The 57,671-nt window shown below is 70.5% G+C and carries 45 protein-coding genes (2 of these 45 cut by a window edge); 16 read left to right on the forward strand and 29 right to left on the reverse strand.

What is annotated here, in order from left to right:
• Together C3481_RS06995 and C3481_RS07000 are read left to right on the forward strand one after the other, a co-directional pair.
• Positions 1 to 2,184 carry the 3' portion of an alpha-L-rhamnosidase gene (locus tag C3481_RS06995; protein WP_103841359.1) on the forward strand. It extends 429 nt beyond the left edge of the window, so only the last 2,184 of its 2,613 coding nucleotides appear in the window; its start codon lies off the left edge, out of view; the stop codon is at positions 2,182 to 2,184.
• A 59-nt stretch (positions 2,185 to 2,243) separates the two neighbouring features.
• Positions 2,244 to 3,191: a sugar-binding transcriptional regulator gene (locus tag C3481_RS07000; protein WP_258039042.1), complete on the forward strand. Its 948-nt coding sequence runs from the start codon at positions 2,244 to 2,246 to the stop codon at positions 3,189 to 3,191.
• Here C3481_RS07000 and C3481_RS07005 read toward each other — a convergent pair.
• The 4 genes from C3481_RS07005 to C3481_RS07020 form a co-directional block, all read right to left on the reverse strand.
• Positions 3,180 to 3,824, reverse strand: coding sequence for an aspartate/glutamate racemase family protein (locus C3481_RS07005; protein ID WP_258039043.1), 645 nt, complete (start codon positions 3,822 to 3,824; stop codon positions 3,180 to 3,182). The two genes, C3481_RS07000 and C3481_RS07005, sit on opposite strands and share 12 nt — an antisense overlap.
• Positions 3,825 to 3,826: 2 nt before the next feature.
• Complete coding sequence (locus C3481_RS07010) at positions 3,827 to 4,732, reverse strand: carbohydrate ABC transporter permease (RefSeq protein WP_103841363.1); 906 nt, start codon at positions 4,730 to 4,732, stop codon at positions 3,827 to 3,829.
• 1 nt (position 4,733) lies between these two features.
• On the reverse strand, positions 4,734 to 5,615 hold the full coding sequence (locus C3481_RS07015; RefSeq protein ID WP_103841365.1) for a carbohydrate ABC transporter permease: 882 nt from the start codon (positions 5,613 to 5,615) through the stop codon (positions 4,734 to 4,736).
• Between the two features lie 64 nt (positions 5,616 to 5,679).
• Positions 5,680 to 7,020, reverse strand: coding sequence for an ABC transporter substrate-binding protein (locus tag C3481_RS07020; protein WP_103841367.1), 1,341 nt, complete (start codon positions 7,018 to 7,020; stop codon positions 5,680 to 5,682).
• Between the two features lie 207 nt (positions 7,021 to 7,227).
• Here C3481_RS07020 and C3481_RS07025 point away from each other — a divergent pair, with 207 nt between their 5' ends.
• The 3 genes from C3481_RS07025 to C3481_RS07035 are packed head-to-tail and all read left to right on the forward strand — an operon-like array spanning position 7,228 to position 11,807.
• Positions 7,228 to 9,219 (forward strand): glycoside hydrolase family 127 protein, encoded by a 1,992-nt coding sequence (locus C3481_RS07025; protein WP_103841369.1) that lies wholly within the window; start codon positions 7,228 to 7,230, stop codon positions 9,217 to 9,219.
• A gap of 7 nt (positions 9,220 to 9,226) precedes the next feature.
• Positions 9,227 to 10,483 (forward strand): RuBisCO large subunit C-terminal-like domain-containing protein, encoded by a 1,257-nt coding sequence (locus C3481_RS07030; RefSeq protein ID WP_103841371.1) that lies wholly within the window; start codon positions 9,227 to 9,229, stop codon positions 10,481 to 10,483.
• On the forward strand, positions 10,476 to 11,807 hold the full coding sequence (locus C3481_RS07035) for a four-carbon acid sugar kinase family protein (protein WP_258039044.1): 1,332 nt from the start codon (positions 10,476 to 10,478) through the stop codon (positions 11,805 to 11,807). The genes C3481_RS07030 and C3481_RS07035 overlap by 8 nt, the downstream gene beginning before the upstream one ends.
• Positions 11,808 to 11,824: 17 nt before the next feature.
• Here the strand turns inward: C3481_RS07035 and C3481_RS07040 are convergent, their stop codons facing one another.
• Both C3481_RS07040 and C3481_RS07045 read right to left on the reverse strand, forming a co-directional pair.
• Positions 11,825 to 14,884 carry a glycoside hydrolase family 2 TIM barrel-domain containing protein gene (locus tag C3481_RS07040; RefSeq protein ID WP_103841375.1) on the reverse strand — a complete coding sequence of 1,020 codons (3,060 nt, stop codon included), beginning with the start codon at positions 14,882 to 14,884 and terminating at the stop codon, positions 11,825 to 11,827.
• Positions 14,881 to 15,825: an aldo/keto reductase gene (locus C3481_RS07045; protein ID WP_103841377.1), complete on the reverse strand. Its 945-nt coding sequence runs from the start codon at positions 15,823 to 15,825 to the stop codon at positions 14,881 to 14,883. Before C3481_RS07045 ends, C3481_RS07040 begins: the two co-directional genes overlap by 4 nt.
• A 55-nt stretch (positions 15,826 to 15,880) precedes the next feature.
• Here C3481_RS07045 and C3481_RS07050 point away from each other — a divergent pair, with 55 nt between their 5' ends.
• Complete coding sequence (locus C3481_RS07050) at positions 15,881 to 18,748, forward strand: FAD-binding and (Fe-S)-binding domain-containing protein (protein WP_103841379.1); 2,868 nt, start codon at positions 15,881 to 15,883, stop codon at positions 18,746 to 18,748.
• 102 nt (positions 18,749 to 18,850) lie between these two features.
• Here C3481_RS07050 and C3481_RS07055 read toward each other — a convergent pair whose 3' ends face one another.
• The gene (locus tag C3481_RS07055; RefSeq protein ID WP_103841381.1) at positions 18,851 to 19,855 is read right to left on the reverse strand and encodes a LacI family DNA-binding transcriptional regulator; all 1,005 of its coding nucleotides are present in this window, start codon (positions 19,853 to 19,855) and stop codon (positions 18,851 to 18,853) included.
• Positions 19,856 to 19,980: 125 nt separating this feature from the next.
• Between C3481_RS07055 and C3481_RS07060 the strand changes: the two genes are divergently transcribed.
• The 8 genes from C3481_RS07060 (at position 19,981) to C3481_RS07095 (ending at position 29,436) form a co-directional block, all read left to right on the forward strand.
• Entirely contained in the window at positions 19,981 to 20,406 is a 426-nt protein-coding gene (locus C3481_RS07060; protein WP_023952587.1) for an L-rhamnose mutarotase, read from the forward strand.
• Positions 20,403 to 21,569, forward strand: coding sequence for an L-rhamnose isomerase (rhaI, locus tag C3481_RS07065; RefSeq protein WP_064956290.1), 1,167 nt, complete (start codon positions 20,403 to 20,405; stop codon positions 21,567 to 21,569). The genes C3481_RS07060 and rhaI overlap by 4 nt, the downstream gene beginning before the upstream one ends.
• Positions 21,566 to 22,882 carry an MFS transporter gene (locus C3481_RS07070; RefSeq protein WP_219817642.1) on the forward strand — a complete coding sequence of 439 codons (1,317 nt, stop codon included), beginning with the start codon at positions 21,566 to 21,568 and terminating at the stop codon, positions 22,880 to 22,882. The genes rhaI and C3481_RS07070 overlap by 4 nt, the downstream gene beginning before the upstream one ends.
• A complete protein-coding gene (locus tag C3481_RS07075; RefSeq protein WP_258039045.1) occupies positions 22,879 to 23,739 on the forward strand; it encodes an alpha/beta hydrolase in 861 nt (286 codons plus the stop codon). The genes C3481_RS07070 and C3481_RS07075 overlap by 4 nt, the downstream gene beginning before the upstream one ends.
• 29 nt (positions 23,740 to 23,768) lie before the next feature.
• Complete coding sequence (locus C3481_RS07080; RefSeq protein WP_103841383.1) at positions 23,769 to 25,805, forward strand: bifunctional aldolase/short-chain dehydrogenase; 2,037 nt, start codon at positions 23,769 to 23,771, stop codon at positions 25,803 to 25,805.
• A 97-nt stretch (positions 25,806 to 25,902) separates the two neighbouring features.
• Positions 25,903 to 27,330: a rhamnulokinase family protein gene (locus C3481_RS07085; protein ID WP_103841385.1), complete on the forward strand. Its 1,428-nt coding sequence runs from the start codon at positions 25,903 to 25,905 to the stop codon at positions 27,328 to 27,330.
• A gap of 169 nt (positions 27,331 to 27,499) precedes the next feature.
• The gene (locus C3481_RS07090) at positions 27,500 to 27,721 is read left to right on the forward strand and encodes a hypothetical protein (RefSeq protein WP_036304685.1); all 222 of its coding nucleotides are present in this window, start codon (positions 27,500 to 27,502) and stop codon (positions 27,719 to 27,721) included.
• Between the two features lie 104 nt (positions 27,722 to 27,825).
• Complete coding sequence (locus C3481_RS07095) at positions 27,826 to 29,436, forward strand: DHA2 family efflux MFS transporter permease subunit (protein ID WP_103841387.1); 1,611 nt, start codon at positions 27,826 to 27,828, stop codon at positions 29,434 to 29,436.
• Here C3481_RS07095 and C3481_RS07100 read toward each other — a convergent pair.
• The 12 genes from C3481_RS07100 to C3481_RS07155 form a co-directional block, all read right to left on the reverse strand.
• Positions 29,420 to 30,265 (reverse strand): transglutaminase family protein, encoded by an 846-nt coding sequence (locus tag C3481_RS07100; protein ID WP_064956295.1) that lies wholly within the window; start codon positions 30,263 to 30,265, stop codon positions 29,420 to 29,422. The genes C3481_RS07095 and C3481_RS07100 overlap by 17 nt on opposite strands.
• Complete coding sequence (locus tag C3481_RS07105; RefSeq protein ID WP_023952605.1) at positions 30,262 to 31,194, reverse strand: alpha-E domain-containing protein; 933 nt, start codon at positions 31,192 to 31,194, stop codon at positions 30,262 to 30,264. The genes C3481_RS07100 and C3481_RS07105 overlap by 4 nt, the downstream gene beginning before the upstream one ends.
• The gene (locus tag C3481_RS07110; protein ID WP_023952606.1) at positions 31,188 to 32,852 is read right to left on the reverse strand and encodes a circularly permuted type 2 ATP-grasp protein; all 1,665 of its coding nucleotides are present in this window, start codon (positions 32,850 to 32,852) and stop codon (positions 31,188 to 31,190) included. Before C3481_RS07110 ends, C3481_RS07105 begins: the two co-directional genes overlap by 7 nt.
• Before the next feature lie 186 nt (positions 32,853 to 33,038).
• The gene (locus C3481_RS07115; protein ID WP_023952608.1) at positions 33,039 to 34,532 is read right to left on the reverse strand and encodes a cellulase family glycosylhydrolase; all 1,494 of its coding nucleotides are present in this window, start codon (positions 34,530 to 34,532) and stop codon (positions 33,039 to 33,041) included.
• A 58-nt stretch (positions 34,533 to 34,590) separates the two neighbouring features.
• Positions 34,591 to 36,213: an FAD-dependent oxidoreductase gene (locus C3481_RS07120; RefSeq protein ID WP_103841389.1), complete on the reverse strand. Its 1,623-nt coding sequence runs from the start codon at positions 36,211 to 36,213 to the stop codon at positions 34,591 to 34,593.
• Complete coding sequence (locus C3481_RS07125; RefSeq protein ID WP_219817643.1) at positions 36,210 to 37,256, reverse strand: LacI family DNA-binding transcriptional regulator; 1,047 nt, start codon at positions 37,254 to 37,256, stop codon at positions 36,210 to 36,212. The genes C3481_RS07120 and C3481_RS07125 overlap by 4 nt, the downstream gene beginning before the upstream one ends.
• The gene (locus C3481_RS07130) at positions 37,253 to 38,350 is read right to left on the reverse strand and encodes an ABC transporter ATP-binding protein (protein ID WP_103841391.1); all 1,098 of its coding nucleotides are present in this window, start codon (positions 38,348 to 38,350) and stop codon (positions 37,253 to 37,255) included. Before C3481_RS07130 ends, C3481_RS07125 begins: the two co-directional genes overlap by 4 nt.
• Entirely contained in the window at positions 38,347 to 39,390 is a 1,044-nt protein-coding gene (locus C3481_RS07135; protein WP_103841393.1) for an ABC transporter ATP-binding protein, read from the reverse strand. The genes C3481_RS07130 and C3481_RS07135 overlap by 4 nt, the downstream gene beginning before the upstream one ends.
• 1 nt (position 39,391) lies before the next feature.
• A complete protein-coding gene (locus C3481_RS07140; RefSeq protein WP_023952618.1) occupies positions 39,392 to 40,312 on the reverse strand; it encodes an ABC transporter permease in 921 nt (306 codons plus the stop codon).
• Position 40,313: 1 nt separating this feature from the next.
• Positions 40,314 to 41,393 carry an ABC transporter permease gene (locus tag C3481_RS07145; RefSeq protein WP_023952620.1) on the reverse strand — a complete coding sequence of 360 codons (1,080 nt, stop codon included), beginning with the start codon at positions 41,391 to 41,393 and terminating at the stop codon, positions 40,314 to 40,316.
• Positions 41,390 to 43,033 (reverse strand): ABC transporter substrate-binding protein, encoded by a 1,644-nt coding sequence (locus tag C3481_RS07150; RefSeq protein ID WP_103841395.1) that lies wholly within the window; start codon positions 43,031 to 43,033, stop codon positions 41,390 to 41,392. The genes C3481_RS07145 and C3481_RS07150 overlap by 4 nt, the downstream gene beginning before the upstream one ends.
• 192 nt (positions 43,034 to 43,225) lie before the next feature.
• A complete protein-coding gene (locus tag C3481_RS07155; protein ID WP_103841397.1) occupies positions 43,226 to 44,350 on the reverse strand; it encodes an aminotransferase class III-fold pyridoxal phosphate-dependent enzyme in 1,125 nt (374 codons plus the stop codon).
• Between the two features lie 185 nt (positions 44,351 to 44,535).
• Between C3481_RS07155 and C3481_RS07160 the strand changes: the two genes are divergently transcribed.
• Entirely contained in the window at positions 44,536 to 45,426 is an 891-nt protein-coding gene (locus C3481_RS07160; RefSeq protein WP_023952626.1) for an aldo/keto reductase, read from the forward strand.
• Positions 45,427 to 45,502: 76 nt separating this feature from the next.
• Here C3481_RS07160 and C3481_RS07165 read toward each other — a convergent pair whose 3' ends face one another.
• Positions 45,503 to 45,823 (reverse strand): acyl-CoA dehydrogenase, encoded by a 321-nt coding sequence (locus tag C3481_RS07165; protein WP_023952628.1) that lies wholly within the window; start codon positions 45,821 to 45,823, stop codon positions 45,503 to 45,505.
• A 49-nt stretch (positions 45,824 to 45,872) separates the two neighbouring features.
• Between C3481_RS07165 and C3481_RS07170 the strand changes: the two genes are divergently transcribed.
• Positions 45,873 to 46,430 carry a TetR/AcrR family transcriptional regulator gene (locus C3481_RS07170; protein WP_103841400.1) on the forward strand — a complete coding sequence of 186 codons (558 nt, stop codon included), beginning with the start codon at positions 45,873 to 45,875 and terminating at the stop codon, positions 46,428 to 46,430.
• Positions 46,431 to 46,456: 26 nt separating this feature from the next.
• Here C3481_RS07170 and C3481_RS07175 read toward each other — a convergent pair whose 3' ends face one another.
• From C3481_RS07175 to C3481_RS07215, 9 genes are all read right to left on the reverse strand, one after another.
• On the reverse strand, positions 46,457 to 46,738 hold the full coding sequence (locus C3481_RS07175) for a hypothetical protein (RefSeq protein ID WP_103841402.1): 282 nt from the start codon (positions 46,736 to 46,738) through the stop codon (positions 46,457 to 46,459).
• 36 nt (positions 46,739 to 46,774) lie between these two features.
• Positions 46,775 to 50,470 (reverse strand): bifunctional proline dehydrogenase/L-glutamate gamma-semialdehyde dehydrogenase, encoded by a 3,696-nt coding sequence (locus C3481_RS07180; RefSeq protein WP_023952632.1) that lies wholly within the window; start codon positions 50,468 to 50,470, stop codon positions 46,775 to 46,777.
• 53 nt (positions 50,471 to 50,523) lie between these two features.
• Positions 50,524 to 51,084 (reverse strand): thioesterase family protein, encoded by a 561-nt coding sequence (locus C3481_RS07185; protein ID WP_036305161.1) that lies wholly within the window; start codon positions 51,082 to 51,084, stop codon positions 50,524 to 50,526.
• A 173-nt stretch (positions 51,085 to 51,257) separates the two neighbouring features.
• Positions 51,258 to 52,799 carry an alpha-N-arabinofuranosidase gene (locus C3481_RS07190; RefSeq protein ID WP_023952634.1) on the reverse strand — a complete coding sequence of 514 codons (1,542 nt, stop codon included), beginning with the start codon at positions 52,797 to 52,799 and terminating at the stop codon, positions 51,258 to 51,260.
• A 58-nt stretch (positions 52,800 to 52,857) separates the two neighbouring features.
• Positions 52,858 to 53,775: a carbohydrate ABC transporter permease gene (locus tag C3481_RS07195; RefSeq protein ID WP_023952635.1), complete on the reverse strand. Its 918-nt coding sequence runs from the start codon at positions 53,773 to 53,775 to the stop codon at positions 52,858 to 52,860.
• Complete coding sequence (locus tag C3481_RS07200) at positions 53,772 to 54,743, reverse strand: carbohydrate ABC transporter permease (RefSeq protein ID WP_023952636.1); 972 nt, start codon at positions 54,741 to 54,743, stop codon at positions 53,772 to 53,774. The genes C3481_RS07195 and C3481_RS07200 overlap by 4 nt, the downstream gene beginning before the upstream one ends.
• Positions 54,740 to 56,071 carry an extracellular solute-binding protein gene (locus C3481_RS07205; RefSeq protein WP_023952637.1) on the reverse strand — a complete coding sequence of 444 codons (1,332 nt, stop codon included), beginning with the start codon at positions 56,069 to 56,071 and terminating at the stop codon, positions 54,740 to 54,742. The genes C3481_RS07200 and C3481_RS07205 overlap by 4 nt, the downstream gene beginning before the upstream one ends.
• A gap of 129 nt (positions 56,072 to 56,200) precedes the next feature.
• The gene (locus C3481_RS07210; RefSeq protein WP_036305168.1) at positions 56,201 to 57,253 is read right to left on the reverse strand and encodes a LacI family DNA-binding transcriptional regulator; all 1,053 of its coding nucleotides are present in this window, start codon (positions 57,251 to 57,253) and stop codon (positions 56,201 to 56,203) included.
• A gap of 9 nt (positions 57,254 to 57,262) precedes the next feature.
• Positions 57,263 to 57,671, reverse strand: the final stretch of a protein-coding gene (locus C3481_RS07215) for a bifunctional hydroxymethylpyrimidine kinase/phosphomethylpyrimidine kinase (RefSeq protein ID WP_308457276.1). 1,076 nt of this gene lie beyond the right edge of the window; the window shows 409 of its 1,485 coding nt (coding positions 1,077–1,485); the start codon falls outside the window, past its right edge — the gene reads right to left on this strand; the stop codon is at positions 57,263 to 57,265.

Consider the following 57,671-nt stretch of genomic DNA (forward strand, 5'->3'; position numbering starts at 1 on the left):
GCCCGCCTCTACGCCTCCGCGCATGGCGTCTACGAGGCCGAGCTCAACGGCCAGCGGGTCGGCGACGACATCCTCGCCCCGGGGTGGACCGTGTACGGCAGGCGGCTGCGCTACCGCACCTTCGACGTCACCGGGATGGTCCGGACGGGACAGAACGCCATCGGCGCATGGCTCGGCGACGGGTGGTACCGCGGCAGACTCGGATGGCGTGCGGCCTTCCGCAACATCTACGGGAACGACCTGTCGTTCATCGCCCAGCTCGAGCTCACCTACGAGGACGGCTCGCGCGAGCTCGTCTGCACCGACCCCACCTGGCGTGCCGCCCCGTCACCGATCCTCCGCTCCGGCATCTACGACGGCGAGGACTACGACGCCCGGACGGAACTCGCGGGCTGGAGCACCGCCGAGTTCGACGCCTCCGACTGGCAGCCGGTCCAGGCGCGTCACCGCGACCCGGCGACCTTCGTCGCTCCGACCTCGCCGCCGGTGCGCTGCACGGAGGAGATCGCTCCCGTCGCCGTACTCACCTCACCCACCGGCGAGCGCATCCTCGATTTCGGCCAGAACCTCGTCGGCCGCGTACGCATCCGCGTTCGCGGCGAGGCGGGCCGGACCGTGACGATGCGCACCGCGGAAATCCTTCAGGACGGCGAGATCTACACCCGCCCGCTTCGCGGCGCGCGCTCGAGCGACAGCTACACGCTCGCGGGACGACCGGACGGAGAGGAATGGGAGCCGCGGTTCACCTTCCACGGGTTCCGGTACGTCGAGGTCACCGGCTGGCCCGGCGACATCGACGCGGCTTCAGCATCGGGCGATCTCGTCGCGCGCGTCATCCACAGCGACGTCGAGCGCACGGGGTGGTTCGACTCGTCGGATCCGTCGCTCAACCGCCTGCACGAGAACGTCGTCTGGAGCATGCGCGGGAACATCGTCGACATTCCTTCCGATTGTCCGCAGCGCGATGAGCGGGTCGGCTGGACGGGCGACATCCAGGTGTTCGGACCGACGGCATCCTTCCTCTTCGACGTCTCCGGAATGCTCGCCGGGTGGCTGCGCGACCTCGCGATCGAGCAGCTGCCCGACGGCACAGTGCCGTGGTACGTCCCGGTCATCCCCGCCCACCACATGTGGACGCCGATTCGTCCCGGGGCGGCCTGGGGCGACGTCGCGACCCTCCTGCCGTGGACTCTGTTCGAGCGCTTCGGCGATCGCGGGGTGTTGGCGGCGCAGTACGACAGCGCTCGCCGCTGGGTCGACCTCGTGACACGGTTGGCGGGACCGGAACGACTGTGGAACACCGGGTTCCAGCTCGGCGATTGGCTCGATCCGGCCGCCCCGCCGCAGGATCCCGCCGACGCGCGGACCGATCGCTATCTGGTGGCCACCGCCTACTTTGCGCACTCGGCTCGGACGCTGGCACGCATCGCGAGCGAGATCGGGGAAAGCGACGACGCCGAACACTACTCCCGCCTGGCCGACGAGGTGCGCGCGGCATTCGCGGCGGCCTACATCGACGCTGAGGGACGCATGACCAGCGACGCCCAGACCGCCTACGCGCTCGCCCTGGCATTCGACCTCGTCCCGGATGCCGCACGTCGCCGCTTCGCTGCCGACCGTCTCGCTGCGCTCGTCGCCGAGGCCGGTTCCCGCATCGCCACCGGCTTCGTGGGCACACCGCTCATCACCGGCGCGCTCAGCGCCGCGGGCCATGTCGAGCGGGCTTACGACCTCGTCCTGGAACGATCGTGCCCGTCCTGGCTCTATCAGGTCGATATGGGTGCAACGACCATCTGGGAGCGCTGGGACTCGATGCTCCCCGACGGCACCGTGAACCCGGGAACCATGACCTCCTTCAACCACTACGCACTGGGCGCGGTCGCCGACTGGCTACATGGCACCGTCGCCGGCCTCTCGGCCGCGGAGCCCGGCTATCGGAGCATCCGGTTCGCGCCGAGGCCGACGTCGCGACTGAGCTGGGCGAGAGCGCGCCACCTCACCCCCTACGGCGAGGCAGCGATCTCGTGGCAGCGGTCCGGCGACGATCTGACGCTGAACCTCATCGTGCCGGCGGGGGCGCATGGCATCCTGGATATCTCCGGGCGCGAACCCGAGACTCTCGACGCCGGCGCCCACCATCGGGTGTTAGAGGGACTCCTCGCCCCCACCACGGAATCCTCATGATCGGAGCACGCGTGTCGATGAGCCGCTTCACCCGTCCGCAAGACGGGCAGGTGCGCCTGATGACAAAGATCGCACGCATGTACCACGAGCGCGGAACGCGACAGGCCGATATCGCACAGGCGCTCAGCATCTCGCAGGCCAAGGTCTCTCGGCTGCTCAAGCGCGCCGAGGCTCTCGGGATCGTCCGCACCATCGTCACGGTCGCCCCTGGTGTCTATACCGAGCTCGAGGAGCAGCTCGAGAAGCACTACGGACTCACCGAGGTGGTCGTCGTGGACGTCGACCCCGACGCCGACGAGAACGAGACGCTCGCCTCGATCGGCGCGGGCGCGGCGGCCTACCTCGAGGCGACTCTCTCGGGCTCCGACCGCATCGGCGTCTCGTCGTGGAGCCAGACCATCCTCGCAATGGTGGATCGCATGCGGCCGTTCCCGACACGGGGCGCCACGGAGATCGTGCAGTTGCTGGGCGGGATGGGCGCGGCCGAGGCCCAGAGCCACTCGCACCGCATCCTCGGCGAGCTCGCCAGCACGCTGGGCGCCGAACCGGTCTACGTGCCAGCGCCGGGGCTCGTGGCCGGACCCGACATCCGCGACAGCCTCCTCGCCGACGCGTCCATGCAAGACGTCACGCACCGCTGGCGCGAACTGACGATGGCGATCATGGGGATCGGCAGCGTGGAGCCCTCAGATGTGCTCGCCACGAGCGGAAACGCGTTCACGCCCGATGAGCGAGCCCCTCTGCTCGCGGCGGGTGCGGTCGGAGACATCTGCCACCGCATCTTCCGCGCCGACGGTTCGCTCGTGCGCGGCGACATCGACGACCGGATCATCGCGATCCCCGTCGACGATCTGCGTCGCATTCCGCGGCGCGTCGGAGTCGCCGGCGGACCTCGCAAGCTCGACGCGATCCGAGGAGCCGTGGCCGGCGGGTGGGTGACGACGCTGATCACCGATCTCCGCACAGCGGAGTCGCTCGCGACGGACGAGCAGCCCTCAGGCCAGTGACGCCGCGAGGCGTTCGACGCCCGAGCGCGGGCTCGTGAGCACCGGCACCCCGACGTCGACCGACCGGGCCGCGCCGGCCATAGAAGCCTGAGCGAGCACGATCACGTCGGCGTCGGCGGCCGCACGCGAGATGGCGGCGCCCACGAGATGGTCGTGGGTCGCCCGGTCTCCCGCCACCACGGCCTCGAACGCCCCGTCGACGACCTCGTCGCTGATCTCGGGGTGAAGGCCGGCGACCCGTGCTCTCTCGCGGAGAAGTGCGGTCGTGGGCCGGCTCGTTGTGGCGAGCGTCGCGAGCACCCGGATGCGGCGACCCGAGGCCACGGCGGCATCCGCCATGGCCTCGTCGACGCGCAGTATCGGGATACCCGCCGCGACGGAGGCGGGGGCGGCGAGCTCCGAGATCGACGAGCAGGTGAACATGACGGCGTCGGCGCCACCGGCCGCGGCGGCTCGTACGAGTGCCTCGACCCGGCCCGGCACCGATGCGGCTCGCGCCGGGTCTGTCAGATCGGCCACGATCCGGTCGTCCAGATAGTTCACGACCACGGCGCCCGGCAGCAGCTCGGCCGCCAGCTCGCCGAACGGGGCGATGTTGACCGCCCCGGTGTGGAGGAACGCGACGCGCGTCATTGTCATCCCTTCAGAGAGCCGGCAGCGAGGCCGGCCATGATCTTCTTGTTCAGGAACACGAACACGATGAGCAGAACCACGATGTTGATGCTGATCGCCGCGAATAGCGGTCCGTACTGAGTAGAACCGTACTCATCCGACAGGCTGAGCAAGCCCACCTGGATGGTGGCGAGGTCGGGTTTGGTCGTGAACGTCAGTGCGATGAGCAGATCGTTGAACACGCTGAAGAACTGGACGAGCCCGATCGTCAGCATGGAGTTCTTCATCAGCGGGAGGGCGATGACGAAGAACGATCGAAGCGGACTCGCGCCGTCCATCGTCGCCGCTTCGAAGATCTCGCGAGGAACCGACCGGAAGTAGGCCGCCATGAGGAAGGTCGTCAGCGGAATCCCCATAGCCGTGTACGTCAGGATCAGCGGCCACAGCGAGTTGGTGAGGCCGAGCCGGAAGTAGACGGTGAACAGCGGCACGAGGATCATCTGGCCGGGCACCATGATGCCCGCGAGGATGAACAGGAGAACCTTGCGGCGCCCTCTCCAGATCATGACCTCGAGCACGTACCCGGCTGCGACGCCCAAGATGATGATGAGTCCGACCGACGGGAGCGTCACCAGGAGGCTGTTGCGGTAGTTGATGGCGACGTTGCCGCGGGTGAGGGCCGAGACATAGTTGTCGAAGGTCCAGGTCTCCGGCAGAGCCCACGTCGGATTCTCGAAGAACTCGGTCTGCGTCTTGAAGGAACCGAGGATCATCCACAGCTGCGGGTAGAGGACGACGACGAGCAGCACGGTGACGACGAGCCACACCGGGATGCGCCGCACGTAATGCCGGAGCCTGCGGCGGCGACGCGGCTGGTCGACCTTGCGCGACTGCGGGCGGGCCTGGGTGAGGGTCTGGGTGGCGGTCATCTCAGTCCTCCACGCGTTTGCTCGAGGAACGGAACACGGTCAGCGTGAACACGAGGCAGAGCAGGGTCAGCACGAGGGCGATCGTGCTGCCGTAGCCGTACTCGGCGTACTCGAACGCGGTGCGGTACATGTACAGGGTGAGCGGTGAGGTCGACGTGCCGGGCCCGCCCTTGTTGAGGGCCAGCAGGCTGTCGAAGACCTTGAGAGTGGAGTTGAGGCTGAAAATGATCGACGACAGGAGGATGGGAGCCGACAGCGGAACGATGATGTGGCGCACGAGCCGCAGGCCGCCGGCGCCATCCAGCCGCGAGGACTCGATGATCTCGTCGGGGATGTCCAGTAGCCCGGTGTAGAGCAGGACGGCATAGAAACCCATCGAGCTCCAGAGCGTCATCACGATGGCCGTGGCCATCGTGCCGGCCGTCGAGGCCATGAACTCCACACTGTCGCCGCCGAAGAAGTTGATGAGGTCGTTGACCGGCCCCTGGTTGTCGCCGACCGCCACGAAGCTGCGGAACAGCAACGCCACCGCGACGGTGGGCAGCACCATCGGGAAGAACACCGCCGTGCGGACGAAAGCCGACCCCTTGCGGAGGACGAAGACGTAGAGCAACGCCAGCAGATAGCCGAGGGTCACCTGCGAGACGGTCGCCGCGATCGCGAAGCCGATCGTCACCCAGAGCGATTGCAGCGCGGCCCCGTCGGTCACGAACGTCGTGAAGTTATCGATGCCGACGAACTCGAACCCCCGCAGGGTGTTGCCTTCGAAGAAGGCGAGTCCCAGCGACCACAGGACCGGCACGACCTTGAGCAGGACGTAGATCGCCAGCGGCGGGATGAGGAGGATGAGGATCGTCTTGCGATCCCCGAAGACGCGGTTCATCGGCGTCCTTCCGCGGTCGTGAGGAGTCCGGCGCCCGCCGAGGACGGGCGCCGGACAGAGGGGGTCAGCGGTTCGCGTCGACGCTCGCCTGCAGGTCGGCCATGTACTGCTCGGGGGTCATCTGCCCCGTCGTGAGCAAAGCGACGTTGGACGAGGCGAGCGAGTTCGACTTCGAGTCGAGCAGAGCCTCGAACCACAGCACGGTCTCGGTGATCTCCGAGATCTTCTCCTGCACGACGGCTGTCGTTTCCGGGATGTCGGTCACCTCGCCGTTGACCTTGAAGCCGGACAGCACGCCGGCATCCTGGAGTGCCTGCTGGCCGTAGTTCTCGGCGATGCAGGAGAACCAGTCGGCGACCTTGGGGCCGGCGAGCTTCGGGTTCGCCGCCATCGCGGTTCCGGCGTTCGCCGGCCATTGGTCGATCGACCCCTTGCCCCCCGTGACCGCAGGGAAGGGCATGAAGCCGACGTTCTCGGCGCCGATCTGGTTCTGCGAGGCGTCGTTGATGTTACTCAGCAGCCAGGTGCCGTCGTACTTCATCGCGGCTTTGCCGGTCAGGAACGCCGCAGTCGCGGCGTCGGGCTCGAGAGAGGTGAAGCCGTCGCCGAAGAAACCCTCCTCGGCCATGTCCTGCAGCGCCTGAGCGCCGGCGACGTAGTCCGAGTCGGTGAGTTTGGCTTCACCGTCGCGGATGTCGGTCATGGCCTCGGGACCGACGTTGCGGAAGATGTACATGCCCATGAGGCGCGTCAACGGCCAGCCCTGCGAGCCGGCCTGCGCGAACGGCTGATATCCCGCGGCAGCCAGCTTCTCGCTCGCCGCCGTCAGCTCGTCGAACGTCTTCGGCTCGGCGAGACCGGCTTCGGCGAAAGCGGTCTTGTTGTACCAGATGCCCTCGAGGTTGTACTGGTAGGGCAGCGAGACCATCTGACCGTAGACGTTGTTCACCGTCGATGCGGCGGCGGGGAGGATGTTGTCCCAGGCGCCGGTCTGCGTGAGCAGGTCCTCGTAGTTCAGAACGAGGTCGGCGACGCCGAGATCGCCGTCGGGACGGACCATCGCGGTGCCGGCGATGAAATGCGCCGGCAGAGCATCCTGACTCGCGAGCAGCGTCACCTTCTGCACGGTGTCGGCCTGCGCCGTCTTCTCGTGAACGAGCGGCAGCGCCTCGTTCTCGGCCTTGCACTGGTCGGCGGCGAGCGCATCGAGCTGCGCTTCGAGCGTGGGATTCTCGTTCGCCGTCAGGACGGTGAAGCTCTCGGGGTCGGAACCCGGGAAGTCGCCGCCTGCGGCATCACCGGACGACCCCGGCTCGGTCCCACCGGCGCATGCGGCCAGCGAGACGACGGATGCGAGCGCGAGACCGGTCACGATCATGCTGCGCCGCGGGGTGCGGATGTTCATAGCGTCCTCCTTGACGACGAGCGTGGGCGTTGTACGGGCAACGGCCACCGACTGCGGGTATATCGATGACAGTAGGGTCGATCCCTGGATGTGTCAACACAGTCGGGGTTGAAATTCTATTCACTTTGTGGCTCAATCGGGTGAGCATCGCTTGCCGGTCCCCGGATCCGGCGCGAGACTGAGCCGCACTCCGAGAGGACCCGCCCCATGCCCGCCAACACCGCGCCCCGCGCGCACGCCCCCCTGCGGCCGCTCGACGCCGAGCAGAGCCGTTGGTCCCGCGGCTTCTGGGGAGAGCTGCGAGAACGTACTCGCGATGTCACCGTCCCCGGCATCTGGGAGTCGCTGAGCGACCCCGACGTGAGCCCCGGCTTGACGAACTTCCGCCTCGCCGCGGGGCTCGAGAACGGCTCTCACGTCGGTCCGCCTTTCATGGACGGCGACTTCTACAAGTGGTTCGAGGCCGCAGTCGACCGTCTCGAGACCGATCCCGACCCCGAGCTCGCGTCGCGGCTGCAGCACATCGCCGAGTTGATCGCCTCGATACAGCGCGACGACGGCTACCTTCACACGCCGACCTTCATCGGCGAACGCGGCGGCGAAGACGTCCGCGCGCTGGCGGACCGGTTCAACTTCGAGACCTACAACCTCGGCCACCTCATCACAGCGGGTGTGCGGCACTGGCACGTGACCGGCAGCACGACGCTGCTGGATGCCGCGCAGAAGGCCGCGGGCTTCCTCGAGTCGCTCGCGACGCACAAGCCCGTCGAACTCGCCCGCAGCGCGATCTGCCCGTCGCACTACATGGCCGTGATCGATCTCTACCGCGCGACATCCGACGAACGCTGGCTGCGGCTGGCCGAGTCGTTCGTCCGGGTGCGAGACGAGTTCGACGAGGGCGGCGACGACAATCAGGACCGCCTGCCCGTGCGCGAGCAGACCGTCGTAGCCGGTCATGCGGTACGGGCGAACTACCTGTACGCCGGGCTCGCCGACCTCGTCGCCGAGACGGGCGACGAGGAACTGCGCGGCGTGCTGGAGCGTCTGTGGCGCGACGTGGTCGACACGAAGCTCTACATCACCGGGGGTTGCGGCGCCCTGTACGACGGGGCATCCCCCGACGGCAATCCGCTGCAGAGCGAGATCAGCCGGGTGCACCAGGCTTACGGTCGCGCCTACCAGCTGCCCCATGCCACGGCGCACGCGGAGTCGTGCGCGAACATCGGCATGATCCTCTGGAGCGAGCGGATGCTCGCGCTCGACCCAGACGCCCGCTATGCCGACATCATCGAGCAGGTCGCCTACAACAGCCTGCTCGGGAGCATCAGCCTCCGCGGGTCGGAGTACTTCTACACCAACGCGCTCCGCCAGGTGAGGGGTCTGCCGTACGCGCTCCGGCGCCCGGGCGACACCGGCCAGGTCGACGTGCCCGCACCGCCGCCGTCCGACGAACGCCTCCGCCAGCGCTACCTCTCGTGCTTCTGCTGCCCCCCGAACATCGCACGTACGCTCGCGAGCTTTCACCAGCGCACCGCGTCGCTCTCGTCCAACGGTCTGTACGTCCACCTCTACGGCGGCAGCGACATCGATGTCGCCGACGACGACGGCAACGCGCTCGCGCTGAGCGAGACGAGCGACTACCCATGGGACGGCACCATCGTCTTCACGGTGACCGCAGCGACGGGCACCCTGCCTCTCCATCTCCGCATCCCCGGCTGGTCGTCCGGCGCCACCCTCACCGTCGCCGGCGAACCGGTGCCGGTGTCGGCGCCCGGCACCTACACCCGCATCGACCGGGAGTGGCGGATGGGCGAGGTCGTCGAGCTCGTCCTGCCGCTGCCGGTGCGCATGCTGCGGGGCCACCGGCTCGCCGAAGAGCTGACGAACCAGGTGGCCGTGCAACGCGGCCCGCTCGTGTACTGCCTCGAGAGCGCGGATCTGCCGCGCGAGGTTCGGCTCGAGCAGGCGGCGCTCGAGCGTGGCGCCGCGCTTCATCCCGTCCAGACCGAGATCGACGATGTGCGCGTCGTCGCGCTCGAGACGGAGATCGCCGTCCTCCCCGTCGACGCCGGAGATGAGCTGTACGCCGACGTCGACGATGCGCCCCTGCGACGCGCGCCCGCGCGCCTCATCCCGTACTTCGCCTGGGGCAATCGGGGAGCCGGCGAGATGTCGGTGTGGCTCCCGGTGATCTGGTGATGCGGCGATGACCACGGCATCCGTCATCGCGACGTACATCATCGAGACCTCTCTCCCCCTCGAACGCGCGGCCGAGGTGCTCGCGGGTGAACAGTCGACGGGCACGTTCGTGCGCGTGGAACGCGAATCCAACGACGTACGGGCCCGTTTCGCCGCGCAGGTCGAGAGTCTCGAAGAGCTTTCCCTCGTCGGCTCCGGCGCCCTCCCGGGCACCATCGGCGATCCCGCTACGCGGCGCCGGGCGCGGTTGCGGCTGCGCTTCCCCCTCGACAACTTCGGACCGTCGTTGCCGAACCTCCTCGCCGCTGTGGCCGGGAACCTGTTCGAGTTGAAGGAGCTGGCGACCATCCGGCTCGTCGACCTCGACCTGCCGCCCGCCTTCGCCGTGCGCTACGCCGGACCGCAGTTCGGGGTGACCGGCACGCGCGCGCTCGTCGGCCGCCCCTCGGGGGCGATGATCGGGACGATCATCAAGCCGAGCATCGGCCTCCCCCTCGGCGAGCTCGCCGAGGTCGTGGGCGAGCTCGCGGAGGCAGGCATCGACTTCATCAAGGACGACGAACTGCAGGGGAACAACCCCTATACGCCTCTCGAAGCCCGCGTGAAGGCGGTCATGCCGGTTCTCGAGCGCTACGCCGACCGCACCGGGCGCAAGCCGATGTACGCCTTCAACATCACCGACGACATCGGCCGGCTCGAGGCCAACCACGACCTCGTCGTCAGCCACGGCGGCACGTGCGTGATGGCGTGCATCAACATGGTCGGTCTTGCGGGACTGGAGTTTCTGCGCACCCATGCGGAGGTGCCGATCCACGGCCACCGTGCGATGCTCGGGGCGATCGCGCGCAGTGATCAGATCGGAATCGCCTTCCGGGCGTGGCAGCAGCTCGCGCGCCTCTCGGGCGCGGACCACCTGCACACCAACGGCATCAGCAACAAGTTCTACGAGACCGACGCCGAGGTGCTCGACGCCATCGCGGCGGTACGCACGCCGCTCCTCGGTCTCACCCCGACGGTCCCCGTGCTCTCCTCCGGGCAGTGGGCGGGTCTGGCGCACGCGACCTACGCGGCGGTAGGCACGACCGACCTCCTGGTACTGTCCGGTGGAGGAATCCACGGCCACCCCGACGGCGCAGCCGCGGGGGTCGCGAGCATGCGAGAAGCGTGGGCCTCGGCCGAGCGCGGCGAGTCGGTTGATGCCGCGTTCGCCTCGTCGCCGGCCCTCCGGAGAGCAGCAGAGAGGTTCGGCCCCGTTCGTGTCTGACACTCTCCCCCCACCGGCCCCCGCACCGATCGCCGCTGCGTTCTACGGCGACGATTTCACCGGCAGCGTCGACGCCCTGCTGCAGTACGCGCGCAACGGGCGGACCGGCCGACTGTTCGTCGGCACGCCCCCGCTCGCCGACCTCGCAGACGCCGCAGCCGCGAGCGAGGTCGTCGGCATCGCCGGCATAGCGCGATCGCTACCCCCGGACGAACTCGAGACCGAGTTGCGTCCGGCGCTCACGCGACTGGCGTCATTGCGCCCCGCCCTCCTGCAGTACAAAGCCTGCTCGACCGCGGACTCGTCGCCGGAGATCGGCAGCCTCGGCCGGGTGATCGAGGTCGGGCGCTCGATCGTCACGGGTGCCGCCGGCGCACCTCTGCCGATCCCGATGCTGTTCGCCCAGCCGGACTTCGGTCGGTACACCGCGTTCGGCCATCACTTCGCAGCCGAGCGCGGCATCGTCTACCGGCTCGACCGCCAGCCGACGATGTCGGCCCACCCCGCGACGCCCATGTCGGAATCGGACCTCGCGCTTCACCTCGGGCGGCAGACCGACCTGCCGATCGCCTCGCTCGCGTTCCCCTCGTACACCTCGTCCCGAGACCTGGCGGCGGCCATCGCCGGTAGCCGGGCAGCCGCCCTCGTCCTCGACGCGCTCGACTCCGCCCACCTCGAGGTCGTCGGGGCGGCGATCGCGCAGCTCGCGGCATCGGCCGACGGCCCGGTGTTCGCAATCGGGTCGGGAGGCCTCAGCTGGGGGCTGAGCGCCGCGGGACGGCACGCCGCTCGACCGATTCCGACGACATCGAGCGAGACCGGCCCGGTGCTCGTCGTCTCGGGCAGCAGATCACCTGCTACTCGGCGCCAGGCCGACGCGGCCGCCACCGCGGGATGGCTGGTACGGCCACTCGGCCTCGGGGCGACCGACACGATCGACGACGTGCTCTCGGCGCTCGCATCGGGCCGGAGCGTCGTGCTGACCTCGGACGACGCCGTCGGTGCAGACGCGTCATCCTTCGGCACGGGCACCGGGGATGCCCTGCTCGAGGCGATCGCAGCGGCCTCGGCATCCGTCGTGCTCCGCGCGGCACGGTCTGGTGCGACACGGCGGGTCGTCGTGTGCGGCGGCGACACATCGAGCCGCGTCACCGGTCTCCTGGGCGCGCGTTCACTGTCGCTCGCCGCGAACCCGTGGAGCAACATCGTGCTGTTGCGCGCCCACGCCGACGATCCGACGGTCGACGGGTTGGAGTTGCTGCTCAAGGGCGGCCAAGTGGGAGACGACGATCTCTTCGAGCGTGTCCGGGCGCTCGCCGACTGACCCGTGGCCGCGGCGGCTCAGTCCGCGGACAGCCGCAGCGACCACCGCGTCCGCTCCCGCGGCATCCGGTAACGCTCGGGCAGCGCCGGCCCGACGGAGGCCGATCCGATGCCCTGCTGACCGGCATCGAGGTTCAGCCACACCCGACCGCTGTCCTGCAGCTCGTGCGGCTTCTGCGCGTGCTGCAGGTCGAGTGAGGTCCACCGCCGAGCGGTGAAGTCGAATTCCGGGAGGCCGTCGACGCGGAGATCCGGCATGCGATCCCCCGACACCCGCAACCAGCGGGTCTCCACGTGATTGCCGTTCTCCTGCGGAACCGGATACGGGGTCTGCAGGGCGTCGACGGTCGACTGCCACCGACCGATCCGCGACCCTTCGAACGAGTCGCGGTAGGTCTCACCGGGCCCCCGTCCGAACCACTCCACCCGGTGGGCGTCCCCCGGGAGGGCGAAGAGCAGACCCACCCGCGGCACCCAGATGTCGCGGTGCTGGTACGGCGTGTCCGCCCACGGACCTTCGAAGTCGACGACGACGTCGAGCCGCAGAGCACTCGCATCGTGGCCGTCGTGACGCCACGACATGGTCCATCGCGCAGCGTGCGGGTGCGCCGCCGGCGCCGTACGACCCGTCACCGAGATCACCGCGTCAGTGACGTCCACCGAGTCGATACGGTGCAGCATCCGGTCCATTCCCGTCTTTGCCCACACCGCAGCGATGTTGTTCATCTCTCCCTGCCCGTGATCGTTCTCGGTCGGCGCGCGATGCAGGTCGAGCATCGGCCCGGCGAGCTCGAGCGAGCCCAGACGCCGCAACCGCCCGGTGTCGGCGTCGAACTCGCCGGGGCCGAGCCGGAGGATGCTCTCCGAGACCCCGACCGGTGGCGCGGGGGCCGGGGCCGGTCGCTCGGTACGGGGTGCCGATGCCACCCCCGCTGCCATGCACCCCGCGTCCACCTCCGACTGCGACCAGGCGAGGACGTGCCCCGCGAGCGCCCACGGTGCGTCGGCGGCGAGGACCGCCTCGACGGTCAGTACGCGCCGCTGCCCCGTGGGGCCGCGACCGTCCGCTCGCGCCCCGGCCGGAAGCGAGAACCGTGCGCGCTCGCCGGCACGGATCGGCGCCACGTCGACGTCCGACCAGGCCACCGTGACGCCGTCTTCCGCAAGGGTCCATCGCCAGCGGACGTCGGACGTGTCTGCGCTGTGTCGTCGGTTCGCGATCTCTACGCCATCGTCGTCGATCGTGATCAGGAACGGCTCGTGCGCCTTGGCGAGCTCGACCAGCCCCGGAGTCGGCTTCCGGTCGCTGAAGACCAGGCCGTGCAGCCCGAAGCGTCCGCCGCGCGGCTCGTAGGCGACGTCGTCGCCGTGCATGATCTGCTCGGAACCGTCGCCGGCGACGAGGGCGAACCCGTGGTCGATCCACTCCCACACGAACGCCCCGCACAGACGCTCGTGCGCCCGGATGATCCGCCAGTAGTCCGACAGCGAGCCCGGGCCGTTGCCCTGCGCGTGGGCATACTCCACGAGCAGGAACGGCAGGCCGCGGCGGCGTTCGTCATCGGCGTCGCTCACCGTCCCCGGCGCTGATCCCGTCGGGACCGGGTCAGGCGGGGCAGACCCGTCGAAGACGATCCCGTGCATTCCGAGCCGGCCGCCGCGGGGCTCTTCGCGCCGGCCGATCTGCTCGAGCAGATCGAGAGAGGGATACATCAGCGCGTAGAAGTCGGAGTCGCGGTAGCTCGGATCGCGCTCGTAGAGCACGGCTCGTGACGAGTCTCGTTCGTCGAGCCATCGCCGCATCTCACCGAACGTCTCGCCCACCCAGCTTTCATTCGCGAGCGACCAGACCACGATGCTCGGATGATTCTTGTCGCGTTCGACCGTTCGACGCAGCCGGTCCATCAGCGCCTCGCGCCACGCCGGGTCGGCGGGCGGGTTGCCATCCCAGCCGGCGTAGATGAAACCGTGGGTCTCGAGATCGCACTCCGCCACGACCCAGAGACCGTACTCGTCGCACAGACGCAGGAAATCCGGATGCGGCGGGTAGTGGCTCGTGCGGACGGCATCGACGTTGGCCTGCTTCATCATCAGGATGTCGCGCAGCATCGTCTCGCGGTCGAGCGTCCGGCCGGTGCGCGGGTGGTGCTCGTGCCGGTTGACACCGCGGAAGGTGACCGCGCGACCGTTGACCGTGAAGACGCCGTCGACGATCGCGACCGTCCGGAACCCGATCGCCAGCTCCACCTTCTCCCCTGCCGTGCTGAGCGTGCCGCGGTACAGCCGCGGACTGTCGGCGCTCCACGGCGCCACCGCGACCGTCGCCGTCTCGCCCGCGGGCATCCGGATCCCCAGTTCCGGTATCTCGACCGTCGCGGGCACCGATGCGGCGACACGGAGTGTGCCCATGCCCGTTGTCGCGTCGTAGTCGGCAGAGACGGTGTGATCGTCGATCGCGCCGACCGGCCGCGCAATCAGCTCGACCTCGCGGAAGATCCCGGGCAGCCACCACATGTCCTGATCCTCGAGGTAGGTGCCGCTCGACCACCGGTGCACGCGAACCGCGAGCACGTTGCGCCCCGCCGTCACCGGTGCGTCGAACTCGAAGGGGAGGCGGCTGCCGGTCGACCAGCCGAGCTCGCGCCCGTTCAGCCACACCTTCGCGCACGAGTCGACGCCCTGGAATCGCAGGGCGGCTGCCCCGAAACCGGCCGGAACATCGAACTCGAGTCGATAATCCCCGGTCGGGTTCTCCGTGCTCACACGCGGCGGGTCGAGCGGGATGGGGTACGCGGTGTTCGTGTAGAGCGGTCCCTCGTCGGTGCCGAGGAGCGATCGCGCCGGTCCACCGGCCAGCGGTGTCACGTTCTCGAGAACCCAGTGGGAGGGCACGCTGATCTCGTCCCAGCCCGACGCATCGAAATCGGCCTCGATGAAGGCCTCGCCCGTTCCGGCCGCGGTGGGCGCGAGCCGGAAGCGCCACGTTCCCGAGAGATTCAGAACACGGGCGTCGCTGATGGCGTGCGCCCGCGGCGAGCGCCGTCCTGCGCCGGGTCGGGTGCTCTCCCAGTACCTCATGCGGTTGCCTCGCCATCGTCGATCGTCGTCGGGGCCGGACCCTCTTCCTCGATCCGGGGCCAGACCTCGTCAGGCACGGGGGTGCGGGCGAGCTCGACGAGCTCGTCGAGCCGGTGCGCCGAGGACACCCCCACCACCGTGGAGTCCACGAGCGGCGAACGGAGCGAGAACTGCAGCGCCGTGGCCTGCAGCGAGACGCCGAAGTCGGCGCAGATCCGCTCGACGCGGCCGACCCACGCGATGAGTTCGGCGCCGGCGGGGCGGTAGCCGTAGGAGGCGCCGGGGCGAGCGCCCGTCGCGAGGACGCCGGCACCGAAGGGCGCGGCGTTGAACACCCCCATGCCGCGGGCGCGCGCCAGCTCGAACAGGGGCTGCGCCGATCGGTCGACCAGCGTGAAGCGGTTGTGAGAGAGAAGCACATCGAACGCCCCCGTGTCGGCGTACGCGGTCATGAGCGGGATCGGCCCGGCCGCGATCCCGATCGCGGACGCCCGTCCGGCGTCGCGCAGTTCGCGAAGCGCCTCGACCGCGCCGCCCGCAGACATGGCGTCCGAGAACGTGACGCTGTACGGGTCGTGCAGGTGCAGGACGTCGACCGTATCGACGCCGAGCCGCTCGCAGCTCTCCTCGAACGAGCGCATGACCCTGTCGCGGTCGAATCGGCCGGTCTCGGGGTCTCGATCGACTTTCGTGAAGACGCGCGCGACCGGTTCCGACGCCGCTGCCGCCCGCGCGAGACCGAGAACCGTCTCGCTCCGCCCGCCTGCGTACTCGTTGGCCGTATCGATGACGGCGAACGGGCCGGCGAGGAATGCGAGCGCGGTCGCCACCGCGGCAGTCTCCCCCGCCGACCCGGCGATCGTTCCCCGGCCCAGTGACGAGGTGCCGACAGTGACGGCGTCCACGGGGATGCCGGTACGGCCGAGAGTACGCTGTCGCATAATGAATATCCATTCTGTTGTGAATGTGATGTCAGGCTATCGAAAGAGGCTCAGAATGGCGACCACCTCGCTCGCACCCGCCTTCGACGACGGCGTCGTCGCCGAGCTCGCCGCCGCCCTCGCGGGCCCATCAGTCGACGGCGGGGTCTCTACGCGCCCGATCGACCGGGTTGCTCTGGCAGCTGACGCGTCGCATGTGCTCGTGACGCCGCGCGCCGTCGCCGCGGCCATCGACGCCCCTTCGGTCGCCCGCCTGCTTCAAGTCGCGACCCGGATGCGCACGCCGGTCACCTTCCGCTCCGGCGGCACGAGCCTGTCGGGCCAGGCATCGGGTGACGGGCTGCTGCTCGATGTGCGCCGCGGATTCCGCCGGGTCGACGTGCTCGACGACGGCCGGCGCGTACGGTGCCAGCCCGGCGCGACCGTCCGTCAGGTCAACGCTCGACTCGCCCGGTTCGGCCGCCGGCTCGGACCCGATCCCGCGAGCGAGGCCGCCTGCACGATCGGCGGCGTCGTCAGCAACAACTCGAGCGGAATGGCCTGCGGCACGAGCGAGAACACCTACCGCACTCTGGAGAGCATGGTGCTGGTGCTTCCGTCGGGAACCATTGTCGACACCGCCGCCCCCGACGCCGATGCAGCTCTCGCCGCTGCGGAACCGGATCTCGTCGCCGCCCTCCGGGGTCTGCGCCGGCGAGTCACGGGCGATCCCGAGAGCGTGCGCCGCATCCAGAAGATGTTCGCGATGAAGAACACGATGGGCTACGGCGTCAATGCATTCCTCGATCACGCATCTCCCGCGGAGCTCCTCTCGCGACTCGTGATCGGCAGTGAAGGCACCCTCGCCTTCGTCGCCGAGGCGACCTTCCGCACGGTACCCGTCCGAGCCCACGCAGCAACGACCCTCGCCGTCTTCCCGAGCCTTGCCGCCGCCACGGGAGCACTCCCCGCGCTCGTCGCCACGGGAGCCGCGACCCTCGAGCTGATGGATGCCACGAGCATCCGCGTCGGGCAGGGAGTCGCCGACGCACCTGCGGCGATCACCGGCTTCGAGGTCGCCGAGCATGCCGCCCTCCTCGTGGAGTACCAGGCGTCGGAGGCAGACGCACTCGACGCCCTCGTGTCGGCCGGCTCGCGCGCGCTGAGCGATTCCCGCCTCGTGACTCCGGCTCGACTCTCGCGCGATGCCACCGCCCGCGCCTCCGCGTGGAGGCTCCGCAAGGGCCTCTACGCTTCCGTGGCCGGAGCGCGACCGAGCGGTACGACCGCGCTGCTCGAGGACATCGTCGTGCCCGTGCCCGAACTCGCCGCGACGTGCGCGACACTGCACGAGCTGTTCGATCGCTACGCCTATCGCGACAGCGTGATCTTCGGCCACGCGAAGGACGGCAACATCCACTTCATGCTGACCGACCGCTTCGAGACGGATGACCAGCTCGCACGCTACGCGGGTTTCACCGACGACCTCGTGGACCTCGTCCTGGGCGTCGGCGGCAACCTTAAGGCCGAGCACGGCACCGGTCGCGTCATGGCTCCCTTCGTCCGGCGGCAGTACGGCGATGAGCTCTACGACGTCATGGTTCAGCTGAAGCGGTCGTGCGACCCCGCCGGCATCCTGAACCCCGGCGTCATCATCGACGACGACCCGCGCGCGCACCTGCGCGACATCAAACTGGCCGAGACGATCGAGACCGAGGTCGACCGGTGCGTGGAGTGCGGGTACTGCGAGCCCGTCTGCCCCAGCAAGGACCTCACGCTCACGCCGCGTCAGCGCATCGTGACGCGGCGGGCGATCGCGCGAGCCGACGCGGCCGGCGACAGTCAGCTCGTCGCCGATCTCGAGCGCGCCTTCGACTACGACGGCGTCGACACGTGCGCCGCCGACGGCATGTGTCAGACCGCCTGCCCCGTCCTCATCAATACCGGCGACCTCGTCAAACGCCTGCGCGGAAATCGGCATCGCCCCGTCGTCGAAGCGGCGTGGTCGGTGGCCGCTCGCGCCTGGGGGCCGGTGACGCGGGGCGCTTCGCTCGCCCTGACCGCCGCTCACGCCCTGCCGACGGCTCCGCTGCGTGCCGCCACCGACGCCGGACGCGCGATCCTCGGCCGTGAGACGGTTCCGCGCTACACCCCGGACCTCCCCGGGGGCGGGCGGTCGCGCGCGCGGCTCGGATCCGCGGTCGGCGCATCGACGGGCGACCCCGCCGCGGTCTACCTTCCCGCCTGCGTCAACACGATGTTCGGCCCCTCCGACGGCGGCTCGGGCGGCTCGGGAATCGGCGTGACCGAGGCGGTCCGTCGGCTCGCCGAGAGGGCCGGCATCCGCATGATCGTGCCGCCGGGGGTCGACAGTCTCTGCTGCAGCACCCCCTGGACCTCGAAAGGTCTCACGGGCGGGCGTGACGTCATGCTCGAGCGTCTCGCCACCTGCTTGCGCGACGTTACCCGCGACGGCGAACTGACCATCGTCACCGACGCGTCGAGCTGCACGGAGGGCTTCACCCACGCGCTCGCCGACGCAGGGATCGCGGTGCAGGTCGAGGATGTCGTCGCGTTCGCGGTGCGCGAGCTGCTGCCTCGGCTCGCGGTGCCCGCTCCCGGCATCCGCTCTCTCGTCCTGCACCCGACCTGTTCATCGACACAACTCGGGCTCGACCCGGCCTTGCGCATGCTCGGCGAGGCGGTCGCAGATGACGTCGTCGTGCCGCACGCGTGGGGATGCTGCGCCTTCGCCGGTGACCGCGGGATGCTGGTCCCCGAGCTCACCGCCGCGGCCACGGCCGCGGAGTCCGCAGAGGTTCGCGCGATCGGGGCCGATGCGCACGCGTCGTGCAACCGCACGTGCGAGCTCGGGATGACGCGCGCGACCGGATCTTCGTACCGCCACATCCTGGAGCTGCTCGAAGAGGCCACACGCCCGTAGGCCCGCCCGGGCTGAAGCGCCGCGCGAGGACGCGCACCCGCACGGTCAGAGCGGGTCTGCACCGTGCATCCCCGCACCCTCGCCGCGCGAGGCCGCGTCCGTTCAGCCGGTCGAGTCGCGGACGACGAGCTCGGGACGGAAGCGCACGCGGCGCTCGTGCTCGCCGCCGGGATCGTCGAGGCCGCGCAACAGGAGGTCGACGGCGCGGTATCCGATCTCGTGCGCGGGCTGGCGGATCGAGCTGAGCGGCACGACGGTGGCCGACGCGAAGTCGATGTCGTCGTAGCCGATCAGGGCGACCTCCTCGGGCACCCTCAGGCGCCCGAGGACCGCGAAGGCCTGCAGCACGCCGACGGCGAGCAGATCGTTCGCGGCGAACACGGCATCGACGCGGTCCTCTCCGCGGCGCTCGCGCAGCTGCTCCCCGGCGGCGCGGCCGTGCAGCACCGACAGGGCGGGCACGGCGATCTCCTCCAGCCGTGCGTCGGCGACCTCGGCCACCGCACGCCGCGCACCCTCGAGACGATCGGCGACCTGACGGATCGACACCGGCCCGCGGACGAAAGCGATATGCCGGCGCCCGCGCGCCAAGAGGTGCGACACGGCGAGGTAGCCGCCCTCGACGTCGTCGACCGAGACCGAGGCGAAGACGTCGTCGGGTACCTCGCGGTCGACGAGGACGACGGGGACACCCGCCGCCTGCAGCCCGCGCAGCCGTTCGAGGTCATCGCTCGCGGGAGTCACGAGCACGCCGTTGACACGCTGCTCGCGGAAGAGGTCGAGGTACGCCGACTCGCGCTCGGGCTTCTCGTCGCTCGTGCTGAGCAGCACAGCCATGCCGCTCTCGGCCGCACGCTCCTCCGCGCCCCGTGCGACCTCGGCGAAGAACGGGTTGCCGATGTCGAGCACCACGAGACCGATCGATCGGCTCCGCCCGGCCCGCAGCTGCCGCGCCGCATCGTTGCGGACGAATCCCAGATCGGCGATGGCCTGCTGCACGCGCGCGACCATCTCGGGCGACACGCGCGTCGGGTTGTTGAGGACGTTCGAGACGGTCCCCACCGAAACGGATGCCGCGACCGCGACATCCCGCACGCTCACTGCCATGCACACCACCGTAGCGCGAGCACGACGGCAACGGCAGGATGTGGGTAAGCGCTTGCCGTTTGTGCTCCCGCGAACAACCCGCTACGCTCGTGAAACGATTCACAACCGCTCACCAAGGAGCCTCGATGACGAGTGCATCTGCCCACCGGGTCTGCTTCTCGTTGCAGATCCGTCCGGACCTGCTCGATGAGTACATCGCCCGGCATACCCCTGTCTGGCCCGAGATGCTGGCGGAGATCGCGGCATCCGGCCGTCGCAACTACTCGCTGTTCCTCGGCGAGGGCGGACGACTCATCGGCTACTACGAGGTCGACGACGATGCCGCGGCTCAGGCCTACCTCGCCGCGTCGCCCGTCGCCGCCCGCTGGGAGGCCGAGATGGCGCGCTTCTTCGTCGGGCTCGAGGGCCGCCCCGACCAGGCCGCCACACCCCTGACCGAGGTCTTCAACCTGCACGACCAACTCGCGGCGGCGACCACCGCCGCGGCCGTCACCGACACGGCCGCCACGACATCCACCGAAAACCCCGACGAAAGCGACGACGCATCGTGAGCACCCTCTCCCCCGACCATTTCGCCCTGCTCGAGCGCCAGGGCATCGAGCTGCCCAGCTGGGCGTTCGGCAACTCCGGCACCCGGTTCCGGGTCTTCCCCACCGCCGGCACGCCCCGCGATCCATTCGAGAAGATCGCGGATGCCGCCGAGGTCAACCGCCTGACGGGCCTCGCTCCCGCCGTCGCCCTGCACATCCCGTGGGACAAGGTCGACGACTTCGGCGCCCTGCGCCGACACGCCGAAGACCTCGGTGTCTCGCTCGGCACGATCAACTCCAACACGTTCCAGGACGAGGACTACAAGTTCGGCGCCCTCACCCACGAGGACGACGCGATCCGCCGCAAGGCCATCGACCACCATCTCGAGTGCATCGACGTGATGGATGCCACGGGCTCGCGCGACCTGAAGATCTGGCTGGCCGAGGGGTCGAACTACCCCGGGCAGAACGACATGCGCGCACGCCAGGACCGCCTGGCCGACTCGCTGCAGCGGATCTACGACCGTCTCACGGGCGAGCAGCGCCTCGTGCTGGAGTACAAGTTCTTCGAGCCGTCGTTCTACCACACCGACGTCCCCGACTGGGGGACGAGCTACGTGCAGGTGGCGGCCCTCGGCGAGCGCGCGATGGTGTGCCTCGACACCGGGCACCACGCCCCCGGCACGAACATCGAGTTCATCGTCATGCAGCTGCTGCGCCTCGGCAAGCTCGGCTCGTTCGACTTCAACTCGCGCTTCTACGCCGACGACGACCTCATCGTGGGCGCGGCCGACCCGTTCCAGCTGTTCCGCATCCTCGTCGAGGTGCTGCGCGGCGGCGGCTTCGACAACCCCGACGTGGTCTTCATGCTCGACCAGTGCCACAACATCGAGGCGAAGATCCCCGGGCAGATCCGCTCGGTGCTCAACGTGCAGGAGATGACCGCCCGCGCATTGCTCATCGACGCCGACGCCCTCGCCGCCGCCCGCACCGCGAACGACGTGCTCGGGGCGCAGGCGGTGTTCATGGACGCCTTCTACACCGACGTGCGTCCGGCCCTGGCCGAGTGGCGCGAGTCGCGGGGGCTTCCCGCCGACCCGATGGCCGCGTACGCGGCATCCGGCTATCAGGAGAAGATCGAAGCCGACCGCGTCGGCGGCACCCAGGCGGGGTGGGGCGCATGAGCACGACCCGCACCCGGCGCCCCCTGAGCGCGTGGAAGGCGACCATCGCCGTCGCCATGTCGAATTACATCGAGGCCGGCGCGATCATCGCGCTCGCCACGAGCCTGACGCTGTGGCAGGAGGCCTTCGGCTTCGACGACGGCGTCGTCGGCATCGTCGCCGCCCTGTCGGCCAACGCCTTCGGCGCGGCGATCGGCGCCGCGATCGGCGGCCCGCTGTGCGACCGGCTGGGCCGGAAGTTCATCTACACCTACGACCTGATCGTGTTCATGCTCGGGGCTCTCGCCGTGACGTTCGCGCCGAACCTCGCGGTTCTGCTCGTCGGCGTCATCCTCATGGGCATCGCGGTCGGCGCGGGCGTTCCGGCGTCGTGGACCTACATCGCCGAGGAGGCGCCCAACGAGCACCGCGCTGCACACGTGGGCACGGCGCAGCTCGCCTGGTCGATCGGCCCCGCGGTCGGGTTCCTCCTCGCCGTCATCGTCGGCCCGCTCGGCCTGCTCGGCTCGCGCCTGATCTTCTTCCACCTCTTCGTCATCGCCGCGGTGACGTGGTGGGTGCGCCGCGGACTCCCCGAGTCGCGCCGGTGGAAGAGCCAGCGCGAGGCCGCGCTCGTCGCGGGCGAGCGCCCGTCGTTCTTCTCCGGCATCGTCGGCCTGCTCAAAGAGCCGAAGAACTGGGGCGCTCTCGCCTTCCTCATCGGCGTCTACGGCCTCTGGAACACCGTCGCCGGCCAGGCCGGCATCTTCCAGCCGCGGGTCTACGACGCCGCGGGCCTGCACGACCCGATGCAGCAGAACCTGCTGCAGGTACTCGTCTGGAGCCTCACCGCCGCGGCGACCTTCTTCGGCTTCATGCGCTTCGGCGACCGGGTGCGCCGCAAGTGGCTCTACCTCGCTGGTGCGGCGCTCGGCGTCGTGGCGTGGGCCGTGCTGATCTACGCTCCCCCGGGCCTGTTCTCGCTGCTGTTCTTCGCCGTCGCATGGGGTGTCTCCGCCGGCGTCGGGGCACAGGCGTTCTACGGCCTGTGGACGGCCGAGCTGTTCGCCACCCGTTACCGCGCGAGCGCCCAGGGCGTGCTCTTCATGCTCGCCCGCGTCATGGTCGGCCTCCTGAGCCTCGTCTTCCCCGTCCTGCTGTCGGGACTCGGCCTCGGCGGACTGGGCGTGATCATCCTCGGCCTGCTCGTCGCGGCGCTGCTCATCGGCACGATCTGGGCACCGGACACCGAGGGCAAGTCGCTCGAGGACATCGAGCTCGAGCGCTACGGCCGGCACGTCCCGACGCCGGCGGAAGAGCGGGTGGCCCGGTGAGCGCCGCCGCCCCGGCCGCGTCCTCCCCCACCTCCGAGGCGGACGGGCTCATCCGGCTCTACCGCGCGACCGAGCCCGACGGAACCGGACTGGTGTGGATGCACGGCGGCGGGTTCGCGTTCGGCGACCTCGACATGCCGGAAGCGGATGCCGTGGCCCGCGGGCTCGCCGCGGCCGGGACGACGGTCTTCTCCGTCGACTACCGCCTCGCCCCGGTCCCGCCGACCTGGGACGGCGCCGATGAGCAGACGGACGACCGCAGCGGCAACCGCTACCCGGCGGCATCCGACGACGTTCTGCGCGCCTGGGAGTGGGCGACGGCACACGCCGAGGAGCTCGGCGTGACGCGTCTCGCGATCGGCGGGGCAAGCGCCGGCGCGAACCTCGCGACGGGCGCGACCCTGCGCCTGCTCGGCGCGGACGGCATCCTGCCCCGCCTCGTCGTGCTGGCCTACCCCACGCTGCTCGCCGTGCAGCCGGCCCCCGGCCCGGCGCTGCGTGCCGCCCTCGCCGCTCACCCCGAGCACGACCGGTTCGGAGCCGACGTCGTCCGTGACATGTACGAGAACTACCTCGGCGGTTCGGTGATCGGCGCGCCGATCGCCGCTGTCCCGGGCCTCGCGTCGGCGACCGAGCTGCGGGGGTTCCCCCCGACGCTCATGATCAACAGCGAGATCGACGAGCTGAGCGTCTCGGGCGACGTGTTCGCCGCGACCCTGCGAGAGGCCGGTGGCGACGTGGAAGTCGTCGTCGAGCCGGGCACCGACCACGGCCACCTCAACCGGCCCGAGCACCCGGGCTTCGCCGCCTCGATGGCACGCATCGCGCGGCGATTCGCCGGCCTCGCCGCATCCTGACCTCCCCTCCCTACCCCCGAAGGAAAGCCATGACCTCCGCCGCAGCCGCCGACCTCATCGCGCGCAGCAACCGCCTGGGCTCCGACCCGAAGAACACCAACTACGCCGGCGGCAACACCTCCGCCAAGGGCACCGACATCGACCCCGTCACCGGCGAGCCCGTCGAGCTGCTCTGGGTCAAGGGCTCCGGCGGCGACCTCGGCACCCTGACCGAGTCGGGGCTCGCGGTGCTGCGCCTCGACCGGATGCGCGCGCTGGTGAACGTCTACCCCGGGGTCGAGCGCGAGGACGAGATGGTCGCCGCCTTCGACTACTGCCTGCACGGCAAGGGCGGCGCAGCTCCCTCGATCGACACGGCGATGCACGGACTGGTGGATGCCGCACACGTCGACCACCTGCATCCCGACGCCGGCATCGCCATCGCGACCGCCGCCGACGGCGAGGCGCTCACCGCGAAGATCTTCGGCGAGAAGGTGGTCTGGGTGCCGTGGCGGCGGCCCGGCTTCCAGCTCGGCCTCGACATCGCCGAGATCAAGAAGCAGAACCCGCAGGCGATCGGGTGCATCCTCGGCGGGCACGGCATCACGGCGTGGGGCGACACCTCGGATGAGGCCGAGGCGAACAGCCTCTGGATCATCGAGACCGCGCAGGCCTACATCGACGAGCACGGCGCGGCAGAGCCCTTCGGCGGCGTGCGCGCCGGGTTCCAGGCGCTGCCCGAGACCGAGCGCCGCGCCCGCGCCGCCGCCCTCGCCCCCACGATCCGCGGCATCGCCTCGACCGACAAGCCGATGGTCGGCCACTACACCGACGCCGACGTCGTGCTCGACTTCCTGGCATCCGAGAAGGCGCCCGCTCTCGCCGCTCTGGGCACGAGCTGCCCCGACCACTTCCTGCGCACGAAGGTCAAGCCCCTCATCCTCGACGTTCCCGCGACGGCAACGGCCGAGGAGCAGATCGCCCGTCTGCACGAGCTGCACGCCGAGTACCGCGCCGACTACCAGGCGTACTACGACGCCCACGCCGACGCGGACTCGCCGGCGATCCGCGGCGCCGACCCGCTCATCGTGCTGGTTCCGGGTGTGGGGATGTTCTCGTACGGCGCGAACAAGCAGACCGCGCGCGTCGCCGGTGAGTTCTACGTCAACGCGATCAACGTCATGCGCGGCGCCGAGGCCCTCTCGACGTACGCGCCGATCTCGGACGCCGAGAAGTTCCGCATCGAGTACTGGGCCCTCGAAGAGGCCAAGCTCCAGCGGATGCCCAAGCCCAAGACCCACCAGGGGCGCATCGCGTTCGTCACGGGTGCGGCATCCGGCATCGGCAAGGCCATCGCCACCCGGCTCGCGGCCGAGGGCGCGTGCATCGTCGTCGCCGACCTCGACCTCGAGAAGGCGAAGGCTGCCGCCGCCGAGCTCGGCGGCACCGACGTCGCGATCGGCGTCGCGGCCAACGTCGCGGACGCCGACGGGGTGCAGGCCGCGATCGACGCGACGCTGCTGGCGTTCGGGGGCATCGACCTCGTCGTCAACAACGCCGGGCTGTCGCTGTCGAAGCCGCTGCTGGAGACCACCGAGAAGGACTGGGACCTGCAGCACGACGTCATGGCGAAGGGGTCGTTCCTCGTCTCCAAGGCGGCAGCGAAGGCACTCATCGAGCAGAGGATGGGCGGCGACGTCATCTACATCTCGTCGAAGAACTCCGTCTTCGCAGGTCCCAACAACATCGCGTACTCGGCGACGAAGGCCGACCAGGCCCACCAGGTGCGGCTGCTCGCGGTCGAGCTCGGCGAGCACGGCGTGCGTGTGAACGGCATCAACCCCGACGGTGTCGTGCGCGGCTCGGGCATCTTCGCCTCCGGCTGGGGCGCCAACCGCGCCGCCACCTACGGCGTCAACGAGGAGGACCTCGGCCAGTTCTACGCCAACCGCACGATCCTCAAGCGCGAGGTGGTGCCCGAGAACGTCGCCGACGCGGTCTACGTCCTCACCGGCCCCGAGCTCTCGCGCACGACCGGCCTGCACATCCCCGTGGACTCCGGCGTCGCCGCCGCGTTCCTCCGATGAACGCGGGCACTCGAGTGCACGGCTTCGCGCCGAGTGCACGGCATCCGCACGCTCCGAAGTCGTGCACTCGGCGGCAGGCCGTGCACCCGAGGGAAGGATGCCGCGCGTGAGCGTGTCGGGGAATGTGGCGGCGGTGGATCTCGGGGCCACCAGTGGGCGGGTCATCGTGGGGCATGTGGGGGCAGACACGCTCGAGACCGAGACGGTCGCGCGATTCGCCAACGACCCGGTGCACGCGGGCGACGGCCTGCACTGGAACCTCGTGGGCATGTACGGCGCGGTGCTGGGAGGGCTGCGCGACGCGTTCCGCACGACCCCCGGCCTCGCCTCGATCGGCGTCGACTCGTGGGCTGTCGACTACGGGCTGCTGCGCGGCGGGCGGATGCTGGGCGAACCGTTCCACTACCGCGACGAGCGCACCGCGCGCGGGGTCGAGAGCGTGCACGCCCGCTTTCCGCACGCCGAGCTCTTCGAGCGCAACGGCCTGCAGTTCCTGCCGTTCAACACGCTGTACCAGCTCGCCGCCGAAGACCCGGAGGTGCTCGCGTTCGCCGACACCGCCCTCCTCGTACCCGACCTCGTCGGGTACTGGCTGACCGGCGAGGCCCGCGCCGAGCAGACCAACGCGTCGACGACCGGACTCCTGCGGGTGCTGCAGGCCTCATGGGACGGCGCCCTCGTCTCGGCGCTCGGCATCCCCCGCGGCATCCTCCCCCCGCTCATCGCACCGGGTGATCGACTCGGCCCGCTGCGGGCGCACGTCGCGGCGTCGATCGGAGCACCCGAGGGCACGCCCGTCACCGCTGTCGGCTCGCACGACACCGCCTCGGCCGTCGTCGCCGTGCCGATGCAGCCGGATGCCGCGGCCTACATCTCCTGCGGCACGTGGGGCCTCGTCGGCGTCGAGGTCGACCACCTCGTGCTCAGCCGCGCCGCGCTCGAGGCGAACTTCACGAACGAGGGCGGCGTCGACGGCCGCATCCGCCTGCTGCACAACGTCATGGGCCTGTGGGTGCTGAGCGAGGCCGTCCGTCAGTGGGAACGGCACGAGGGGCACCGGATCGACCTGCCGACGCTGCTCGACGCCGCACGCGAAGCGGATGGCGTCGTCTTCGACGTCAACGACCCGCGTTTCCTCGCCCCCGGCGAGATGACCTCCCGCATCGACGCGTGGTGCGCCGAGCACGATGTCGCACCGCCGCGCACGCGCGCCGAGTACACCCGGTCGATCGTCGAGTCGCTTGCGCAGGCGTTCGCCGATGCCGTGGCCGACGCCGCTCGCCTCGGCCGCGTCAACGTCCGGACGATCCACATCGTCGGAGGCGGAGCGCTCAACGAGCTGCTGTGCCAGCGCACGGCCGATCGCGCCGGAATGCCGGTTCTCGCCGGCCCGGTCGAGGCGACGACGCTCGGCAACGTGCTGGTGCAGGCCCGCGCCGCGGGGTTCGTGTCGGGCTCGCTCGAGGCGCTCCGCGATCTCGTCGCCCGCACGCACGCACCGCGTCGCTACGAGCCTCGCGCCTAGCCCCAGCGCCTGGCGGCGATACATTCGTCGGACCGGCGGTGCGGGAGTGGCCTCAAGCGGAGGCCGTCACCACTCCCGTCACGCCGATCCGACGGGTGTATCGGCACCACGGCCGGATCGCGTGTCAAGGGGTGCCGCGCGCGGCGACGGCGAGCGTAACGTCGCGCCCATGAGCAGCCACGACAACCCGGCCGGCGGCGCCGGAGACAGCGCGATCCCGTCCGAAGAGCCCACAGGCGACCGTCACCTCGACGATCCCAGCGCCGAGCAGTCGATCACCGACGACGCACCCCGCGGTGGCGATGAGACCACCGAGGACGAGCTCACGGCCGACAACGCCGCCGAGGAGGACATGCTGAAGACGCTCGACCCGGGCGACCCGCCCGCCTGATCCACGGGGTCGATCGAGACGGCCGGTTCCCCGCGGGACCGGCCGTTTTCGCGTTGCGCGAACCACGCCTTGTGCCCGCAATTTTGCTAGCTATTCTAGCAATCATGGAAACTTCGGCACGCCGCCGGTGGGCAGGACTCGTCTTCATCAGCATCGCCGTCGCACTCATCATCGTGGACTCGACGATCGTCAACGTCGCCGTCCCCTCGATCGTCGACGACCTCGGCATCACCTCGACCCAGGTGCAGTGGGTGCAGGAGGCGTACACCCTCGTATTCGCCTCACTGCTGCTCGTCTTCGGCAGCATCGCCGATCGGGTCGGCCGCCGCAGGATGCTGCTGACCGGCGTCGTCGTCTTCGCGCTCGCCTCCGTGGGCGCGGTGCTCGCGTCGACCGGCGACCTGCTCATCCTCGCCCGTTTCGTGCAGGGCGTCGGCGGCGCGATGATCCTGCCGACCACGCTGTCGCTGCTGAACGCGACCTTCCGCGGCCGCGAGCGCGGCATCGCCTTCGCCGTCTGGGGTTCGACCATCGGCGGCATGGCCGCGGTCGGACCGCTGCTCGGCGGCTGGCTGACGACGACGTTCTCGTGGCACTGGGCCTTCGGCATCAACATCCCGCTCGGCATCCTCATCGTCGTGGGCGTCCTGCTCACGGTCGACGAGTCGCGCGGCGGCGCGACGCGGATCGACGTCGTCGGAGCCGTCCTGTCGGTCATCGCCATGGGAACCCTCGTCTTCGGCCTCATCGAGGGACGTACCTACGGCTGGTGGACCGTCGACCAGCGTCCCGAGCTCTTCGGCGCGTCGTGGCCCGGCGACCTCTCGCCCGTCCCGATCGCGTTCGCGGTCTCGGCCCTCGCGATCGCGGCCTTCATCGCCTGGGGCCTGCACCGTCGCCGTGCCGGCCAGCCCACTCTGCTGGCGTTCGGGCTCTTCGGCATCCCGTCGTTCCGCAACGGAAACCTCGCCGCTCTCGTCGTCGCGCTCGGCGAGTTCGGCATCATCCTCGCCCTCCCCCTGTGGCTGCAGTTCGCGCTCGGTTTCGAGGCGGTCCAGACGGGCCTCGTGCTGCTCGCCCTCGCCGCGGGCTCGTTCGTCGCGAGCGGGCTGGCCGGCGCCCTGTCGGGCAAGGTCGCGCCGGTGTGGGTGGTGCGCGCGGGCCTCGCGGCCGAGATCGTCGGCGTCGCCGGCGTCGCCCTCGTCATCGGGCCGGATGCCACCTGGGGTCCGCTCATCCCCGCGCTGTTCATCTACGGCATCGGCGTGGGCCTCGCCACGGCGCAGCTGACCGGTGTCGTGCTCGCCGACGTCCCCGTCGCCGAGGGAGGACAGGCGTCCGGCACGCAGTCGACCGCCCGTCAGCTCGGCGCCGCGCTCGGCATCGCGATCCTCGGAACCATCCTGTTCTCGACGACCTCCGGCGCCCTCGCGACGCGACTCGACGATCGGGGCATCCCGCCCGAGCAGCGCGATGAGGTCGTCAGCGCCGTCGTCGAGAGCGCGGGCGGTGCGATCGCGGGCCTCGAGGCCTCACCGCAGACCGCCGAGATCGCGACCGACGCGAAAGCCGCCCTCTCCGACGGCACGCGCGCCGCGAGCTTCGCCGCGGCCGGATTCCTCGTGCTGGGCCTCGCCGCGACGGCATCCCTCGGCCGGGGCACCCGCCGCGAGGCGGATGAAGCGGATGCCGCCGAGGTCACGCCTCGCGGGTGATCGTCACCGTGACGTGCAGGGCGCTCTTGTACGGCCCCGCGAACACCCCGCGCAGCGGCGGGACGTCGTTGTAGTCGCGCCCGCGCCCGACCAGCACGTGCCGGTCGCTGATCTCGACGTTGTTCGTCGGATCGAAACCCTGCCAGTCGCCGGCGAACCACTCGATCCAGGCGTGCGACTCACCCGTCACCGGCGCACCGACCTGCGCGTCGGGATCGGGATGCAGGTATCCCGAGACGTAGCGGGCGGGGATGCCGACGCTGCGCAGCGCCCCGAGGGTGATGTGCGCGATGTCCTGGCACACACCCTTGCGCTCGGGCCACGACTCCGCCGCCGTCGAGTGCACTCCCGTGACGCCGGTCATGTACTCCACGGCGTCCCCGATCGCGATCGCGATCGCGTGCGCCGCCGGCCCCGGCTCGTCGTGAGACGCCGCGATCTCGCGGGCGAGCTGCACGACCTCCGGATGCGGCGCGGTGCGGGCGGTCTGCCCCAGCTGCTCGACCGTGTGGATCGAGCGCTCGGTCTCGGCGGCCAGCTCCTCCCACGAGATCTGGCGGTGCTCGATGGGGCGCGGCCGCACCTCGACGAGCGAGCGGGCCGTGATCGCGAGCGAACGGTGGGCGGCCAGCACGTCGAACGCCGCGACCCGGGTGCCGAAGTAGTCGACGTAGTGGTTGACCGCCGTCGTCGGGTCGATGTCGAGCTGCGAGCTCAGCACGAACTGGCTGTCGGTCGAGCTCGGCAGCATCCGCGCCTCGTTGTACGACGCGGCGACGTCGCCGGGGTAGGTGAACCCGGTCGTGTGCTCGATGCGCAGACGCTTCACGAGGTCTCTCCGATCCAGTTCGGTTCCGCCGCGGTGGGGAAGAAACGGCTCCGGATCGCCTCGGAGGCCTCGCGGGTCACCTTCTGCACGTTGTCCATGTGCTCGGGCAGCTCCGACAGGATCTCGCCCAGCGGCCGGTACTCGAGGTCGTTGCGGATGCGGCCGAGCGCGCGGAGCACCGCATTGGAGTGGCCCACGCGGTCGGCGACCGGGTCGATCGCACTCATGCATTCCTCGGCGCGCTGGATCGAGTGGATGATCGAGCGCGGGAAGAGCCGATCGAGCAGCAGGAACTCCGCGGCGTTGCGCGCGCTCGGCATGCCGCGGTAGGTGCGCAGGTACGCCTCGTACGCGCCGCAGGAGCGGAGGATCGTCGTCCACGACGGGCCGGACTCCTCGGTCAGCGACCGGGTCGCGAGCAGCCGCGCCGTCATGTCGGTGCGCTCGATCGAGCGTCCCAGCGTGAAGAACTGCCAGGCCTCGTCGCGGCTCGTCGACGAGTCGGTGACGCCGACGGCGAGCGCCGCGCGCTCGCGCACCCAGTGGAAGAACTCGTGCACCTTCTCGGCGTTGAGCCGCCGCGGCATCCGGGAGTAGGTCGTGTTGAGGGTCTCCCACAGCTCGGTCGAGACGATCTCTCGCGCGCGGCGGGCGTTCTCGCGAGCCGACTGCAGCGAGTAGGCGATGCTGGACGGGTTGGTGCGGTCGACCGCGAGCCGGGTCAGCACGTCCTGACGGGTCACTGTATCGAGGCCCTCGGGCGGGAACGACCCCATGACCGACAGGAGCGACCGGCAGGCGGTGTCCTCGTCGATCCACGGGTCCTCGAGCAGCAGCTGCAGGTGCACATCGAGGATGCGGGCAGTGCCGTCGCTCCGCTCGATGTAGCGTCCGATCCAGAAGAGGCTCTCGGCGATGCGGCTCAGCACGTCGCACCCCCGGTCTGCTGCTGCTGCTCCTGCTGCTCGCTCAGGCCGCCGGGATGGTCCTGCGGAGAATGGGCCGGCTCGTCCTGCTCGTCGTAGATGATCGGGATCGCCTGCGTCGACGCCTGGTCGGCCACGAGCCCGGCGAGGTTGCCCTGGCTGTACTCGGCCGTCCGGGGCGCATCGCCTCCGACGACCCACGTGTCCTTCGATCCGCCGCCCTGGCTGGAGTTGACGACGAGCTGGCCCTCCGGCAGCGCGACGCGGGTGAGGCCGCCCGGCAGCACCCACACCTCCTCGCCGTTGTTGACCGCGAACGGGCGGAGGTCGGCGTGGCGGGGACGCATGCCGTCCTCGACGAGCGTCGGGATCGTCGAGAGCATGACGACGGGCTGCGCGATCCAGCCGCGCGGGTCGGCGAGCAGCTTCTTGCGGAGCTTCTCGAGTTCGGCGGGTGAGGCGTCGGGCCCCACCACGAGCCCCTTGCCGCCCGAGCCGTCGACCGGCTTCACGACGAGCTCGTCGAGGCGGTCGAGCACCTCCTCGAGCGCGCCCGGGTCTTCGAGGCGCCAGGTGTCGACGTTCTTGAGGATGGGCTCCTCCGCGAGGTAGTACCGGATGAGGTCGGGGACGTAGGTGTACAGCAGCTTGTCGTCCGCGACGCCGTTGCCCACCGCGTTGGCGATCGTGACGTTGCCCAGGCGCGCCGCGAGCATGAGCCCCGGAGCGCCGAGCATCGAGTCGGCACGGAACTGCAGCGGGTCGAGGAAGTCGTCGTCGACCCGACGGTAGATGACGTCGACGCGCTGCGGGCCGCGCGTCGTGCGCATGAACACCTTGCCGCCCGAGCAGACCAGGTCGCGGCCCTCGACGAGCTCGACGCCCATGAGACGCGCGAGCAGCGTGTGCTCGAAGTACGCGGAGTTGTAGACGCCCGGGGTGAGCACGACGACGTTGGGGTCGTCGACTCCGGGAGGGGCCGAGGCGCGCAGCGCCTGCAGCAGCTTGTTCGGGTAGTCGCCCACGGGGCGCACCCGCATCGAGACGAACAGCTCCGGCAGGGTCTGGGCCATCACCCGGCGGTTCGAGATGACGTAGCTGACCCCCGAGGGCACGCGCACGTTGTCTTCGAGAACCCGCATCTCGCCGTGCTCGTCGCGGATGAGGTCGATGCCGGAGACCTGGATGCGCACGCCGTTGGCGGAGCGGATACCGGCCGCCTGACGGTAGTAGTACTGCGAGGAGGCGATGAGCTTCGCCGGCAGCACACCGTCGCGGACGCAGAACTGGTGGCCGTACGCGTCGTCGAGGAAGGCCTCGAGGGCGCGCACGCGCTGCTTCACGCCCGACTCGACGTGCGACCACTCGTCGTAGTCGATGACGCGGGGAACGGCATCCAGCGGGAAGGGCCGCTCCTCTCCCGCGAAGTCGAACGTGACGCCCTGCGCGAGGTACGAGCTCGCGAGCGACTCGGTGCGTCCCCGGAGCTCCTCCTGGGTCATCTGCGCGAGCGCCTGGTAGAGCTCGCGGTATGCCGCACGCGAGCTGCCCGGAGCGGGCAGAGTGCCCGAGACCTCGAACATCTCGTCGTACGGCGGCACCCCCGTCACGGTCTTGCGCGGCGTCAGCGTCGAGCCGTATCCGTCGAAGAGGTCACCCATGGTTGCGAGCCTAATCCGGGCTGTGTTGCGTCAGTATTTCCCGGTTCGTTTCGCTCGCCGGGTTGACATCCGGCGCGCAGGTTCGGCGATACATCCGTCGGACCGGTGGGGCTGGTGTCGTCCCGCCGTCGGCGGGCGTTGACACCAGCCCCACCGGTCCTGCAGCTGTATCGCGACGAGGCGAGATCAGCCGCGCACGGCGAGCTCGTAGACGCGCGCGATCTTGGCCTCGGTGGTCGAAGCCGAGGGGTTCGTGACCACCAGGCGCACCGCTTCGACGCCGTCGACCCCGATCGCGACCTCGCGCGCCGCCTGCGTGTTGCCGGTGATGGCGGCGACCTGCTGCCATCCCGCTGCGGTGCGGACCTCGACCGTGAAGTCGACCAGCACGACGCCGGTTCCGGCCCCGCCGCCGAACCCGCTGTAGACGCCGAGCGAGCTCACCCGCTGCGGCGCGGCCAGCTCGATCGTCGCCGTCGGCGTCGCATCGCCCACCGCCGAGAGCCACCGGCCGGCGTCGGTGCAGTCGCCGTCGACGAGGCGCGAGCCGGGGAACGCCGCGGAGTACGTCGATGACACCGTGACCGCGGCCCCGAGGCCGTCGTGCGAGGCGCACGGCGAGACGTTGGGCAGGCCGCCCAGCCAGTCCTTGACGAACTGCCCCTGGTGCTCGCCGCCGAGGATGTTCCAGTCGTAGTCGAACATCTGCGGCTTCCAGAAGTTGTCGAGGATCCATGCCTGCCACCCGATCCACGGGCGCGCGTCGAGGTAGGTGCGGAACGGCACGCCCCAGTTCGTCGTGGTCCCCGCCGTGATGCTGTCGGAGAACTCCCCGGGCGGATTCCACCCGAACTCGGTGATGACGACGGGAATCTGCTGTGCGGCGTTGCCGAACTTGCTGTCGAGCAGCGCCGTCGTCGGTGCCCCCTGGTTGGGGTAGATGTGGAACACGTAGGCGATGTTGCCGCCGGCGATCGGGTCGGTCACCGCGCCGTTGACGAACGTGCTCCACTGGGGCGAGCCCATCAGCAGCAGGGTGTCGGGCGCGGTCTCCCGGATGCCGTCGACGACGGGCTGGATGTAGGCCTTCCACGTCGACCAGCTCGCGGGGTTGATGGGCTCGTTGAAGACCTCGAAGACGACGTTGGTCACATCGCCGTACTGCGGGGCGACGTAGTCCCAGAAGCGCTCGACCGTCGAGCGCGGCACCGCACCCGCCCCGTCGCCGTAGTCGCGGACGAGGTGCAGGTCGATGATCAGGTAGATGCCGAGGTCGACGGCCTGCTGCACGTACGGCGCGATGTACTCGGCGTCGTAGGCGGCGAGGTCGGTGGTCGCCGAGATCTCGGTGACCGGCAGGCGCACCACCTTCGATCCCCAGGCCGCCGCGAGATCGATCATCTCGGAGGTCGGACGCGAATCGCAGTAGTCGCAGAGGTCGTTCTGCTCGGGGGCGAGCACCGACACCCCGCGCAGGGCGACATCGGCGCCGGTGGCGTCGACGACGCGGTTGCCCTGGGTCGACAGCGCCGGGAGCGACCCGTCGGCGACGGCCGCGGTGGGTGCGGCCCACGCGAGGCCGGCGATGAGCGCGACCGCCGAGACGGCGGCGCCGAAACGTCGCCGCAGGCGTCCGCGCCGGCGCGCGGCGGGATGGGGCGGGTGGGAGAGAGGGGGCATGGATCCGTCCTTCCTGACACGTGCGCCGGCCTCGTCGCCGGCGCACGATCCCGACGCGTCAGCGCGACGGGACGATGTGGCGGGTTCGTTCCCGCGGCTTCCAGTGGTGCGTGCGCACCTCTTCCGGCCAGCGCAGCGTGATGCCGAGCCGGCCCGTCAGCACCCGGCGCAGGTCGTCGAGCAGTCGCGGCTGCGCCCGAACGGCGCGCGGCGGCACGCGTTCGGCGAGCGCGACGGCGGCGAGTGCGGCGACGGCCTCGCCGATGCTCCACTCGACCGGATGCAGCCGGTAGCAGCCGTTGGTGATGTGGGTCGAGCCGATGTTCTTCGCGGCCGGCAGCAGATTGTCCACGCGCACCGGCAGCAGCGCGCCCAGCGGGATCTGGAACGGGTACGACTCGATGTCGACGTACGTGCGACCCGCCGTCGAGGGATGCAGGTCGATGCGGTAGTGCCCGAGCCCGACGCTGTCGTCGAACACGGCGCTCCCCACCCCTGCACCGCGGGCCTGCACCCCGACGTGCTGCTCGAGCACGCGGAACTCGGTCACCGCGCGGCGCGCCTCGCGGATGTAGACGCGGTCGGCGTACCCGTCGGCGGTGCCGGTGACGTCGCCGCGCAGGCGGAGACCCGGATATCCGGTGCCGCCGTCGTGACGGGGCGCCTCGGTCTGCATCCAGTAGAGGAACGACTCCGACAGCTCGCGGCTCGCCGCGCGGGCCCGATCGGCCGCTACGGCGTCGACCCCGAGGAGCGGTGCCTCCCAGTAGTCGATCTGCGGCCAGTTCACGAGCGTGACGTCGGAGATCCCGCCGGTGAAGTTCGCGGCGGCGAGCACACGACGGTACCGCCACAGATCGAAGGGCACCTCGGGGGTGTCGATCTCCTGGAAGAGCGGCCGTGTGCGTTCGTGCAGGCCGATCGGTTCGATGTCGGTCCACGACAGCTGCGGCCCCGGCCAGAACGCATCGACGTGCGTCCGCCAGTGCTCGTAGCGCGCGGGTCGGTCGCCGACGTGGTCCTCGCCCTCGCGGTGCTCGATCGCGAAGCACCACGACACCGCCTGCTGGTCCATCGGATCGGCGACGGCCGGGGCGTGCAGCTCGCCGGTGTCGTCGGCCCCCTCGGCTCCGATGACGTGTTCGACTCGCGCCAGCTCGAGCAGGTCGCCGAGCTCGGTGGCATCCACGACGATCGGGGCCGTCAGCACGATCTCCTCCCCCGTGCTGCCGCGGACGACGACAGCCTCGATCCGGTCGCCCACGACCTCGACGGCGACCGGCTCGTGGTCTCGCAGGATCCGCAGTCTCCCGGTCGCGAGCCACGGCGCGAGCATCTCGTCGATGACCGCGTCGGCCACACGAGGCTCGTGGCAGAGCCGGCTGACGATGCCGCGTCCCGGGTTGAAGACCTGCTCGGCCGCCGCCTCCGCGGTCACGGGGTAGTTGCGGCGATAGTAGTCGCGCACACGCCTCCGGAACTCGGCGTAGCTCGGCGACGTCGTCGGCTGCTCGATCCAGGCGTGCTCGTCGGGCGGCACGGCCTGGGAGGTCAGCTGCCCGCCGAGTCTGCCCGATTCCTCGGTCATCACGACCCGCAGGCCGAGGCGGGTCGCGGTGATGGCCGCGGCCACCCCGCCGACGCCGCCTCCGATGATCAGCAGGTCGATCGGCTCGGTCATCCTCGTTCCTCCTTAACGCGGGCGACCGTGGCGCCGGCGACCACCTCGCACGCGACGAACGTGCTCTCGCGGGCGGCATCCGGATCGTCCACCATCTCGATGAGGCGGTCGACGGCGATGCGCCCGATCTCCTGGCGCGGGATGCGGAGGTCGTCCCATCGCACGTCCCCGGCGCTGGTGTCCTCGAGGACGGCGACCGAGACGTCGCTGGGGATGTCGACGCCGCGCTCCGTCAGCCGGGTGCGCAGCTCGGCGGCGACGCGCTCGCTCTCGGCGACGGCGGCGGTGCACAGGCCACCCGCGAGAGCGTCGACGACCTCGTCGGGCACACCCGCCCGGCCCTCGCGGTACCCGGGCGATGCGTCGGCGATGCCGAGACGAGTGACCGCCTCGGCGTACCCGGCGCGGCGGTCCTCGTAGGGTTCGACGTCGATGGAATCGCGCAGATAGACGAGGTCGCGATGCCCGAGCTCGTGCAGGCGTCCGACGATCTCGGATGCCGCTGCGCGGTAATCGGGGATGATGCACGGGATGTCGGCGCCCGGCACATCACGCCGGCCGATGTGGATGAAGGGGTATCCCTCGCGCCAGAGCTTGGCGAGCTCGTCGCGGTCGGGCGACACGCCCAGCAGCACGCTGCCGTCGGCGATGCGCAACCGGTTCGTCTCGTCGCGGTAGATCCGGCGTCCTCCGGCGCCGTCACCGGTCGAGCTGAACAGCACGAGGTCGTGACCCGTCTCCTCGGCGCGCTGCTCGATGCCGAGGAGGAACTCGACGTAGAAGCCCTCGCGGGCGTTCGGGAAGAGCGGCTCGAACGTGTGCACCCCCAGCAGCTGCGTGCGCGAGCCGCGGAGGTTGCGGGCGACCGGGTTGGGCACGTAGCCGAGCTCGGCGATCGCCTCGTGGATGCGCCGCCGGGTCTCGTCAGGGATACGCGCGGCGTCGCCGCTGATCACGCGTGACACCGCCGACTGCGACACCCCGGCGAGGCGGGCCACGTCGGACTGGCGGATGGAGCGCGGGCGCGCGGCGGGCGTGGTCACGGGACCTCCTCGGTCAGGGTGCGGGAGACGAGCTGCGTCATCGATGAACCGGCGAGCTCGTGCCCGCGACCGACGTCGTGCAGCCAGCAGTCTGCGCCATGGTCGGGCCCCACGGCGATCCTGGGCGGACGCGTCGTCCGGCACTGCTCCATCGCGAACGGGCACCGCCGGTGGAAGCGGCATCCGCTCGGCGGGTCGATCAGGCTCGGGGGCTCGCCCAGGTCGTCGGCCGATCCGAAGACGGCGTCACGATCGCGGTCGGGGTCGCCCTGCGGGTCGGGCGACGACTCGATGAGCAGCTTCGTATACGGATGCTGCGGATCGGCGATCACCGCCTCCTTCGGCCCCATCTCGACGATGCGGCCCGCGTACATCACCACGATGTCATCGCAGAGGTAGCGGGCGCTCGCGATGTCGTGGGTGATGTACAGCAGGGCGAGACCGTCCTCGCGACGAAGCCGGTCGAGCAGATTCAGCATCTCCAGCCGGATCGAGACGTCGAGCATCGAGATCGGTTCGTCGCCGAGGAGGACACGAGGCTCGACGGCGAGCGCCCGCGCGATCACCACGCGCTGGCGCTGACCGCCCGACAGCTCGTGCGGGAACTTCTCGAGGTAGTCGTCGGCCGGGGTCAGCGCGACGCGTTCCAGCAGCTCGCGCGCGCGGCCGAGTCGCTGTGCGCGCGAGAGCCCGCGGTGGTGCAGGCGGATCGCCCGGTCGATGTTGTGCCGTACGCGGTGCAGCGGGTTGAGCGACCCGAAGGGGTCTTGGAAGATCAGCTGCACCGCCTTCCGGTAGGCGAGCTCTTCCTGACCGGTCGGCCGCTCGACGGGTCGCCCCTCGAGGCGGACGGTGCCCGAGGTGGGTTCGTAGAAGCGCGCGAGCAGCCGCGCGAGCGTCGTCTTGCCGCTCCCGCTCTCGCCGACGACGGCCGTGACCCGGCCGGGGACGAGCCGGAGCGTGATGTCCTCGACCGCGTGCACGGTCGCCTTGGCGCCGAGCCCCGAGGTGACGGTGAAGTGCTTGGTGACGCCGACGGCCTCGAGCACGGGCGCGGGCGCGATCGGGGGCTCGATCGTCGTGGTCTCATTCATGAGCCGACCTCCTCGGGTTCGCGCAGGTGGCAGGCGACGGACCGTTCGCCGTGCGGGGTGAGCTGCGGCAGTTCCGACCGGCAGCGGTCGAACGCGTGGGGGCACCGGGGCGCGAACGGGCAGCCCGCGGGGAGCAGACGCAGATCGGGCGGCGTTCCCGGGATGCCCTCGAGCCGTTGGATCGGCGCGTGCAACGGCGGGAACGAATCACGCAGCCCCTGCGTGTACGGATGCAGCGGCGAGCGGTAGATCTCGCGCGACGCCGCGAGCTCGACGATGCGGCCGGCGTACATGACGGCGATGCGGTCGGCGAGCTCGAGCAGCAGCGACAGGTCGTGCGTGACGAACACGACGGCGAACCCGAGCTCGCGCCGCAACCGCAGCACCTGGGCGAGGATCTGCCGCTGCATCACGACATCGACCGCCGTCGTCGGCTCATCCATGACGACGAGCTCGGGTCGGCACGCGAGGGCCAGCGCGATGGTCGCACGCTGCCGCATCCCGCCCGACAGCTCGTGCGGGAAGCTCCGCGCACGGTCGGCCGAGATGCCGACGAGCCCGAGCAGCCGCCGCGCCTCCTCCCACGCCGCGGCCCGGCTCATCGAGCGGTCGTGGGTGCGCAGCACGTCGACGAACTGCTCGCCGACTCGGGTGACCGGGTTGAGCGCGTCCATCGCGCTCTGCAGCACGATCGACAGGCGCGTCCAGCGGAGCCCCCGCAGCCGCCGCGGGCTGAGCTGGACGAGATCGATCCCCGCTCCGCCTTCGCGAGGGTGGTAGACCACGCTTCCCGCCGTCGTGACAGCCGGCGGCCGCTGCAACCGCGTGAGCGCCGTGATGAGCGTCGACTTGCCCGATCCCGACTCCCCCACGACACCGAGGATCTCGCCGCGCTGCAGGTCGAAGGTGACATCGGCGCACGCGCGCACCGCGCCCGTCGCTCCGGCGTACTCGACCGTGAGCCCCCGCACTTCGAGTAGCACGTCCGAGCCCGCGGCATCCGAGGGCGCCTTCGGTCGTCTCTCCTGGATCATCGTCATGTCATGCCCTCTCTGCACCGGTCGTCTCGAGCACGGCGGCCTCACGACGCACCGAGGCGGTGCGCTTCGCGACGCGCCGGCTCGCCGCCCGCAGCTTGGGGTTGGCGAGCTCGTCCACGCCGAAGTTGATGAGCGCGGCGGCCGTGCCGACCAGAGCGATGCACAGGCCCGGCGGCACGAACCACCACCAGAGCCCGCGCAGCACCGCGCTCTGCTGCTGCGCGGCCTGGATCATGGTGCCCCAGCTGATCGCCGACGAGTCCGAGACCCCGAGGAAGGCGAGCCCGGCCTCGGCCATGACGGCGCCGATGAGGCCGCCGAGGAACATCGACGCGATCCAGCCGTAGAGGTGCGGCAGCACCTCGACGAAGATGAGGCGGCGGTGGGGCTCGCCCAGCATCCGCATGGCCTGGACGAAGTCGCGGTTGCGCACGCTCATGGCCTGTGCACGGAGCGTCCGCGCCCCGCCGGCCCAGCCGAACACGCCGATGATGATCGCGATCATGACCAGGCCCGTGCCCTGCAGGTAGCCGGCCACGACGAAGATCAGCGGCAGCACCGGCATGACGAGGAAGATGTTGGTGAGGAAGTTCAGCAGGTTGCCCGTCGTGCCGCCGAAGTAGCCCGCCGGCACACCGACGACGATCGCGATCGCGGTGCCGATGGCCGCCCCGAGGAAGCCCACGAACATCGAGCCCCGAGCGCCTTCGATGACCTGCGCGAGCACGTCCTGACCGAACTGGGTCGTACCCAGCGGATGCGCCGCGCTCGGCGGGGCGGCGATCGCCGAGATGTCGTTGGCGCGGGCGTCGAGGCCGAGCGCCGACAGCAGCACGGGCCCCAGCAGCGCGAGCAGCACGAAGAACGCCAGCACGACGACTCCGAAGAGCACCTTGCCGTTGCGGAGCAGGGAGGCACGCATGTCAGCTCTCCTCTCGGACGCGGGGATCGAGCCACACGTAGAGCGAGTCGGCGATGAGGTTGGCCAGCAGGACGGTGAGGGTCACGAGCAGGAACACGCCCTGCATGACCGGATAGTCGCGCTTCTGCAGCGCCGAGAACAGCAGGTATCCGATGCCCGGGTAGCTGAAGACGATCTCGGTCAGCAGCGCCCCGCCGACCACGCCGCCGAGCGCCATCGCGAAGCCGGTGAACTGCGGGAGCATCGCGTTGCGCGCCGCATAACGCCAGCGCACGCGCGCGGGAGAAAGGCCCTTGGCCTGCGCGAGGAGCACGTAGTCCTCGCGCACCGTCGTGACGGTCATGTTGCGCATGCCCAGCATCCACCCGCCAAACGCCGAGAAGATGATCGTCAGGGCGGGCAGCGCCCCGTACTGCATGACGCTCAGCAGGAACGCCGGCTCGAGCGAGATCGGCAAGTTCGGGTCGTACCCGCCCGAGAGCGGGAACCAGCCGACGACGAAGCCGAACAGCCACAGGGCCAGCAGCGCGATCCAGAAGTAGGGCACCGACGAGACGAAGGTGATGAGCGGCGTCATGATCGAGTCGAACCTCGACCCGGCCCGCCATCCGACGGCGACTCCGAGCATCGTGCCGAGGACGAACGAGATGACGGTCGTCGTCCCCACCAGCAGCAGCGTCCACGGCAGGCCGGCGCCGACGAGATCGGCGACCGGCACCGGGAAGTTCGAGATCGACACGCCGAGGTCGAACCTCGCCAGCTGGGCGAGGTAGGCGCCGTACTGCTCCAACAGGTTCTGATCGGGGTTGCCGAAGAGCCCGCGGATCGACACGAGCGCCTCCGGCGCGAGCGCCTGACCGCTCACCCGTTCGAGCTGGTCGATGATCGCCGCCGACGGATCGCCGGGCATGAGGCGCGGGATGACGAAGTTCAGCGTGATCGCCGACCATGCGGCCACCAGATAGAACCCGAGGCGCTTGAGGAGGAAGGCTCCGCTGCGCCGGCGGGGCTTCCGGCGCGCCGAGACCTCGGCCAGGGCCGTCGTCGTCGTGGGCGTGGGAGCCCCACCGAGCGCGGTCATGACGCGGGCTTCAGCGAGAGCAGCGTGCGGACGGTGTCGGGCCCGAGGCTCGGGAAGGGCACCGCATCGAAGTCGTCGGGCGTCGGCCAGCCGGTCCAATACGTCGCGTTGACGTCGACGAACCAGTACGAGTTGTACAGCGGGCTGAAGGGCACCTCGTCGACGACGATCCGCTGCATCTCCTGCCCCAGCGAGCGCAGCGTGTCTTCGTCGGCCGCGCGGGTCATGTCCGACAGGATGCGGTCGGTCTCGGGGTCGTTCCAGCGCCCGATGTTCGTCGCGGCGGCGGTGCCGAGCGGCTCGACGTACCGGCTGTCGAGGAACCCGTAGACGCCGTAGACCCCCGCACCGCCGGTCGTGGCGATGGTCAGGTCGAAGTCGCCCGTCTTCTGCTGGTCGTAGAGAGTCGCCCCCGGGGCCCCAGCCGGGGCGACCGAGATGCCCAGCACCGACTTCCAGCTGTTGATCATGATGTCGGCGTACGCGTTCCACCCGAAGTCCTGGTTGAACGACAGGCGCGGCGAATACCGCTGCCCGTCCTTCTCGAGGGCGCCGTCGACGACCGTGAAACCGGATGCCGCGAGGGCGGCCTGCGCCGCAGCCGCATCCACCTCCTGCACGACGCCGCGATACTCCGGCGCGATCCAGTCGGCGTAGATCTGGTCGACGAGGCCCGTGGGGCCCGCCTCGGTGCCCGGCCGGTTGAGCGTCGCGGTGATGTCCGAGCGCGGGATCGACAGCGCGAGCGCGCGCCGCAGGTCGGCGTTGTCGAAGGGCGGCTGCGCGGTGTTGTACATCATCGAGTACGCGCCGCCGGTGGCGTAGAGCTGGTACAGGTTCGTCTCGGGGTTCTGCGCGACGAACTCCTCCTCCGCGCCCGCCCACGAGGCCGGGGCCCAGTCGACGTCGCCGCGGAGCAGCTGCGCCTTGACCGCCTCCGCGTTGGTCGCGAGCACCTTGAGGTAGGTCATGGGCATCTGCCCGCCCCAGTAGTCGTCGCGCGCCTTGAGCGTCACCTGCTGGGCCGCGAACGCGTCGACCGTGAAGGGACCCGTGCCCACGGGGTCGGGGTTCGTCCAGCTCATGAGGTCCTGGTCGCGCCAGATGTGCTCGGGGACGACCGGCAGCGAGCTCGACGCGAACTGGTTGAGAGCGGCGAACGAGGGCTCGGCGAAGTCGACCTGGACCGTGTCGTCGTCGATCTTGCTCACCGCCTCGTAGGTGACGCCGGCGAGGTTGAGCTCGGGGCGCTCGAGCGGCAGCGAGAGCGAGTAGACGACATCGTCGGCATCCATCGCCTCGCCGTCCGAGAATGTGACATCGGAGCGCAGCTCGATCGTGAGCGCGGTGCCGGCCTCGTCGAACTGCAGCGACTGCGCGAGCCAGGGTTCGACCACCGCGCCGTTGGCGTAGTCGATGCGCGCGAGCGGCTCGTAGATCAGCTCGGCGTTGGGCGCCTTCTCGGTCGCGGGACCCAGGACGTTGTAGTTGCGGACGTAGGTGGTACCGCCGTCGGACTTGCCGTAGATCAGGGTGTCGGCTCGGGCGGCGGTGTTCGTGGCGGCACCCGGTGTGCAGGCGGCCAGGGCGAGCGCCGCGGTCGCGAGGGCGGCGGTGGCGGCGATTCGGGAAGTGCGCATTCCGGTCTCCTGTGACGTGGCGTGCGGTTCCGACGGTCATACGTATGAGCGCCGATCCGTAGAAGAACGACGGTGTGCTTCTACGTATGACCAGCACGGTAGCGGCTCGGCGGCGACCGTGTCAACGACGGATTCTGCGGGCTCGGCGATACATCCGTCGGACCGGTGGGGCTGTATCGCGACGAGGCGGGATCAGGCCGCGAGCACGACGCGCAGCTGCTCGATCGCCCAGTCGAGCTCGGTCGCCCGGATGATCAACGGCGGGGCGAGCACGATCGTCGACTCGCCGACCACGTCGACGAGCACACCGCGTGCGACGAGGCGCCGGGCGACCTCGGGGGCGGTGACGACCGCCGGGTCGACGTCGACCCCCGCCCACACCCCCGCGGTGCGGACGGCCACGGCACCCGCTCCGACGAGGGCCTCCACGCGTCCGGCGAGGTGCTCGGCGAGAGCACGGGCCCGGTTCTGCAGCTCGCCCGCCTCGAGCATCTCGACCACGCGGTGGGCGATGGCGCTCCCAAGCGAAGACACGGATACCGGCGCCACGACACCGCCGAGCAGCGCACGGCTCCCGACGACGGCGGCGATGGGGACGATCGCGCCGCCCAGCGCCGGGCCGAGCACGCGGAGATCGGGGACCATCCCTCCCCCGGCGAGGGCGACGGTGTCGCCGAGCCGGCCCAGGCCGCTGCGGGTCTCGTCGAGGATCAGGGCGATCCCGCGATCGGCGGTCGCCTGCCGCACGGCTTCGAGGTATCCCTCCGGCGCGCCGACGACGCCCGCGCGGGCCTGCACGGGCTCGAGGACGACGGCCGCGACGGTGGCGTCGAGCGCCGCGACGAGCGCGTCCACCTCACCGAAAGGCACGGCGACGGCTCCCGATGCGACGAGCTCGGGGTGCGAGCCGGCCGCGACGACGACGGTCGTCCGCTCCCCCGCACCGAGCACGACGTCGACCGCGACTTGCAGCGCATCGTCGCCGGTGCCGACGGGCAGCACCGCCTCAGCGCCGAGAAGAGCGGCCAGTGCGTCGGCGAAGCCGTCGGCACGGTCGTCGGCGACGACGGCGCTCGTCGCGGTCAACCGACCCAGCTGTTCGGTGGCGACGGCGAGCAGGGCGGGATGGCGGTGCCCGAAGGCGAGCGCGGGATCGGCGGTCAGATCGAGGTACCGGCGCCCCTCGACGTCGGTCACCCACGCGCCCTCGGCCGTCGCGGCCATGACCGGCAGCAGCGGCGCGGGTCCCGCGAGGGCGCGCGTCGAGCTGCCGCTTTCATTCGCATCGGGGGCGGCAGGGGGGTCGGCGATCGTCATTCGGGCTCCTGGCTTCGGCGGTCGCGCACGCGGCGGCGGGTCGCCGGGCGGCCGGCATCCATTCTCCCCCGGCCCCTTCGGGCTCCGCTGAGAGACATCGCGGTCCGATTGCGCAAGGTCCTGCCCGTTCGCGGTCGCGCCTGACAGGCTGGAGCCACACCACCGCTCATCGTCGAAGGAGACCCATGCAGCAGCGCACCCTCGGACCGTTCACCGTCTCGGCCATCGGCCTGGGCGGGATGCCCGTCTCGATGAACAACGACAAGCAGATCCCCGACCGGAAGGATGCCGTCGCCACGGTCCACGCCGCACTCGACGCGGGCGTCACCCTGCTCGACACCGCCGACATCTACGCCCCGAGCTGGGACACGATGGGGCACAACGAGGAGATCATGGCCGAGGCCCTGGCCACGTGGAGCGGCGACCGCTCGCAGATCGTGGTGGCCACGAAGGGCGGCATCACCCGCAGCGAGGGCGAGAAGTGGGGCCGCGACGGCTCGCTCGACTACCTGCGGAAGGCCGTCGAGGCCTCGCTCCGCGCGCTCCGCGTCGACGTGATCGACCTGTACCAGTACCACCGCCCCGACCGCTGGATGGTCTACGGCGAGGTCATGGAGAATCTCAAGACCCTGCAGCAGGAGGGCAAGATCCGGGCGGTCGGCATCTCGAACGCGAGCGTCGAAGAGATCGAGATCGCCGAGCAGGTGCTCGGCGCCGGCAACCTCACGAGCGTCCAGAACGAGTTCTCGCCGCGGCACCCGGGAAGCTACGACGAGCTGCGCTACTGCGTCGACCGTGGCATCGCGTTCCTGCCCTGGAGCCCCCTGGGCGGCACGGGCGGTGGCGCACGCTCGATCGGTGATCGCTTCGCCGTGTTCGGCGAGGTCGCCCGCGCCCACGACGTGAGCCCGCAGCAGGTCGTGCTGGCCTGGGAGCTGGGACTCGGCGACACCGTCATCCCGATTCCGGGAGCGCGTCGCGCCGAGTCGATCGTCGACAGCGCGAAGGCGGTCGACCTCGAGCTCTCCGGCGACGAGCGCGCACGCCTGTCGCACTCGGTCGGCATCGACGCCTGATCCGGCGCAGACCGATCACGACGGCCCGCCCCCGACTCCGGCCGGGGCGGGCCGTCGCGCGTCCGGCCCGGCCGCCTCAGGCGGTGAGGGGATGCTCGCCGACGACGACATCCGGGTTCATCGGGATGGGGCCGAGGATGCGGGGCTGCCCATCGACCCGCGCCACCTCGACGCCGTTGCGCGCGAGACCCTCGACGCTGCAGTCGATCCGCAGCAGCGGCAGCCGCACGTCGGCGTAGACCGTGGCGACGACGTCGGCCACGTCCGCGGGATCGCAGGCCCGGATGTGGCCGCCCGGCTCCCACGGCATGCCCCGTGTCGCGACCTCGTACTCGCCGAACTTCCGGCTCATGCCCCAGTCGTCGGCGATCGCGATGTGACAGACGATCTCGTCCATGGCGCCTCCTTAATGAAACGCCACCGTATCATTCTGCTAACCTGTCGGCATGCCCTCGACCGCAGACCGCCGCCGCGGACGGCCACCCGTCCACGAGCAGGCCGCACGCGACGCCCGCATCGTCGCGGTGGCCGCGCGGCTGTTCGTCGCGGTCGGCTTCCACGCCGCCTCGCTCGATGCGATCGCGCAGGAGGCGGGCGTGACCAAGCGCACGATCTACGACCGGATCGGCGACAAGCCGGCACTCCTTCGCGCCGCGGTGACCGATGTGCACGACTACCTCGAGGTCGAAGCGCGCGACCTCCGGCACGCCTGCACCCTGATCGCGGCGGCGCTGTTCGCCGACCGCGCCGTCGGCCTGCACCGCGCAGCCGTGGCGGTCGCGCTCGACGACCCCGCGATCTCGCGCGCGTTCTACGACGCCGGTCCGCTCGCGGCGCAGCGTTACCTCGCCGCCCACCTGAACGGCGACGAGCGCCGCGCCGAGCATCTCTTCGGGGCACTGCTGGGCGAGCCGCACCGTCGACGACTCCTGGGCCTCGACCCCGAGCCGACGCCCACGGCACTGGATGCCCACGTCACCGCCGTGCTCGACGCCATCGCCTAGAGGTCGCGCGCAGCGCCGGGCTCAGCTCAGCGAGAGGCGGAGGCCGGGGCGGACCCGAGCCGGTCGAGCGTGGCGGCGGCACGCGCGGCGGCCGAACGGCGCAGGATGCCGTGGACGAGCAGCACCGCCCCCGCACCGACACCCACGAGCACCGGCAGGCTGAGAGACGGCGAGAACGCCAGCCCGATGACGGCGATCGCGAGTCCCACCGCCCCGAGCCCGATGAACAAGGCCCCGACGAGCGACTCGCGTTCGATCGACAGGCGGGCCAGGATCAGCGTGGGCGCGGCGGCTGCGTCATCCGTCATCCCGCCACGCTACCGAGGCGGCTCCGCAGTCGCACGTCAGATGACCGCCTCGGACCAGTCGTCGGGGTTGCCGAAGCGGTGCGCCGTGATCGTGATCGACTGCTCGTGCACGAACGGCAGCACCTCGATGCGGCCGGCCGTGGTGACCTCGTCGGCGTAGACGGCGACATCCGGGTCGCCGCCGGTCGCCCCCGCGATCGCGGTTCGCAGCTCGGCCACCGCGTCTCGCGACCCGACCAGGCGGATGCGGCCGGGGCGCCGATCCGCCGCGGCGATGCGCTGCAGCCATTCACCATCCGTCTCGACCGACACCGAGATGTCGACCTCGCCGAGCGCCCGCCGCACCTCGGCCGGCAGGCCCACCGGCGAGCTGAGCGTCACGCCCGACCCGGCCCGCACACCCGCGACGATCACGCGGAGCACCGCCTGCCAGGTGGCGTCCGACGACGCGCGCACGGCGACGTCGACCGGGCGGTACCGGAACAGGTTCCGCTCGACGCCGAGGCCGGACACGTCGCGCACCTGCCCGAACTCTCGGTCCCACGCGACGGCATCCGAGAGAGCGCCGCGCCGCAGCCACTCGAACGACTCGTAGTCGAGCGTGGGCTGCGCCGACTCGATGATGGTCGTGATGCGCGAGTCGAGACCGCGCAGGTGCAGTGTGCTGGACGCCGACCCGCTCGAGGCGCGCCACGAACCGAGACCGACGAGGTAGTTCGGCCCCCCGGCCTTCGTGCCCGCGCCCACCGACGACCGCTTCCAGCCGCCGAAGGGCTGACGCTGCACGATGGCACCCGTGATACCGCGGTTGACGTACAGGTTGCCGGCCTCGACCCGGTCGAGCCACGTCGCGAGGTCGGCGGCATCCTGGGTGTGCAGGCCCGCGGTCAAGCCGTAGGCGACCGCGTTCTGCAGCTCGATCGCCTCCTCGAGCGTGCGGGCGTGCATGATGCCGAGCACCGGACCGAAGAACTCCTCGAGATGCGTGCGCGACCCCGGGCTCACCCCGACCTTGACGCCCGGGGACCAGAACCGGCCCGCGGTGTCGTCGCCGAGGTCGAGACGACGCGGCTCGACGAGCCAGCGCTCACCGTCCTCGAGCGAGGTGAGCGCCCACTCGAGCTTGCCCTGGGGCGGCTCGATCACGGGTCCGACCTCGCTGCGCGGATCGGTCGGCGGACCCACCCGCAGCGAACGGGTGGCGTCGACGAGCTGGCGCGCGAACCGCTTCGACCGGCCGACCGGCCCGACGAGGATCGCGAGCGACGCGGCGGAGCACTTCTGACCGGCGTGCCCGAACGCGCTCTTGATGAGGTCGGATGCCGCCAGATCGAGGTCTGCCGAGGGCATGACGATGATCGCGTTCTTGCCGCTCGTCTCGGCCAGCAGCGGCAGCTCGGGCCGCCACGACCGGAACAGCGCCGCCGTCTCCCACGAGCCGGTGAGGATGACGCGGTCGACCGACGGGTGGGTGATGAGGCGTCGGCCGAGATCGCCCTCGTCGATGTCGACCAGCGCGAGCAGGTCGCGGGGCACACCGGCGTCCCACAGCGCCTCGGCGACGACCGCCGCGCAGCGCCGGGCCTGCGGCGCGGGCTTGAAGACGACGCCCGAGCCGGCAGCGAGGGCCGCGAGCACGCCGCCGGCGGGGATGGCGAGCGGGAAGTTCCACGGCGGGGTGACCACCGTGACCGAGGCCGGCTGGAAGACGGCACCGCTCACCCGGTCGAGCTCGCGCGCCGTCGCCGCATAGTAGGCGGCGAAATCGACCGCCTCGCTGACCTCGACGTCGGCCTCGGCCAGCACCTTGCCCGTCTCGGACGCGGCGACCTCGATGAGCTCGGCCCGGCGCGACTCGAGCGCACGCGAGGCCGCGAGCAGCACGGCGCTGCGGTCGGCTGCCGCCATCGCGCCCCAGGCGGATGCCGCCGAGCCGACGCGCGCCACGATCTCGTCGAGCGTTCCGGCGTCGTCGACCCGCGCCGCCGCGATCGTCTCGTCACCGGCCGTGCTGCCGGCGATCCGCGAGAGGATGCCGCGCGCCCACTCCCGATTGACCGCGAGCGCGGGGTCGGAGTCGGGGGTGTTGGCGAAACCAGGTGCCCCGAGTGCCGGTGCGCGGCGCGTCTCGCGGGGCGCGTACACCGCCGTCTCGACGAAACGCTCACCGCCGAACAGGATGTCGTCGTGCTGGCCCAGCGCCGTGGTGTCGTCCGAGCGGCCCGCGGCGTCGGCGATCCCGAGCACCGCCTGCGTGAGGCCGTCGTCGCCGCCGGCGGGGTCGCGCGTGATGCGCTGCGGCGCGATGGGCCGGAGCGAGAGCGTGCGGTCCTGCGTACGGTTGGGCGAACTGGGCAGCGCCGGGTCGGCCGCGCGCTCGAGCGAGGCGAGGAATCGGTCGCGCTCGCGCTCGAACAGACTCGCATCGGTCGCGAGGTCGAACGCGGCGGAGAGGAAGTTCTCGCTCGAGGCGTTCTCCTCCAGCCGGCGGACGAGGTAGCTGATCGCGACATCGAACTCGTCGGGCCGCACGACCGGCACGTACAGCAGGACGTGGCCGACATCGGCCGTCACCGCCGCGACCTGGCCCTGGGCCATGCCGAGCAGCATCTCGATCTCGATGTCGTCGCTCACGCCGCGCTCGCCGGCGAGCAGCCAGGCGTAGGCGATGTCGAAGAGGTTGTGGCCGGCGACGCCGAGCCGCACCGCCGCGCTGCGCTCGGGACGCAGGGCCCGGTCGAGGCAGCGGAGGTACATCGCGTCGGCGTCGAGCTTGCTGGCGTGGGTCGCGAGCGGCCAGCCGTGGATCGTCGCGTCCACGCGCTCCATCGCGAGGTTCGCCCCCTTGACCAGGCGCACCTTGATCCGGCTTCCGCCGGCGGCGACGCGGGCCTGCGCCCACGCCGTCAGCTCGTCGAGCGCGTCGGCGGCGTCGGGGAGGTACGCCTGCAGCACGATTCCCGCCTCGAGGCCCCGGAGTCGCTCGTCTTCGAGCAGGCGGGTGAAGACGGCGATCGTCAGGTCGAGGTCGCGGTACTCCTCCATGTCGAGGTTGATGAAGGTGCCGTCCTCGGCGGCGCTGAGGTACAACGGCAGCAGACGTTCGACCACGTCGGCGACGACCTCGTCGAACGCCCACATCGAGATGCGGCTGACGATCGCCGAGACCTTGACCGAGACGTAGTCGACGTCGTCGCGGCGGATCAGCTCGTGGATGCCTGCGAGCCGGCGGCGGGCTTCGTCCTCGCCGAGCACGGCCTCGCCCAGGAGGTTGAGGTTCAGTCGGGCGCCGGACTCGCGGATCCGGGCGATCGCCGGGCCGAGCTTGTGGGGTCGAGCGTCGACGACCAGGTGTCCGACCATCTCGCGCAGCGCCGTGCGGGCGATCGGCACGACCGGGGTCGGCAGCATCGGGGCGACGGCGCCGCCGACGCGCACGGCCCCGCGGAGGTACCACGGCAGGAACTCGGGGACGAGCGGGGCGACGTGGTGCAGCCGGGTCGCTGCGGCGGTCACGCTCTCGGGGCGCATCACCCCGTCGACGAAGCCGATCGTGAACGGCAGCCCGTTCGGGTCGCGCAGGACTCCGGCGAGGCGCTGCGCTGCGGCATCCGCGGGGAAATCGGCCGACGAGTGCACCCATTTCTGGGCCAGGTCCACCGCCTGTTGGGCGAGGTTGTCGTCGGCGGGGAAGCCCGGCGGGGTGGTGCCGGACGAAACGGTGTCGGACATGCCGTCAGCCTATGTCGCGGCAGCTCTCCCGGGGTGGCGCCTCGCCCGGGCGATCACTCCCAGATGCTGGGCGCCTCGGCACGGGTCGACGGAAGCGCGGTAGCGGCAGCCCATTCGGTCATCCACGGCTCGAGCGGGGGCAGGTCGTCGCGTCGGCCGAGAACGTCGAACAGCTCGTCGAGCGGCACGATGCCACCCGTGCGGCGGAGGAACCGCGACCGCACGACCATCTCGGCGTACACCTCGCCGCGGACGACCGCGCGGTGCACCATGTACACCGACTTGTCGTCGTGCCCGTGCAGGCGCGTCTCGATCGTGAAGCGCTGCCAGAGGTTGAGCGACTTCCGGAAGGTGATCGTGCTGCTCGCGACGACGCCGTACCAGCCCTTCTCCTGGAACGTGTCCCAGATGCCGTTGCGCACCAGCAGGTCGAACCGGCCGAGGTCGAACAGCGAGGCGTAGCGCCCGTTGTTCATGTGCCCGAGCAGGTCGATGTCGGTCGGCAGCGTTCGCAGCTTCACCCGGCCGACCGCCATGAGCGGCCGCGGGCCGTTCCTGCGCAGCTGTCGCTTCGCTCGCCAGATCGTCAGCAGGGTCCGGAGCCACACGTTCACGAGGGCCGACGCTATCGGATGCCCCATGCCCCCACCCGCATCCGTTGTGCCCCTTCCACAACCCCGGCCCCGCCGACCCGCGCGCAAGAACGGAGAATCGCGCGAACATCGGAGGATCTCGCGGGATCGGTCCGAGGTACGCGCGATTCTCCGACGTACGCGCGACGCGCGGGTCAGGCGCGCGCGGTGTCGAGCACGATCACCGCCCACGACAGCGGGGGCAGGGTCGCCCGCAGCGTGCCCTCGTCGAGACCGACGCCGCGCAGGGGCACGAGGCCGACGGAATCCTGGTCGTGTTCCGTGTTGGCCGACCGCCGGTCGCCGCCCTCGGGAACCGTCAGCACCTCGGCCGACACGACGCCCGAGGCCCCGAGCCCGCGCAGCTCGAGCGACACCTCGGTCTCGGAGTCGAGCGAGCGGTTCGCCACGAACAGGGCGACGCGGCCGGTCGCCTCGTCCCACGTGGCGGCCGCGTCGACGACATCCACATCGCCGAACTTCGTCGTCGGCGTCTGGTCGGAGTCGACCGCGAGCCGGAGCACCCGCCCCTGGGCGAGCTGCGACATGCGGGCGAACGGCCAGAAGATCGACTGCCGCCAGGCCGGTCCGCCCTCCTCGGAACGGATCGGGGCGATCACGTTGACCAGCTGCGCCTGGTTGGCGATGCGCACGCGGTCGCCGTGGCGCAGCAGGCTGTGCAGGAACGTCCCGACCACGACGGCGTCGGTGACGTTGTAGGTGTCCTCGATGAGGCGCGGGTGGGCGCGCCACTCCTTCGACGCCGAGACGATGTGCGGCTGGTCCTCGGTGTCGAGGCCCCGCTGGTACCAGACGTTCCACTCGTCGAACGAGATGTCGACCTGCTTGCGGTGCTTGCCCGCAGCCTTGACCGCGTCGATCGTCGAGACGACGCCGTCGATGAAGGCGTCCATGTCGACGGCCTCGGCGAGGAAGGATGCCGCATCCCCGCCGTCCTCTTGGTAGTAGGCGTGCATCGAGATGTAGTCCACCTCGTCGTACGCGTGCGTGAGGACCGTGTGCTCCCACGAGCCGAAGGTCGGCATCTGCCGGTTCGACGACCCCACCGCGACGAGCTCGATGTCGGGGTCGACCAGGCGCATCGCCTTCGCCGTCTCCTGTGCGAGCCGGCCGTACTCGTGCGCGGTCTTGTGACCGATCTGCCACGGGCCGTCGAGCTCGTTGCCCAGGCACCAGAGCCGGATGTCGAACGGAGCGGCTGCGCCGTTGCGGCGACGCAGGTCGGACCAGTACGTGCCGCCGGCGTGGTTGGCGTACTCGACGAGCGCGCGGGCCTCGTCGACACCGCGCGTGCCGAGGTTGACCGCCTCCATGACCTCGACCTCGGCCTCGCGCGCCCAGTCGACGAACTCGTGGAGTCCGAACGCGTTGGTCTCGACGGTGTGCCATGCTCCGTCGAGCCGGTGCGGACGCTCGGCCACGGGACCGACGCCGTCCTCCCAGTTGTAGCCCGAGACGAAGTTGCCGCCGGGATAGCGGATCACGGTGGCGCCCAGCTCCTTCACGAGCGAGAGGACGTCGCGCCGGAAGCCGCGTTCGTCGGCCTGCGGGTGACCGGGCTCGTAGATGCCGGTGTAGACGCAACGGCCCATGTGCTCGACGAACGAGCCGAAGAGGCGGCGCGGCACGTCGGCCACGGTGAAGTCGCGATCGAGGACGATGCGGGCGCGGGGCATGATGCTCCTGTTCTTTCGGGGTGAGGGGATGCGGACGACGCGTGACGGGCGACGCCGGTCACTGACCGCCGAAACCGGTCGTGGCGACGCCGCGGACGATCTGCTTCTGGAACACCAGGAAGACGATGATCAGCGGCACCGAGGCGAGGACGGCCTGTGCCATGACCTGCGCGTACTGCACGCCGTAAGCGCTGATGACGGTCTGGAGTCCGACCGGCAGGGTCATGAGGGTCGTGTCGTTGATGATGAGGAACGGCCAGAGGAAGTTGTTCCACGCGCCGATGAACACGAAAATCGCGACGGCGCCGAGGATCGGCCGCGACAGCGGCAGCACGATCGACCAGAACACCCGGAAGCGTCCGGCGCCGTCGACCCGCGCGGCATCCTCGAGCTCGATCGGCACCTGGTCGAAGAACTTCTTGAGGATGAACACCATCGCCGGCGCGACGACCTGCGGCAGGATCAGGCCCCACGGGGTGTCGACGAGGTTGAAGGCGAGCATCTCGTAGAAGAGCGGGATGATCAGCACCTGCGGCGGGATGACGATCGAGGCGATCACCGCGCCGTAGAGGAACTTCTTGCCGCGGAACTCCAGCCGCGAGAACGCATAGGCGGCCACGGCCGAGATCGCGACGGTGAGGAGGGTGATCACGGCGGAGGTCCAGAGGCTGTTGCCGGCCCAGACCCAGACGTTGCCCTGCGAGAGGATCGAGGTGAACGCCTCGGTCGTGGGCCCGCTCTCGCCCACCCATCCGCCGGCGCCCGATGCGGCATCCGTCTCGGTCTTGAAGGCGGTCGCGACCGCCCACAGGAACGGCAGCAGCCAGCCGATCGCCATGAGGGCGAGGGCGATGAAGGCGACGACGTTGATCGCGCTGAACCGGCGCTGGCCGGGCTTGCGGCTTCGCGGATCGGGGGCGACCCCCGGGGCGACGACGGCGCGCGTGGCCGTGGAGCTGGCGGTGACGGCGCTCATGAGTGCTCCTTCCGGCGACGGGTGGCGAGGGCCTGGATGACGCCGATCAGGACGATCACGGCGAAGAAGACGTACGAGATCGCCGCCGAGTAGCCGAAGCGGTACCCGACGAACCCGGACTCGTAGATGTACTGCACGATCGAGCGGGTCGTCTCGCTCGCGATGCCTCCGAGCATCTGGTACGCCTGGTCGAACAGCTTCAGCGAAGCCAGCACCTGCAGGATGACGATGAGCACGGTGACCTGCCCGAGCTGCGGGATCGTGATCGAGAAGAGCTTGCGCCACTCCCCCGCGCCGTCGATGGATGCGGCTTCGTACTGGGTCTCGGGGATGTTCTGGAGGGCCGCGAGGTAGAGCAGGAAGTTGAAGCCGATCGTCCACCACACCGTCGCGACGACGATCGCGAGCATGTTGGTGTCGGGATTCTGCAGCCAGGCGATCGGCTCGAGCCCGAACGCCTCGAGGATGCCGTTGGCCGCGCCGATCTGCGGGTTGAAGATCCACACCCAGATCTGCGAGATGACCGTGGAGGCGAGCAGGTACGGCATGAAGAACGACAGCCGCCAGAGCCACTGCCCGGGCAGGCCGCGCTGCACGAGCAGCGCCATGACCAGGGCGAGGACGACGAGCGGCACGGTCGACAGAACCGTGAACCAGGCGGTGTTGCCGAGCGAGCGCCACATGACGGGGTCGCCGAGCGCTTCGACGTAGTTCGCGATGCCGATGAACGATCCGCCGGCGCCCGTCAGCGACTGGTCGGTGAAGCTCAGATAGAGCCCGTGCAGCAGCGGCCACACGAGGAAGAGGAGGAAGGCGGCGAGGAAGGGCGCGAGGAAGGTCCAGGCGATGCGCTGCTCTCCGCGGTCGCCGACGTGACGGTGCCGCCGCGTGCGGTCGCCGGTGACGATCGTCCGCGTCGCGGCCGTGTCGGCGAGACCGGCGCGGCCGGATCCGGTGTCGAGGGTCATGCGCGGGCTCCTTCCGGTGCGGCGGGGTTCGGCGTCTGCAGGCGCAGGTCGACACCCGCGCGGAAGCGGGCGATCGCCTGAGCCGGGTCGGCGCCCTGGAGCAGGACGTTCTGCACGGCGGCGCCGAAGTCGGCCTGGAAGCGCGAGCCCGAGCCGGTGAACCACGCCGGCGGGTCGTACCGGACGAGCTCGGCGGCCTCGGCGTAGTGCGCCTGCGGCAGCAGGTCGGCATAGGCGGCCGACTGCGTGACCGGGAGGTAGGCGGGGATGTGTCCTGCCCCTGCCCAGTCGAACGAGCCCTTCAGGATGTCGGCGACGAAACGGTAGACGAGGTCGCGGGTCTCCTCGTCGGGTGCGCTCTGGTGCGGCAGCGTGAACGAGTGCGAGTCGGCGTAGACCGACGGGGTGCCGAACACGGCCGGGATGATCGCGGCGTCGATCGGCAGGTTCTGCTGCTGCATCGAGCGCAGTTCCCAGACGCCGGTGAGGAACAGTCCGCTGCGACCGGTGGCGAACTCCGCGATCGCGCTCTGGTAGTCGGCGCTGCGCGAGGCGATCTCGTCGTCGAGGAGCTGCTGCATGAAGCTGAGCGCCGCGACCGCGGCATCCTCGTCGATCTGCGCCTTGCCGCCCTCGGGAAGCTCGATCTCGAGCCCGTGCTGCGTGTAGAGCGTGTAGAAGAGGCGCCACATCTGCGCGCCGTCGCCGAGGTAGCCGAACGACAGCCCGTGCGACTCCGAGACCGCGGCCACCGCCCGTCCGAGCTCGAGGAAGTCGTCGGGCGAGGTGATCGGCGGCAGCTTGCCGTCGCTGTCGAGCACACCCGCCTCGGCGCAGATGTCGGTGTTGTACATCAGGATGAACGGGTGCGCGTCGAGCGCGACGCTGTAGAGGTCGTCGCCGATGAAGCCCTTGCGCCAGATCGCGTCGGTGAAGGTGCTCGCGTCGACGCCGAGGTCGGCCAGGCGCGCGGTGTCCCACGTGTCGAGCAGCCCGCCGGGCGCATAGCCGACGACGCGCGAGGCGTGCATGACCGAGACGTCGGGCGCCCGCCCGCCCGCGGCCGCCATCGCGAGCTTCGTGTAGTACGGCTCGCCCCAGGCGAGCACGGTCGGGCGCACGCGGTAGTCGGACTGCGCGGCGTTGACGCCGTCGATGAGCCCGGACATCGTCACGCCGTCGGCACCGGAGAGCAGGTGCCAGAACTGAAGGGTGCGGGCGCCCGTACCGCCGGGGAGACCGGCGCACGAGGCGAGGAAGGCGGTTCCGGCGAGGGCTGCGGCTCCCGTGAGGAACCGCCGTCTGCTGAGTTCTATGGGTGGGGCCATCGGTCACTCCTTTGTGACGGCACGACATCGTGACAACCAGGGACCCTCATACTTTTACATCGATGTAATCAATGCGCAAGGAAAATCCGGATGCTGCCACCGATGGCGTTCCGCGACGCCATCGGTGCGTCACCGTCGCGCGGAGATGCCGCGGGGCGCGCCATCCGTGCTGGCGCGGGCGACGACGCGATGCGCGATCGCGACGGCGCGCACCGGGATGTCGCGCGCCGCGATGCGCTCCTCCAGGAGCGCCATGGTCGCGCGCGCGAACTCGACCCGGTCGAACGACACGGTCGTCAGCTCGGGCGTGGTGTATCGCGACTGCTCGATGTCGTCGAAGCCGCACACGAGCACGTCGTCCGGCACCCGGATGCCCGCACGCGCCAGCTCGTGCAGCGCACCCACCGCGATCGAGTCGGTGAAGCAGAGGACGGCGTCGACGTCGACCCCGCGCTCCAGCAGCGTCCGGACGCCGATCGCGCCAGCCTCCATGTTCCACGGCAGGGCGTTGATCTCACGGCGACGATCGTGCGCGAGACCCGCTTCGTCGAGCGCGTCGCGTACCCCGGCGAGGCGCAGGCGGCTCGTCGCCGTCGCGAGGCCGGCCTGCTCATCGCCGCCGATCGCGGCGATGCGTCGCGCGCCGCGGGACACCAGGTGCGCGACGGCGTCGCGCGCCCCGGCGCGACTGTCGACGAGAACCCGGTCGGTGACGTGCTGCTCGACCTCTCCGATCAGCACGACGGGCGGCAGCCGCTCATCACGGTCGACCACGCTGTCCTCGATGCGGATCGGATTCAGGACGACACCGTCGACGAGGTGCTGTCGCGCCCGTGAGACGAGGTCTCGCTCGCGCTCGGGCTCGAGCGCCGTCTCCTCGATCTGCACCGCATAGCCGCGCTGATGCGCCGCATCGACGAGGTGATGCAGCATCTCGGCGGAGTACGCCGTCGCGAGGTCCGGCAGCGCGATGGCGATGACACCGGAGCGGCCGTTCCGCAGCCCGCGGGCGCTGAGGTTGGGCACGAAGTCGAGCTCGCGCATGGCCGACTCCACGCGCTGCTGCGTCTCGGGACGGACGACCGCGGTGCCCGTCAGCACGTTGGAGACCGTCTTCGCCGAGACTCCGGCGAGCGCCGCCACATCCTTCATGGTGGCTCGGCCGGCTCTTCCCTTCGGCATGAGCACAGACTAGGCCCCGCGCATAGCCCCTCCCGCCCGTGCTGCGCCGACCAGCGCTGCGACGGGGGCCTCGAAGAAGGCGAGCTCGTGGCGCATCGATCGTTCGAACGCGACGCTCATCCGCTCGCGCTCGAACGCCGATGCACCTGCGGCGGCCCGGTCGGCGATCTCGATCGCGGCACGAGTCGACGCGGCGAACGCGGGGTCGGCATAGGTCGAGAGCCAGTCCCGATACGGATGCCGCGCGTGGGATGCCGCTGCGAACCGCTCGCCCACATCGGAGTAGAGCCAGAAGCACGGCAGGAGGGCGGCGACCAGTTCGCCGTACGAGCCGCGGGCCGACGCCGCATGCAGGTGATCGGTATACGCGAGCGTCGTGGGCGCCGGTTCCGCGGTATCTGCGTCGACGCGCGAGCGA

Origin of the sequence: Microbacterium sp. Ru50, assembly GCF_002920555.1 — a bacterium.
GTDB lineage: Bacteria > Actinomycetota > Actinomycetes > Actinomycetales > Microbacteriaceae > Microbacterium > Microbacterium arborescens.

Bases quoted from the DNA above. Each gene is read 5' to 3' on its own strand.
- C3481_RS07000 (WP_258039042.1), top strand. From the start codon at position 2,244: ATGACAAAGATCGCACGCATGTACCACGAGCGCGGAACGCGACAGGCC.
- C3481_RS07005 (WP_258039043.1), bottom strand. From the start codon at position 3,824: ATGACGCGCGTCGCGTTCCTCCACACCGGGGCGGTCAACATCGCCCCG.
- C3481_RS07010 (WP_103841363.1), bottom strand. From the start codon at position 4,732: ATGACCGCCACCCAGACCCTCACCCAGGCCCGCCCGCAGTCGCGCAAG.
- C3481_RS07015 (WP_103841365.1), bottom strand. From the start codon at position 5,615: ATGAACCGCGTCTTCGGGGATCGCAAGACGATCCTCATCCTCCTCATC.
- C3481_RS07020 (WP_103841367.1), bottom strand. From the start codon at position 7,020: ATGAACATCCGCACCCCGCGGCGCAGCATGATCGTGACCGGTCTCGCG.
- C3481_RS07025 (WP_103841369.1), top strand. From the start codon at position 7,228: ATGCCCGCCAACACCGCGCCCCGCGCGCACGCCCCCCTGCGGCCGCTC.
- C3481_RS07030 (WP_103841371.1), top strand. From the start codon at position 9,227: ATGACCACGGCATCCGTCATCGCGACGTACATCATCGAGACCTCTCTC.
- C3481_RS07040 (WP_103841375.1), bottom strand. From the start codon at position 14,884: ATGAGGTACTGGGAGAGCACCCGACCCGGCGCAGGACGGCGCTCGCCG.
- C3481_RS07045 (WP_103841377.1), bottom strand. From the start codon at position 15,825: ATGCGACAGCGTACTCTCGGCCGTACCGGCATCCCCGTGGACGCCGTC.
- C3481_RS07050 (WP_103841379.1), top strand. From the start codon at position 15,881: ATGGCGACCACCTCGCTCGCACCCGCCTTCGACGACGGCGTCGTCGCC.
- C3481_RS07055 (WP_103841381.1), bottom strand. From the start codon at position 19,855: ATGGCAGTGAGCGTGCGGGATGTCGCGGTCGCGGCATCCGTTTCGGTG.
- C3481_RS07060 (WP_023952587.1), top strand. From the start codon at position 19,981: ATGACGAGTGCATCTGCCCACCGGGTCTGCTTCTCGTTGCAGATCCGT.
- C3481_RS07070 (WP_219817642.1), top strand. From the start codon at position 21,566: ATGAGCACGACCCGCACCCGGCGCCCCCTGAGCGCGTGGAAGGCGACC.
- C3481_RS07080 (WP_103841383.1), top strand. From the start codon at position 23,769: ATGACCTCCGCCGCAGCCGCCGACCTCATCGCGCGCAGCAACCGCCTG.
- C3481_RS07085 (WP_103841385.1), top strand. From the start codon at position 25,903: ATGCCGCGCGTGAGCGTGTCGGGGAATGTGGCGGCGGTGGATCTCGGG.
- C3481_RS07090 (WP_036304685.1), top strand. From the start codon at position 27,500: ATGAGCAGCCACGACAACCCGGCCGGCGGCGCCGGAGACAGCGCGATC.
- C3481_RS07095 (WP_103841387.1), top strand. From the start codon at position 27,826: ATGGAAACTTCGGCACGCCGCCGGTGGGCAGGACTCGTCTTCATCAGC.
- C3481_RS07110 (WP_023952606.1), bottom strand. From the start codon at position 32,852: ATGGGTGACCTCTTCGACGGATACGGCTCGACGCTGACGCCGCGCAAG.
- C3481_RS07115 (WP_023952608.1), bottom strand. From the start codon at position 34,532: ATGCCCCCTCTCTCCCACCCGCCCCATCCCGCCGCGCGCCGGCGCGGA.
- C3481_RS07120 (WP_103841389.1), bottom strand. From the start codon at position 36,213: ATGACCGAGCCGATCGACCTGCTGATCATCGGAGGCGGCGTCGGCGGG.
- C3481_RS07130 (WP_103841391.1), bottom strand. From the start codon at position 38,350: ATGAATGAGACCACGACGATCGAGCCCCCGATCGCGCCCGCGCCCGTG.
- C3481_RS07135 (WP_103841393.1), bottom strand. From the start codon at position 39,390: ATGACGATGATCCAGGAGAGACGACCGAAGGCGCCCTCGGATGCCGCG.
- C3481_RS07140 (WP_023952618.1), bottom strand. From the start codon at position 40,312: ATGCGTGCCTCCCTGCTCCGCAACGGCAAGGTGCTCTTCGGAGTCGTC.
- C3481_RS07145 (WP_023952620.1), bottom strand. From the start codon at position 41,393: ATGACCGCGCTCGGTGGGGCTCCCACGCCCACGACGACGACGGCCCTG.
- C3481_RS07150 (WP_103841395.1), bottom strand. From the start codon at position 43,033: ATGCGCACTTCCCGAATCGCCGCCACCGCCGCCCTCGCGACCGCGGCG.
- C3481_RS07155 (WP_103841397.1), bottom strand. From the start codon at position 44,350: ATGACGATCGCCGACCCCCCTGCCGCCCCCGATGCGAATGAAAGCGGC.
- C3481_RS07160 (WP_023952626.1), top strand. From the start codon at position 44,536: ATGCAGCAGCGCACCCTCGGACCGTTCACCGTCTCGGCCATCGGCCTG.
- C3481_RS07165 (WP_023952628.1), bottom strand. From the start codon at position 45,823: ATGGACGAGATCGTCTGTCACATCGCGATCGCCGACGACTGGGGCATG.
- C3481_RS07170 (WP_103841400.1), top strand. From the start codon at position 45,873: ATGCCCTCGACCGCAGACCGCCGCCGCGGACGGCCACCCGTCCACGAG.
- C3481_RS07175 (WP_103841402.1), bottom strand. From the start codon at position 46,738: ATGACGGATGACGCAGCCGCCGCGCCCACGCTGATCCTGGCCCGCCTG.
- C3481_RS07180 (WP_023952632.1), bottom strand. From the start codon at position 50,470: ATGTCCGACACCGTTTCGTCCGGCACCACCCCGCCGGGCTTCCCCGCC.
- C3481_RS07190 (WP_023952634.1), bottom strand. From the start codon at position 52,799: ATGCCCCGCGCCCGCATCGTCCTCGATCGCGACTTCACCGTGGCCGAC.
- C3481_RS07195 (WP_023952635.1), bottom strand. From the start codon at position 53,775: ATGAGCGCCGTCACCGCCAGCTCCACGGCCACGCGCGCCGTCGTCGCC.
- C3481_RS07200 (WP_023952636.1), bottom strand. From the start codon at position 54,743: ATGACCCTCGACACCGGATCCGGCCGCGCCGGTCTCGCCGACACGGCC.
- C3481_RS07205 (WP_023952637.1), bottom strand. From the start codon at position 56,071: ATGGCCCCACCCATAGAACTCAGCAGACGGCGGTTCCTCACGGGAGCC.
- C3481_RS07210 (WP_036305168.1), bottom strand. From the start codon at position 57,253: ATGCCGAAGGGAAGAGCCGGCCGAGCCACCATGAAGGATGTGGCGGCG.